A 56,100-nucleotide genomic window follows, 5' to 3' on the forward strand; every position below is an offset into this window, starting at 1 on the left:
TTCTGACCGCGGCCCGCTAACATCACTCGCGTCGGGTCGAGAAGGCGGAGCCTTCTGACCGCGGCCGATCAGGAATGACTCTTCGCCACGATGGCCTTCATGGTCTCGGCCTTGGACGGCAGGTCGGCGACCAGGCGGGCGGCCAATTCGCGGGCGCCGACGGGATAGGCGTCGCCGCCGTCGGCGATCTCCTTGGCCATGTCGGCGGCCTTGCACAGGGCGACCTCGAGGGCCTCGACCTGTTCGAGCGCCAGGGCGCGGGCTTCGGCCTGCAGGCGCTTGACCCGTTCGGCGGTGGTTTCGGGCGCGCGCATCAGGTCATAGACCTCGGCTTCCGGCGAGGAGACCACGCGCAGGGCGGCGCGGGCGTCGGATTCATTGCTGGACTTGGTCATCGGCGTCTCTCCTTAACGCACCATGCCGCATTTTCGCCGCAAGGTCGCATCCCATTTTGCGGCCAAGCTCGACGGCGCGCCGCCATGTTGCCCGTAAGCCTCATGAACCGGGCCTCATGAATCGGGGATGAAGGGCGGCGCGGCCCAGCGCGCGCGACGCCGCTCCGCGATGGCCCACAGATGGTCGATGCGGCTGGCCAGCTCGCGCCGCAGCCGCCGTTCCTCGGCCGGATGCAGGGGGCGGTCGTCGTCATCGGGGACAGGCGGGGACGCAGCGGCGCGCGGCGGTCGCGGACGGGTCATGGGGTCCTCTTTCTCCCTCCCCTTCATGGGGAGGGTGGTCGCGCAGCGACCGGGTGGGGAGGGCAGGGGCTGGGCGCGGCGTGTGGCTTGCGGCGTCGCCCCCACCCGGCTTCGGCTGGGCCTCAGCCGCCCTCCCCATGAAGGGGAGGGAGATTGGGCGCACGGGTTTGGCCGCCGCGCCTTTCGGCGGGCGGTTGGAGGGCTGGGCGGAGCGCCGGGTCGACGCCCGGAGTGTGATGTGTATTACCGTTTCGACGCCGACAGACGCTCCGCGCGGACGGGCTTCCACGAGCTCGGGGCGGGCGCCGGTCTTATCGGCTACCCCCGGCGCCCGCGGCGGGCGGGGGCCTGCTTGCGACAGGCCTCCCGGAACGGTCCGCGTAACCCCCGCGACCCTGGCCGAAGCCTCTCTGACGGACGGGTCGAACGCCCCGTCACCAGGCTCCGTCGGCTTCTTGTCTAGAGGCGGCCTACCGAGGTCGTCTTGAGCGACCTAACGCCCTTCGGGCTGCTTGAGGTCGTTTGTGGCGACCTTCGCCCGTCGAGCTCGGCAAGCCGGGCGTCGGCGCCGGCGTTCGCCCGCATCGCCGCCCTTCGCATCCTGGACCGCCCGGCGCGCTCCGCCCGACGCGCCGCTGGGCTCCCGCCCTCGACCGGCCGCCGCGACGGACGCCGCGCGGTCCGACAAGAACCCCGCTCCATCCGCTCCCGCCGCCCGCAAGGTCGCAGGCCTCGCGAGCCCTCCATGCAACGGAACGAGGGCAGGGTGGCATGGCGGGGAGGTAGGGCGGGCTGAAAGGGGATGGCGGAGGGCGGAAGGCGGGAAATCGTGGGGATTGGGGCGGGGAGGTTTGCGTGAGTTGGGCATCTTCGCTGGACATGTGGCTTGCACACGATAGCTTGAGGGGGGTCTCGAGGCTTGGGGGTGAGCTTTGGCTTTTATTGCGCCAATATACTCTAGGGGGCAGGTTGATCGTGCAGGCGAAGCTCTCCGTAATGGGACAAAAGAGCTTGAACCCCATTTAATTGTAGGAAATTGGCGGGCATCCCATCTTTATATTATCAACACATTTCAAGCGAACTTAAGAAATCGGCGAAAAATGTTCGATGGTGATGTTGTTATTGCTCAACGTTTAAAGCGAACTCCAACAATTTTAGATAAGCTCCAAAGAGAGCCGGCTATGTCTCTGTCGCGGATGCATGATATTGCTGGCTGCCGCCTAATTTTCGATAATATAGAATCTTTGAGGCGCTTTCGGCTAGGTGTTCATTCTTCAAAGGCCAAGCATGTTAATATAAGTGCAGATGATAGATATGATTATATTTCTAGCCCTAAGCCTTCAGGGTATAGAGGGGTTCATGATGTTTACAAATATGAAGCATACTCTAGTGCGGGTAAAAAGTGGAACAATTTAAGAATTGAGCTTCAATATCGAACTCGTGTGCAACATGCATGGGCCACTGCGGTCGAGATCGTTGATATGGTCAATGCTAAGCGTTTGAAATTTGGCCAAGCAGAAGATGGTTTGACTAGACAATTTCTTTTGGCGAGTGAAATCTTGTCCAGATATCACGAAGGTGTTCCTGGATATTGCGCATCAGATAGTATGAATCAAGTCATGGAAGAGTTTTGGAAAATCGAATCTGAAACCCATGCTGTTGCAAGGCTGAGAGGTCTAACAGGAAGTAATTTTAGAGATTTTGCGAGAGATGCGAAACTTTTTGTTCTCGTAAATTTCTTTGATGCTGACAATGGCCTGCCATTTGAAGCTTATGGTTTTGCTGATAATAGAAGTGCTGTTGAAACGTATCAAAATCTTGAGTCTAAATACCTTGGGGTGGCGGATATTGTTCTTGTTGGCGCTAGTGAACAAGATGCAGTTCGATTAGCCTATACGAACTATTTATCCGATGCGTCCACTTTTCTTGCGCTGCTCGATCAGGCGACGACCTGACATACAGTATCAAATAATGAGGGGGTGCGTGGTGGCTTCCCCTACCGCCCCTTCCTGAAGGCCTCGGCCTTCTCGGCCGCCGCCTCCTTGCGCCAGCGCTTCGGGGCTGACCTGTCGACCTCCTCGCCCGCGCCGGTCAGGGCTTCGTTGGCGAATTCGAGGTCGAGGAGCTTCATCTTCTTGATCTCGTCGCGCAGGCGGGCGGCTTCCTCGAACTCGAGGTTGGCGGCGGCGTCGCGCATGCGGCCTTCGAGATCCTTGAGGGCGGCCTGGAAGTTGGAGCCGACGAAGGGCTTGGCCTCCTCGGCGACGCCGGGGCGGGTCAGGCGGTCCAGGTCGCGGGACTCATAGGGGCTCTCGAGGATCTCCTTGATGTCGCGCTTGACCGTCTCGGGCGTGATGCCGTGTTCGAGGTTGTAGGCCTGCTGCTTCTCGCGGCGGCGGTCGGTCTCGGCGATGGCGCGCTCCATCGAGCCGGTCATGCGGTCGGCGTAGAGGATGACGCGGCCGTCGACGTTGCGCGCCGCGCGGCCGATGGTCTGGATCAGGGAGGTCTCCGAGCGCAGGAAGCCCTCCTTGTCCGCGTCGAGGATGGCGACCAGGCCGCACTCGGGGATGTCCAGGCCCTCACGCAGCAGGTTGATGCCGATCAGGCAGTCGAACGAGCCCAGGCGCAGGTCGCGCAGGATCTCGATCCGCTCCAGGGTGTCGACGTCGGAGTGCATGTAGCGGACGCGCACCCCCTGTTCGTGCATGTATTCGGTCAGGTCCTCGGCCATCTTCTTGGTCAGGGTGGTGACCAGTGAGCGGTAGCCGGCGCGGCTGGTCGCCTTCACCTCGTCGATGACGTCGTCGACCTGGTTGCGGGTGGCGCCGGAGACGGGGCGGATCTCGACCGGGGGGTCGATCAGGCCGGTGGGGCGGATGACCTGTTCGGTGAAGACGCCGCCAGTCTTGTCCAACTCCCAGGCGCCGGGGGTGGCCGAGACGAAGACGGTCTGGGGCCGCATGGCGTCCCATTCCTCGAACTTCAGCGGGCGGTTGTCGATGGCGGAGGGGAGGCGGAAGCCGTACTCGGCCAGGGTCGACTTGCGGCGGTAGTCGCCGCGGAACATGGCGCCGATCTGGCCGACGGTGACGTGGCTCTCGTCCACGAACAGCAGGGCGTTGTCGGGGATGTATTCGAAGAAGGTGGGCGGCGGCTCGCCCGGCGCGCGGCCGGTCAGCCAACGGCTGTAGTTCTCGATGCCGGCGCAGGAGCCGGTGGCCTCCATCATCTCCAGATCGAAGCGGGTGCGCTGCTCCAGCCGCTGGGCCTCCAGCAGCTTGCCGTTCTCGACCATCCAGTCGAGCGTCTCCTTCAGCTCGGCCTTGATGCCGTTGACGGCCTGGTTGAGCGTCGGGCGCGGGGTGACGTAGTGGCTGGCGGCGTAGACGGTGACCTCGTCCAGCGCATTGGTCTTCTTGCCGGTCAGGGGATCGAACTCGTCGATGGCCTCGATCTCGTCGCCGAACAGGCTGATGCGCCAGGCGCGGTCCTCGAGGTGGACGGGGAAGATCTCCAGCGTGTCGCCGCGCTTGCGGAACATGCCGCGCTCGAAGTGGACGTCGTTGCGCTTGTACTGCAGGGCGATCAGGTCGGCGCGCAGCTTGGCCTCGTCGATCTGATCGCCGACCTTCAGGTTGAAGGTCATGGCGGTGTAGGTCTCGACCGAGCCGATGCCGTAGATGCAGCTGACCGAGGCGACCACGATGACGTCGTCCCGCTCGAGGATCGCGCGGGTGGCGGCGTGGCGCATCCGGTCGATCTGCTCGTTAATCGAGCTGTCTTTCTCGATGTAGGTGTCGGTGCGCGGGACGTAGGCCTCGGGCTGGTAGTAGTCGTAGTAGCTGACGAAATACTCGACCGCGTTGTCGGGGAAGAAGGCCTTGAACTCGGAATAGAGCTGGGCCGCCAGCGTCTTGTTGTGGGCCAGGATCAGGGCCGGGCGCTGGGTCTGTTCGATCACCTTGGCCATGGTGAAGGTCTTGCCCGAGCCGGTCACGCCCAGCAGCACCTGCTCGCGATCGCCCTCGTCGGCCTGGGCCACAAGCTCGGCGATGGCCGAGGGCTGGTCCCCGGCGGGCTGGTATTTCGTCTCCAGCCGGAAGGGAATGCGCTTCTTGTTGGTCGGCCGGTCGGGGCGGTGGGGGACCCAGTCGGCGGGGGCGGCGGGCGCCTCCTCGGGCGTCAGGCGCGGTCCGTTCACGGGCGCGAAGGCGGGCGCACGACCGTGGTCGAAGGCGACGGGCGCCTCGCTGAGACCGGGATTGGGCGTGTGGACGGGCTTGGTCGGTTTCGCAGGAGAACGGGCCATGAACATCAAGGTAATGCGCGCGTTCCCAAGACGCTAGTGCAGGAAGCGCCCCCGCGTAGCCTTCCCGCTACCACAGGTTGAACGACGAGCTGACGTGTTTCGGCTCAATCGTCGCCATAAATGAGGCAAATCCGACATGTTGAGAACATAATTGGGCAAAATGTGGTTGAAAAGGGCGGAATATAGGTCCGAACCCGGCGTTTGCGCGTCAAAAATGCCTCACAATTTCCCCTAACAATGATTTTTTGAAAGAAATTGGTTGATGGTATGACGGGTCGGCCATAGCCATTGATGCAGCCAAGAAACGTAAAGACGAACATTGGTTTTCAACGTCGTTCGTGGAACGATGTGATGTTCAGTAACAATTAACAGGTACACAGAGGCATATGAGCACTCGTAAAGACTACCTGCTGGGCACGACGATGGCGGCTGGCGCTGCTGCTCTGTCGATGGCCATGCTTATTCCGGGGACGGCGTTTGCTCAAAGCGCCTCGAATACTGACCAGGAAGCGACCCAGGTCGACGAGATCGTGGTCGTCGGTTCGCGCATTCGTCGCGACAACTTCAACGCCCCGTCGCCGACTCAGGTCGTGACGCGCGAAGAAGCGACCCTGCAAGGCTTCGCCTCGACCACGGAAGCGCTGCAGAGCACGGCCATCACCGGCGGCACCTCGCAGATCAATAACTCCTACGGCGGCTACGTCACCAACGGCGGCCCCGGCGCGAACACCATCGGCCTGCGCGGCATGGGCCCGAGCCGCACCCTGGTGCTGCTGAACGGCCGTCGCGTCTCGCCCGCCGGTTCGCGCGGCTCGGTCGGCTCGGCCGACCTGAACGTGCTGCCGACCTCGATGATCGAGCGCGTCGAAGTCCTGCGCGACGGCGCTTCGTCGGTGTACGGCTCGGATGCCGTGGCCGGGGTGGTTAACATCCAGACCCGCAAGAACTTCGAAGGCCTGGTCTTCGAAGCCCAGCGCAACGAGCCTCTGGAAGCCAACGGCAACGGCGGTTCGACCCGCCTGTCGCTGACGGCCGGCGCCCGTGGCGACCGCTGGCGCGCCGCCGGCTCGATCGAGCGCTATGAGCGCGACGAGCTGACCCTGCGCGACCGTGAGTTCACGCGTTGCCAGACCGACGGCTTCCGCTTCGACAACGACTACATCGATCCGCTGACCGGCAAGTCGAAGTGCTACCCGCTGACCACGACCGGCTCGAACGGCGTGACCATCAACACCATCGGCACCAATATGCTGACGGGCGTCGGTGCGGCCGGCTCGGTGGGCGACACCTTCAACCGCTGGCGTCCGAACTCGGGCGTGACCTCGGGCCTGGTCGGCTTCGAGGGCGTCGGCGGCGGCGCCAACGACCTGAACGTCCGCGACACCTTCGAAGACCGCATGCTGAACGAGTCGCTGATCTCGCCGGTTGAGATCACCACCATCTATGGTGAAGGCGGCTATCAGCTGAACGCGCTGGGCAACGCCGAAGTTTACGGCGAATTCCTGTATAACAAGCGCGAGTCCTCGCAGACCGGCTACCGCCAGCTGTCGCTGGATTACGCCAAGGGTTCGCCGCTGATCCCGACCAGCCTGTCGGCCAGCACCGCCTTCGGCGACCAGGGCCTGAACAAGGGCCAGGACGTCGGCGTGCGCGCCTTCATCGGCTTCGGCAACGACCACTCGCGCCAGGAGCAGTCCTTCAACCGCTACGTCGGCGGCATCAAGGGCGACTTCTTCCTGACCGACTGGCGCTATGACCTGTCAGCCAGCTATTCGCGCTCGCGTTCGGAGTACACCAGCGAACAGTTCCTGACGGATCGCCTGATTGAATCCCTCGATGTCGTCTCGAACGGCGCCGGCGGTTTCCAGTGTCGCGAACTGGCCTCGAACCCGGGCTGCGTCGCCGCTCCGGCCCTGACCACCCAAACCATCGGCGGCGTGCTGCCGAAGGACTGGGTCGACTATGTGTTCCGTCCGGTGACGGGCGTGACCGTCTTTGAAGAAAAGATCGTCAGCCTCGGCATCGACGGCCCGCTGTTCAGCCTGCCGGCCGGCCAGGTCATGGGCTTCTTCGGCGCCGAATGGCGTGAATCCGAGATCGATGACACGCCGGGTCTCGATTCCCAGACGGGCAACACCTACAACTTCTCGACCTCCGCGATCACGCGCGGCACCGACTCGGTGTGGGAAGTCTTCGGTGAAGTCGAAGTTCCGCTGCTGCGCGATGCGCCGTTCGCCAAGGAACTGACGCTGAACGGGTCGTTCCGTTACACGGACTACGATTCCTACGGCGACGACACGACCTACAAGATCGGCTTGGTCTACCAGCCCATCGACGGCGTGACCTTCCGCGGCACCTACGGCACCTCCTACCGCGCCCCGGCGCTGTTCGAACAGTTCGTCGGCGCCACGACCGGCTACCAGTCGAACACGCTCGATCGCTGCAACAACTACGGCGCGCCGAACGTCAACCCGAACCGCGTCGCCAACTGCACGCGTGAAGGTCTGCCGACCGACTGGCAATCGACCACCAGCGTTGAAGTCATCACCGCTGGCGGCGCGGACGCTGGCCTGGCGGCCGAAACTTCGACCAACATGACGATCGGCGTGGTTCTGCAACCGCGCCTGCCGGAAGGTTGGGGCGATCTGGCTTTCGCCGTCGACTACTATGAGATCGAGGTGGAGAACGGCGTTTCGCGGACGGGCGCTAGCCAGATCCTGACCCGCTGCTATGACTCGAACCCCGGCGATTTCGCCGCGGACAACGGTTTCTGCCGTCTGGTCGAGCGTGATCCCGCCAATGGCCAGCTGACGGTCCACGACAGCTACGTCAACCTGGCGACGGACAATGTGAAGGGCCTGGACTACACCCTGCGTTACCGCAAGGACGTCGGCCCCGGCACGGCGCTGTTCAACCTGGGCGTCACCCAGTACACGGAAATCTCGAACAAGCTGTTCGAAGAAGATCCGCTGGAAGACTACCTGGGCATGATCGACAATCCGGAGTTCACCGGCACCGCCGATCTGTCCTATGCGTGGGACAAGTGGCGCGTGCGCTACGGCGTCGAGTGGGTCAAGGGCATGGAATCCTACACCTACTACGAGGAAGATCCGGCCACGAGCATCTACGATCTGGAAGTCGGCGACTACTGGCAACACAACGCCTCGGTGCAGTACACGGCTGACGGCTGGACCGTCACGGCCGGCGTCCGCAACCTGCTGAACGAAGATCCGCCCACGATCTCGGCCGGCGTGAACAACCGGGTCGGCAACGCTCCGCTGTACTCGGGTTACGACTACCTGGGCCGGACGGCCTTCGTGAACCTCACGAAGTCCTTCTAAGGTCTGACCTGATTTCAGGTTGATGAGAGGGCGGCGGGCTTCGGTCCGCCGCCCTTTCTGCGTCCGAACCGACGCTTTCCGGCTTGTGCGGCGTCGGGCGCGTCGCCAAGGTCCCCGCCATGAGTATGCTTCGCGACGTCTTCATCACCGGGACCGGCGCCGTCCTGCCCGGCGAGCGGATCGGCAACGATCGGATGGAGGACTTCATCGGCCGCATCGGCGGCAAGGCGTCGGCCGTTGGGCGCCGCGCCCTGCGCTGGAACGGGATCGAGGGGCGGCATTACGCCCTGGATGTTGACGGCGAGCCGCTGCATTCCAACGCCTCCATGTGCGCGGACGCCGTGCGGACGGCGCTGGATGGGGCGGGTCTAAGCCTCGGAGATTTGCAGCATCTGGGCGCGGCGGCGACGCAGGGCGACTATCTGGTGCCCGGCCACGCCAGCGCGGTTCAGGCCGAATTGGGCGCGGGGCCGCTGGAGGCCTTCAGCTATCAGTCCGTCTGCGCCAGCGCCCTGATGGCGGCCAAGGGGGCGTGGCTGAGCGTGCGGGCGGGGGAGGCGGATGTGGCCGCCGCCTGTGCAGGGGAGTTTTCATCCCGCTGGTTCCGGCCCGCCTTCTATGAGGGCACGGCGCTGGTGGATGAGAAGGGCCGGGCGCGGATCGAGGCGGACTTCCTGCGCTTCACCCTGTCGGACGGGGCGGGCGCCGTGGTGATGGAGCCGAGGCCGAAACCCGAGGGGCTGAGCCTGAAGGTCGAGTGGATCGACATGACCTCGCTGGCCGGGCGTTTCGATCCCTGCATGTGGGCCGGATCAACGCCGCAGGCGCGCGCCGACATGACCAGCGCCTGGAGCCACGCCGGACCGTCGGCGGCCCATGCGGCGGGGGCGGTGGCCCTGTTGCAGGACTTCGAGCTGCTGAAGATCGTCATCCGCGCCTGGATCGGCGTCTGGCTGGAGAAGGTGGACGCCGGGCGCATCGTCCCCGATGAGGTCGACCATCTGCTGTGTCACTACTCGGCGCGGTCGCTGCGTCAGGAGATCGTCGGCCTGCTGGAAAGCACCGCCGCGATGATCCCCGAGGAGAAGTGGTTCACGACGTTGGCCGACAGCGGCAATGTCGGCTCGGCCTCGATCTGGGTCATGCTGGACGCCTTCCTGAAGTCGGGACGCGGAAAGCGCGGAGACAAGGTGCTGTGCATCGTACCCGAGAGCGGGCGGGCGATGATCGGCTTCATGATGCTGGAGATTGTGTGATGGCGGAACAACTGGCCGAGGCGGCGGTGGCCGATTGCCTGCGGAAGCTGGCGGTGGTCTTCGCCGATTTCGAGCAGCGTCTGGAGGCGACGCCGCTGATCCGCAAGCTGACGCGGGGGCGGTTCGAGGCCGCCGACTACCACGCCTTCCTGATCAACCTGCGCCAGCAGGTGAAGGACGGGGCGCTGTGGATGAGCCGGGCGGCGTCGAACATCGGCGAGGATCATCTGGAGTTGCGCTCGACCCTGATGCGCCATGCGGTGACGGAGCATCGCGATTTCCGCCTGCTGGAGGCCGACTTCACAGCCTCGGGCGGGGCGCTGGAGGATATTCAGTCGGCGCCGAAGAATGTGGGGTCCGAGGCCCTGTCGGCCTGGATGTTCCATGAGGCGTCGAAGCCCGATCCCTTCGGCCTGCTGGGCGCCATGTTCATCATCGAGGGGCTGGGCTCGATCAAGGCGCGGCCGTGGGGCCTGAAGGTGCAGGAGCGGCTGGCCCTGCCCGACGAGGCGGTGCGCTTCCTGCTGTACCACGGCGACAACGACGCCGAGCACATGAAGGAGTTCGAGGAGATGCTGGGCATGGTGCTGCCCGATCCCTTCATCGCCGAACGCATCGTCACGACCGCCAAAGTCACGGCCCGCCTCTACGCCCTGCAGATCGAGGAGATCGCGGCGTGAGGTACTACAAGCCGGGGGAGGATCCGTTCGACCCCGCGAGGTTCGATCCCAAGGATCCCGATCCGTGGATGGCGCTGTATCTGGACCACAGCCTGCCGATCGACGACGGGGCCAAGCGCGACCTGCTGCTGGGGGCGCGGTCGCGGTCGCGGCGCTGGCTGTTTCCGATGGCGCGGCCGCTGGTGTTCCTGTTCTTCTGTCTGGTGAAGGTGCTGCGGGTCATTTCGCCGAAATACCCGAACCTGAACGGCCTGCTGCACAAGACCATCCACTGGGGTCTACGGACCTTTGTGACGCCCGAGGGCAATCGGGTGATCCTGCGCCACTTCCACGTCGGGTCCGAGCTGACCGCCTTCGTGCGCGAGAACGCGGGGGTGGGCGACAAGGTGACGAAATGGCCGCTGACGCCGACGCGGCTGAAGGACATCGAGCCGGATCTGTTCCTTCAGCACGACCTGAACATCTTCAACTTCGTCATCGAGATGAACGCCGCCTTGCGCGCCGAGGGGCGGGAATTGATGCCGCCAGAGCGCATCGACTTCTCCATGATCTCGGACGAATTCCCGCCGTTCGAGGCGTTTCCGCGCAAGTGGCACAACTTCGTCGACGTGCAGACGGCGGTGGAGTTCTACACGCCGATCTACGCCCTGATGCTGCCGCGCGACGACTTCGTGCGGGCGTCCAGTTCGCTGCAGCTGGACGAGGTGATGGCCATCTACATCGCCCGCATTCTGGGCACGAGCTACCACATGGCCTTCGTCAAGAACGGCCATCCGCTGGTGGCGCTGTCGACGCTGCAGGCGGGCTATCGGCTGATGATGCACGGGCTGGATTCAGAGGCCATGCACGGCTGGCTGCGGGTGATGAAGGCGCGCCAGGCGGCGGGCCTGCCGCTGGACCCGGCCAACTCGGGCGCGCCGAAGTAGGACGCTGCGGTCCGAAACCGTCACCCTCGGGCTTGTCCCGAGGGCCCAGCGTTCCCCTTGGCTGGGCGCGGGATGTTGGAGGCGCAGGTATGAAAACGACGCGCCCTTCAGCTTGCAGCCGCCATAGGCCCTCGGGACAAGCCCGAGGGTGACGGGGGAAGAGGGTTGATTTCCGCTGGCGCGCGGCGCGGCGGCTGCTAGCGTGGCCGGTATGAAATCGGCGCGCTCCTTTCTGACCTCTCTCAGCACCCTGGTGCTGCTGTCGCTTGTGCTGGGTCTGCTGGCCGGGGCGGCGGCGCAGAAGTGGGGCCTGCCAGGCGGCCATGTCACGGCGGACTTCATTCAGGCGCTGGGCCAGCTGTGGCTGAATGCGCTGAGGATGACGATTATCCCGCTAGTGTTCAGCCTGCTGGTGACGGGCATCGCCTCCATCGCCGATGCGGCGCGGACCGGGCGTCTGGCGCTGAAGGCGGTGGCCTGGTTCGGGGGGCTGATCGTCTTTGCGACCGTCTACGCCGTCGCGGCGGCCTATGGGCTGCACGCCGTCTGGCCGATCGATCCCGAAGGCGCGCGCCTGCTGCTGGCGATCAAGCCGGAGGGCGCCGAGGGTCTGGGCGCGGGCGCGCCGTTCAGCGAGTTCGTCAAGACCATCGCCCCGTCCAACCCGATCCGCGCGGCGGCCGAGGACGCCATCCTGGGCATGGTGGTGTTCGCCGTCTTCTTCGGCTTTGCGGCCTCGGGGCTGCCCGAGCGGCTGCGTGTTCCCCTGATCACCTTCTTCGAGGCGGTGGGCGAGACGATGATCGTCATCGTCCGCTGGGTGCTGAGCGTCGCGCCGCTGGGCGTCTTCGCCCTGTCGGTCGGGGTGGGACTGACGGCGGGGGCCAGCGCGGCGGGGGTGCTGTTGCACTATGTGGCGCTGATCTCGCTCGCCTGCATCGGCATCGGCCTGATCTTCTATCCGCTGGCCGTCATCTTCGGGCGGGTGAGCCTGGGCCGGTTCGCGCGGGCGGCGGCGCCGGCGCAGGTGGTGGCCTTCTCGACCCAGTCGTCGCTGGCCAGCCTGCCGGTCATGGTCGAGCGGGCGGTCGACGAACTGGGCGTCAGGCGGGCGACGGCGGGCCTGGTCCTGCCGCTGGCGGTGGCGGTGTTCCGCATCACCAGCCCGGTCGCCAATCTGGGGGTGGCCATCTACTGCGCCCATCTGTTCGGACTGGAGCCCTCGGCGGGCCAACTGTTCGCCGCCATGCTGACGGCGGTGCTGATCTCGATCGGCACGGTGGGGTTGCCGGGGCAGGCCAGCTTCTTCGCCTCCATCGCCCCGATCTGCATCGCCATGGGCGTGCCGCTGGAGCTGCTGCCGCTGCTGCTGGCGGTCGAGGTCGTGCCCGACATCTTCCGCACCCTGGGCAACGTCACCGCCGATCTGGCCGTGGTGCGCATCGTCGAGGGCGCAGAGGCGACGGACAACCGCCTCCCTTAGTCCTCCATCGCTTCGAACATGGCCTCGGCCTCGTCGAAGTCGTCGTAGTCGAGCCGCTCGGGCGGGCGCAGGATGACGAAGCGGCTGAGGACGGGCGCGTCCGGCTCGGAGCGACGATCCCATTGCCAGAAGCTGCGGTCGATCCGGCTTTGCAGCAGGGTCCAGTCGCCGTCGTCGACCGGCGGGCGTGGCGTGTGGAAGGTCATGCGCATCAGCTCCCCTGCTGGCGGAAGCAGGAAAGCCTGCGCAGGCGCGGGTTGTCAAAGCCGGTGCGTTGTTCCTTCTCCCCTTGTGGGAGAAGGTGGACGGCGAAGCCGGACGGATGAGGGGTCTGTTTGACGTTTGACGAGAGGCCGAGGCTGAGGTCTCGCAACCCCTCATCCGACCTCACTCCGTTCGGCCACCTTCTCCCGCAAGGGGAGAAGGGATGTCAGTCGCCCCTCGTCCCCGAGGTGTGGGCCGGGCCGCGGAAGACGGCGTTGAGGAACAGCGGCTTCAGCCCTTCCAGGAAGGCGCGCATGGTCACGTCCTGGGTGAAGGCGACGACCTGGCCGCGGCCGACCTCGGAGGCCATGGCGACCGGCTTGTAGGCCAGCTGGCGGCGGTTCTCGGCCCACAGCTGGCCGGACGCCAGCACCTGGTCCGGCCCGGCCAGGCGCACGACGTTGGTTCCCTGGTCGCGGGCCAGCGGCGCATAGATGTCCGAGCCGCGCACCATGACGCTGAGGGTCGGGGCGACGCCTGCGCCCAGCCAGTGTTCGTTGTCGACCACGGCGCTGGCGAGGACGCCGGCGACCGGATCGGGGGCGCCGCCGTGATGGCCGGTCAGGGCCAGGTATTCGGCGTCGGTGGCGATCTCGCTGCCGCCGTCCTTCTTGTCCTTGTCGCCGTCGCCGGAGACGGCGCTCTCGCGGCGGCTCTCCAGCAGCTTGGAATCGGGATCGGTCAGCAGAAGGCTGGCCGAGCCGACGCCGATCAGGACGCCGCCCGCCTGAACCCAGGCGCGCAGGTTGGCGACGCCGCTCTCGCCCAGGATCTGCTCATAGTTTCCGCCCGACGGCAGGATCAGCACCTGGTAGCGGGACAGGTCGGCGTTCGCCAGGCGGCGGGTGCGAACGGCCGTGACCGGCCAGCCGTATTCGCGCTCCAGCACATGGCGGATGGAGCCGGCGGATTCCGGCTCGGTCGGATCGTCCCAGGCCATGGCGACGCGCGGCGCGGCGATGATCGTCGCCTTGTTCGAACCGATGCTGGGGCCGCTGGAGACCCAGGAGGTAGCGAGCGGCGTCACCTGGGCGCCGCTGCCGGCGGCCAGACGGCGGATGTGTTCGTCCAGGTCGTCGGGCGAACCGGCGCGCGTCACGATGAAGGTTCCGCCCGGATAGGCGCGGCCGTCCAGGGTGAAGGGCTCCTCGACCGAGCGGACCGGCAGCTTGTCGGTCAGGGCGGCGGTCAGGAAGCGCATCCCGGCCGTGCCCGGATGGATGGCGTAGCCGTAGGCCGCGTCGCCGGAGGCCACGGCGGCGGGGCGGATCAGTTCGGGGCCGACGGCGGCCGTCTGGACCGAGGGGGCGCCGGTGCAGCGCTGGCTCGGCACGTTGAACAGAAGCGGCAGGGACCAGCCGGTCAGGTCGTAGATCTCATCGCCCAGGCCGCGCGCGCGGCGGGCTTCCTGCTCGGCCAGGAATTTGGGGTCCAGCGGCACGTCCTTGGCCAGCAGGGTCTCGGCCATGCGGCGCTGGGGCTGGGCCAGGTTCACGATGTAATCGCCCGCCTGATAGGTCTGGCCGCAGGCGGAGAAGGATGCGGCGGCGCGCCCGACCTCCAGCCCCGAACGCACCAGCAGGCCCGCCAGCTTGTCGGCGGCGGCCGGGTCGGCGGCGGCGGAGCGCGACAGGACATAGGCGCCGCGACCGCCCGAAATCCCGTCGCGGTGGAAGGCGTAGAAGTCGCTGAGCAGCTTCTCGCGGTCGCGGGCGGCGGTCTCGATGGTCGACAGGGTGGCGGTCAGGTGGCCCTTGACCGTGTCGGCGTAGGTCAGCATCTCGCCCGACGACCGGCGCGCCAGCAGCCCGCGCGACGAGCCCTGCTCATAGGTCATGGAGACGGCGCCGAAATAGGCCGGCCAGCCGTCGCCATAGCCGGGATAGAAGGCGTCGAAGGTCTCGCGCGTGAAATAGTCCAGCCCCGCCTGGTCGAAGCGTCCGGCGGTGTTGCGGCCGAACCGCTCGCGCGCGTCCAGGATCGGCGGATAGATCCAGGGGTTCAGCGGCTGGGCCTCGGGCGGGAAGAAGAAGCTGGAGTCGGTGCCCATCTCGTGGGAATCGACCACCACCTGCGGACGCCATTCGCGGATCAGGGCCGAGTGGCCCTGCGTTTCCGGCTGGGACTGGATGAACCAGTCGCGGTTCAGGTCGAACAGATTGTGGTTGTAGCGGCCGGACGGCCACGGCTCGGCCCGCTCGGCCGACAGGGGATCGCCGTTGGGCTGGGCGCCGAGGCCCGCCTCGAAGCTGTTGATGAAGCGCTCGCGCCCGTCGGGGTTCTGGGTCGGGACGAAGACGACCACGACGTTCTCCAGCCAGCCCTGCGCCTCGGCGTCGAGGCCGTCGGTCAGGCGGCGCGCGGCGATCAGGGCGGCGTCGGCGGGGCTGATCTCATTGCCGTGGACGGAATAGGCCATCCAGACGATGGCGGGGGTGTCGTTGATCAGGGCGCGAGCCTGCTCGGGGCTGGTCCTGCGCGGGTCGGCCAGGGCGTTGGTCGCGGCCTTGATCGCGTCCAGACGGGCGATGTTGCGCGGCGAGCCGACGGCGGCCCAGAACAGGGGGCGGCCTTCCCACGACTGGGCGTAGTCGCCCATGACCATGCGGTCGGGATTGGCGGTCCGCAGCGCCTCGAAATAGCGGCGCACGTCGGCCGAGCGGGTGATGCGCTCGCCGCTGTCGTGGCCGACGACGGCCTGAAGCTCGGGCGGGTTCTGCTGAGCCAGGGCGGGCGCGGCGCCCAGGGCCAGGCTGAGCGCCAGCAAGGAACAGGCGGCGCGGCGACGAGACGACATAAGAAAACTCCCCCTACAGATCGATGACCTTAACCGTGGAGCCGAGGCGAAGGAAGCGGCGCTGCGCCGTCATTTCTTCCGCTTTGCGCGCTGTATTTCGACAGGGATTAGGCGGTTCGCCGTTCGGGATAGCGAAGGTCGTTGACAGCCTCATACAGTATGTCGCATACACTGTGTGTCACACACTATGTGGCGGCAGGTGAGGCGGCGCCGTGGATCGGGAACTGTTCGAGACGATGCGGCTGGAGCTGCGGCGCGGGACGCTGGTCCTGGCGGTGCTCGCCTGCCTGCGGACCGAACGCTACGGCTACACCTTGCGTCAGGCGCTGGCGGCGGACGGGCTGGAGATGGAGGAATCCACCCTCTACCCCTTGCTGCGGCGGCTGGAGGGCCAGGGGCTGCTGACCAGCGAATGGCGCGAGGAGGAGAAGCGAAAGAAACGCTTCTACGTCCTGTCGCCCGGGGGCGAGGCCATGCTGGCCGCCCTGACCGAGGAATGGCGCGGCATCAACGCCTCGCTGGAACGATTGCTTTGAAGGGACGGGAGAGGGCGCGATGGACATCATCGAACGCTATCTGGAGGCCGTGGCGGCGCAGCTGCCGACCGAGGACCGCGAGGACATCGTCGCCGAGCTGCGCGACCTGATCCTGAGCCGCGTCGAGGCGCGCGAGGAGGAGCTGGGCCGGGCGCTGAGCGACGAGGAGAAAGAGGCGATCCTGCACGAGATCGGCCATCCGCTGATCGTCGCCGCCCGCTATCGCAAGGGGCCGGACAGCCTGATCGGGCCGGAGCTGTTCCCCTATTGGCTGTTCGGGGCCAAGGCCGGGCTGATCGTCATTGCGGCGGTGCAGGCGCTGGGGCTGCTGATCAGCGTGCTGGGCGCGCCGGCCGATTTCGGGCGGGCGATCAGCCAGGCCTTCCACGGCTTCTTCTCCGGAGGGCTGACCCTGCTTGGGGCGCTGACCCTGGCCGGGGCGATCATGGAGCATTACGACATCAAGCCGAAGTGGCTGACCAAATGGCGGGTGCGCGACCTGTCGGCCTTCGGCCTGGCCGATCCGGCGAAGTGGGGCGCGTCCCTGGCCGGAACCGAGAAGGCCAAGTCCGAGTGGTTGCCGAAGGGCGCGCGCGTCTGGGGCGTGACCGCGAACGACAAGCCGGGGCTGGAGGCGCTGGCCTCCCTGATTGTCGGGGGCGTCTTCGTGATGTGGTGGATCGGCGTGATCCGCTTTCCGGGCCTGGGCGAGTTCTCCTTGAGAAGCGGCGCGGTGGGGATCGAGGCGGCGCCGGTGTGGGCGGCCCTCTACGGCCCCATCCTGGCCCTGGCAGTCGGCGGCATGTCGGTGGACGCGGTCAGCCTGATCCGAGGACGCGAGGGGCGGTTGACCTGGCTGCTGAAGATCCCGCTGGCGGGCGCGGCGCTCTGGGTGCTGTGGCGGCTGTTTGATGCGGGCTGGTGGCTCACCCTGACCCAGGGCGCGGCGAGCGCTCGCGTCGAGGGCGGGACGACGAACATCAGCCTGGACGCCCTGCGCGCGGTGAACGATGCGGGCCGCGATCTGGATGGGACGGCCCTGACCCTGGGTACGGTGCTGACCTGGGTGTTCGCGGTGATGGCGATCAGCTTCGTCGTCAATATCGCGACCTATGTCTGGCGGCTCGCGACGACGCGCGAGGGGTAATCCGCCAGGCTGCGGCGCCGTCATGTCCGAAAACCGCGAGACAGGGCGGCGCGGCGGGCGCATGTTGCGGGCATGGAAAAAGCCCGCGACATGCTGGATCAGGAGGCCTGCTATCGGGCCGTCCTGACGCGCGACCCGCGCTTCGACGGGCGCTTCTTCACCTGTGTGAAGTCTACCGGGATCTATTGTCGCCCGGTCTGCCCGGCGCGGACGCCCAAGCGCGAGAACATGACCTTCGTCATCAGCGCGGCGGCGGCCGAGGAGGCGGGCTTTCGGGCCTGCCTGCGCTGTCGACCCGAGACGGCGCCCGACATGGGCGCGTGGCGCGGCACCTCCAACACCGTCAGCCGGGCGCTGAACCTGATCGAGGCGGGGGCGCTCGATGAGGGCGACGTCGACGCCCTGGCCGCGCGGCTGGGGGTGGGCGAGCGGCACCTGCGCCGCCTGTTCCGCCAGCACCTGGGCGCAGCCCCGGTCAGCGTGGCCCAGACGCGCCGCGTCCTTCTGGCCAAGGCCCTGATCCACCAGACCGACCTGCCGATGGCCGAGGTGGCCATGGCCTCAGGATTCGGCAGCGTGCGCCGCTTCAATGAGACGTTTCAGGCCCTTTATGGACGGCCGCCGTCGGCGCTGCGGTCGCGGGCCGAGCGGCCGTGGGACGGCAAATCGAATGAAGGGGTGCGGCTGAACCTGCCCTATCGCCCGCCCTATGAGGTCGAGGCCATGCTGGCCGCCCTGAAGGCGGGCGGAGAGACGGTTGAAAGAGGCGTCTGGCGCCGCGTCCTGACCCCGGCGACGGACGGGACGACCGGCGAGGTTTCGGCCCGGTTCGAGGCGGGCCACCGGCTGGCGGTGACGGCGGCGCTGGACGATCTGAAGGCCTTGCCGGGCGTGCTGGCGCGAGTGCGGCGGCTGTTCGACCTGTCGGCCGATCCCGAGGCGATCCGGCGCGATCTGGCGGCTGACCCTGTGCTGGCGCCGCTGGTCGAGGCGCGGTCGGGGCTGCGCCTGCCGGGCGTCTGGAGCGATGAGGCGGCCGACATGGCCAGCGACCGGCTGGAAGACGAGCGGCTGGCGGGGCGGGCCGAGCGGTGGCGGCCCTGGCGGGCCTATGGCGTGCTGCACCTGCGCGAGGCGGGGATCGACGGCATGACGATCATGGAGAACGACGATGAAAAAGACGCAGCCTGAAGCCTTCACCCTGGACCGCATCGCCACGCCGGTGGGCGAGGTGCTGCTGGTCACCGATGCGGACGGCGCCGTGCGCGCCTTCGACTTCGCCGACTATGAGGCCCGGATGATGAAGCTGCTGGCCCGTCACTACGGCGAGGCGCGGCTGACGCCGGGGCGGGCGCCGGAGGCGGTGCGGAACGCCGTGGCCGCCTATTTCGACGGCGATCTGACGGCGCTGGACGGGCTCGCGGTGAAGACCGGCGGCACGGACTTCCAGCGCGCGGTCTGGGCGGCGCTGCGGACTATTCCGGCGGGGCGGACCTGGAGCTACGGCCAACTGGCCCAGGCCATCGGCAAGCCCGCCGCCGTGCGGGCCGTGGGGCTGGCCAACGGCGCCAATCCGATCGGCGTCATCGTGCCCTGCCACCGGGTCGTCGGGGCCAATGGAACCCTGACCGGCTATGCGGGCGGGCTGGAGCGCAAGCGCTGGCTGCTGGCGCACGAAGCGTCGCAGGACAGCCCCGATGATGGAACGGGACAGGGGGCGTTTGCGCTGGACTGACAGCGCCCTCCCTTTCGGCGCTCATTTCTGGAGTCTGATGATGAACCTGCCCAACGGGGCCCTGGTCGCCGTCGCCGACGGCGAGAAGCTGAGCCTGTTCCGCAACACCGGCCACAACCTCGACATCCAGCTCAAGCCGATGGCGACGCCCGAGATCCCCGAACGCCTGTCCGGCGCGCCGGGCCGCCGCTCCAGCGACGCCAACCCCGACAACGACACCCAGGCCGAGGACGGCTTCGCCATGGGCGTGGCCGAGGCGCTGAACCACATGGCCCTGACCAACAAGATCGAGGCTCTGGCCGTCGTCGCCGCGCCCAAGACCCTGGGCCAGCTGCGCAAGCATTGGCACAAGACGCTGGAGGAGCGTCTGGTCGGCGAGATTCCCAAGGCCCTGGCCGGCCGGCCGGCCGAAGAGATCGCCGAGGCGATCAGCCGGGCGTAGCCGTTCAGGCCGCCCCGTCCAGAAACAGGCGGCAGGCCGGGTTGTCGGTCTCGTCGGCGTAGGGGTAACCCAGTTCGTCCAGCGCCTTCGTCAGGGCCGCCGCCTGGTCCGGCGGGACGCTGACCCCCGCCAGCACCCGGCCCGCGTCGTCGCCGTGGTTGCGGTAGTGGAACAGGGTCAGGGCCCAGGCGGGCTGCAGGCTGTTGAGAAAGCGCAGGAAGGCGCCCGGCCGCTCGGGGAATTCGAAGCGCAGCAGCCGCTCGTGCGGCAGGCCGATGGTGCGCCCGCCGACCATGTGGCGCACGTGCAGCTTGGCGGTCTCGTTGTCGCTCATGTCGACGACGGAATAGCCGCCGGCGGTCAGGTGTCTGAGCAGGCTTTCGCGCTCGGCGGCGCCGTCGCGCAGGGCCACGCCGACGAAGATCTGGGCCGTGCCGTCGCCGGACCAGCGGTAGTTGAATTCCGTGATCGAACGGCCGTCCAGGCTCTGCAGGAAGCGGTGGTAGTCCTCGCGCCGGTCGGGCATGGAGACGGCGAACAGGGCCTCGGCGCCCTCGCCGATCTCGGCCCGCTCGGCGACGTGGCGCAGGCGGTCGAAATTGACGTTGGCGCCCGAGTTGATCGCCACCAGCGTCCCCGATCCGGGGTTGCGCGCGGCCCAGGCCTTGAGCCCGGCCAGGGCGACGGCGCCCGACGGCTCGGCCACGGCGCGCACGTCGTCGAAGATGTCCTTCACGGCGGCGCAGATGGCGTCGGTGTCGACCAGCACGATCTCGTCCAGCAGATCGCGGCACAGGCGGAAGGTCTCGTCGCCTGCGCGGCGCACGGCCACCCCGTCGGCGAACAGGCCGACCTGATCCAGATCGACGACGCGCCCGGCCTCGATGGCGCTCTTCATCGTCGGCGCCTCGGCCGGCTCGACGCCGATGAGGCGCGTTTCGGGCCGCAGGAAGCGGACGATGGCCGCCACCCCCGCCGCCAGCCCCCCGCCGCCGATGGGGATGAAGACCGCGTCGATCGGATCGGGGTGCTGGCGCAGGATCTCCAGCCCGACCGTGCCCTGGCCGGCGATGACGTCGGGGTCGTCGAAGGGGTGGACGAAGGCGGCGCCGGTCTGCGTCTCAAGCGCGCGGGCGTGGGCGTAGGCGTCGTCGAAGCTTTCGCCGTGCAGCACCACCTGGCCGCCCAGACCCTGAACCGCCGCCACCTTGATGCCGGGCGTGGTGGTCGGCATGACGATGGTCGCCGCCGCGCCGCGCCTGGCCGCCGCCAGCGCCACCCCCTGCGCGTGATTGCCCGCCGAGGCGCAGATGACCCCGCGCGCCAGTTCGGCCTGACTGAGCGCCGCGATCCGGTTGTAGGCGCCGCGGATCTTGAACGAGAAGACCGGCTGCAGATCCTCGCGCTTCAGCAGGGCCGGGCGGGCGATGCGGGCCGACAGCCGCTTCAGCGGATCGAGCGGAGTCTCCTCGGCCACGTCATAGACGCGGGCGGTCAGGATGCGGCGGACGGTGTCTTGCACGATGATCTCGGTCAGGCGACGCAGGGGAGGATGAAGCGTGTCCCGGTCTAGGCGATGCTGCGGCGCATGAGAATGAAAATTGCGCGCCTGTCCTTCTCCCCTTGCGGGAGAAGGTGGCGACCGAAGGTCGTCGGATGAGGGGTGTCGCAACCTTGAGCACTGGGCTTTAGCTTAATGGAAGGCGCAAAGAGACCCCTCATCCGTCTCGCTGCGCGAGCCGCCTTCTCCCGCAAGGGGAGAAGGATGCGCGTCGTTGATTTCCCTTGCGCCGGGTGCGGAAGAGCCTACATTGTTTCTGCTTATGCTAAGTTTGAGCATAAGTCGGGGCCGCGCAGACGGCCGATAGGGAGTAGGGACGATGGCGGACGGCGCTTTCGGTCTGTCGAAGGAACTGGCGGAAGAAACCGCCCCGGTGTGGGAGAAGGTCAAGGACCACGTCACCCCGCTGGAATGGCCCGAACAGGCCCGGCTGATCAGCGAGATCAACCGGCTGAAACGCGAGCGCGATGCGGTCATCCTAGCCCACAACTACATGACGCCCGAGATCTTTCACGGCGTGGGCGACTATGTCGGCGACAGCCTGGGGCTGGCCAAGGAGGCCGCCAAGTCCAAGGCCAGGGTGATCGTTCAGGCGGGCGTTCACTTCATGGCCGAGACGTCCAAGATCCTGTCGCCGGACAAGACGGTGCTGATCCCCGACCTGCGCGCGGGATGCTCGCTGGCGTCCTCGATCACGGGGGCGGACGTGCGGCTGATCAAGGAGCGGCATCCGGGCCTGCCGGTCGTCACCTATGTGAACACCACGGCCGATGTGAAGGCCGAGACGGACATCTGCTGCACCAGCGCCAACGCCGTTCAGGTCGTCGAATGGGCGGCGAAGGAATGGGGCGTCGACAAGGTCATCCTGATCCCCGACGAATATCTGGCGCGCAATGTGGCGGCCCAGACGACGGTGGGCGTCATCGCCTGGGCGGGACACTGCGAGGTGCACAAGCGCTTCACCACGCAGGACATCGCCGACATGCGCGACGCCTGGCCGGACGCCGAGGTGCTGGCCCACCCCGAATGCCCCGAAGAGATCCTGCGCGCGGCCGACTTCGCCGGTTCGACGGCCGCCATGACCGAATATGTCGAGCAGCGCCGGCCCAAGCGGGTGGTGCTGATCACCGAATGCTCGATGGCCTCCAACATCAAGGGGGACGTGCCCGAGGTGGAGTTCGTCGGCCCGTGCAACCTGTGCCCGCACATGAAGCGCATCACGCTGGAGAACATCCGCGACTGCCTGCTGCACATGCAGTTCGAGGTGACGGTGCCGGAAGAGATGCTGGAGAAGGCGGCTCTGGCGGTGCAGCGGATGATCGACCTGCCGCCGCCGTCGAAGCCGGCGCGCTATGACCTGGTCAAGGCGCGGCATCATGTCGATGTGGAGCTGATCTGACGGCCCTGCGGCGACGCGGCCCGTTGCGGGACCGTCGCCGCGCGCCCAGTTCGAATCCATGAGCGACACAGACAACACCCTTCCCCCCGGCGGCCGCAGGCCCGGACCCTGGGACCCGCGTCCGGAAGAGGCGGCGCCTGCGCCCGCGCGCGAGACGCCGCGCTACAGCGCGCGCCATGAAACGCCGCAGGAGGACAAGGGCCAGCACCCGGTCTGGGCGGTGGTCTCGACCCTGCTGATGGCGGGTTTCCTGTGGTTCCTGACCGGTAGCTGGGTCGTGGCGGGGGCGGTGCTGTTCGGCCTGTTCGTGCATGAGTACGGCCATGTGCTGGCGATGAACCGGGTCGGCATGGGCCCGGCGCGCATCTACATCATCCCCTTCCTGGGCGGGCTGGCGAAGGGCCAGCGCGAGCCGAAGAGCGAGTGGCACGGGGTGCTGGTGTCGCTGGCGGGGCCGGCGTTCGGCCTGCTGGCCATGATCCCCTTCGTGGCCGTGGGCCTGGCGCTGAAGGCGCCGGAGTGGCTGATGGGCGCCTTCTTCATCGCCATGATCAATCTGCTGAACCTGCTGCCTGCGCCGCCGCTGGACGGCTCCAAGGCGCTGGGGCCGGTGCTGACGCGGGTGCATCCGCGGCTGGAGCAGGTCGCCCTGCTGGTCGTCGGCGGTCTGGCCGTGTGGTGGGGACTGTCGACGGGGCGGCTGATCCTCGCCGTCTTTCTGGGCCTGGCGGTGTTCGGCCATCTGAAGCGCGGCGTCTGGCGCGCGGCCTGGGGACGGTTGAGCTGGCCCGAGGCGGGGCGCAGCCTGGCGCTCTACCTGCTGACGGCCGTGGTCTGCGCGGCGGCGGCGATCGCCGCCCTGCTGCCGCTGACGGGCGGAGCGGTCGAGCCGGCGTTCGAGATGGGGCTGCGGTTCTTTGGCGTGGGGGCCCGTTAGGGCGATGGCGCGCATCCGACATGACGGGCCTCTGATCATCGGCGGCGGGCTGGCGGGCCTGTCGGCGGCGCTGGAGGCGGCCGAGGCGCTGGGGTCGGACGGCAAGGTGCTGGTGGTCACGCCCGAGCCCTTGCTGAACGCCTGCTCTTCGGCGTGGGCGCAGGGCGGGATGGCGGCGGCCCTGTCACCGCAGGACAGCGCGGCCCTGCACGCCAAGGATACCGAAGGCGCGGGCGCCGGTCTGGTCGAGGCCGAGGCGGCGCGCGCCCTGACGACGCGGGGGCGTGAGACGGTCGAGTGGCTGGCCGGGCTGGGCGCGCCCTTCGACCGCGATAACGACGGCGGCTTTTCCGTCAGTCTGGAGGCGGCGCACAGCCTGCCGCGCGTGGCGCGGGTGGGCGGCGACGGCGCGGGCCGGGCCATATTGTCGGCCGTGGTCGCCGCCGCGCGGGCCACGAAGGCCATTGAGATCTGGGAAGACGGCCGGCTGCGCGGCCTGATCCGCGACGTGGACGGTCGGGTGCGCGGCGCGGTGATCGAACGCCGAGGCGGCCGCTTGGACGAAGTGTTCGCCCCCGCCGTGGTGCTGGCCACCGGGGGGATCGGCGGCCTGTTCGAGGCGACGACCAATCCATCGGCCCTGCGCGGCGAGGGGCTGGCGCTGGCCTGGCAGGCCGGGGCCGTGGTGCTGGACCCCGAGTTCGTGCAGTTCCACCCGACGGCCATCGACGTGGGGCTGGACCCGGCGCCGCTGGCGACCGAGGCCCTGCGCGGCGAGGGGGCGCGGCTGGTCGATGGCGGCGGCGCCTTCCTACTGGGCGACCATCCCGACGCCGATCTGGCGCCGAGGGACATCGTGGCGCGCGCGGTGCACGCGGCGCGTATCGAGGGGCGCGGCGCCTTTCTCGATGCGACGAAGGCGGTGGGCGAGGCCTTTCCGCATGAGTTTCCGGCGGTCTTCGCCGCCTGCATGAGGGCGGGGCTGGACCCGCGCGTCAGCCCGATTCCGGTGGCGGCGGCGGCCCACTATCACATGGGCGGGATTGTCGCCGACGACGAGGGGCGCACGACCGTCCCCGGCCTGTTTGCGATCGGCGAGTGTGCGGCGACGGGGGTGCATGGGGCCAACCGGCTGGCGTCCAACTCCCTGCTGGAGGCGGGCGCCTTCGGGCGACGCGCGGGTCGGGCGGCGGCGGGCGAGGTCCAGCCCGAGCGGCGGCCGCTGGCGGCGGTGCAGGCGATGACGGATCTGCCGCCCGAGGCGCTGGCGACCTTGCGCGCGGCCATGACGCGCCATGCGGGCGTGGTGCGGGACGAGGCGGGGCTGACGGCGCTGCTGGCCCTGATCGACGACCTGGCGAAGGCGCATCCGACGGCGGCGTGCCTGACGGCGGCGCGGCTGGTCGCCGAAGGGGCGCTGAACCGGCGCGAGAGCCGGGGCGGCCACTATCGCCGCGACTTCCCCGACAGCCTGCCGAGGGCCGAGCACACGCGGATGCGCGCAGCGCCGACGTCGACGCGCGACGAAGAGGCCGAGGCGGCGACGCTCGCCGCCCTGGCGGCCGTGATCTGAATGACGAAGGATTCTCTCGTGACCCGAACCCTGCCGGACCTGCTGATCGAGCCCGTGGTGCGCATGGCGCTGGCCGAGGATCTGGGGCGGACGGGCGATGTGACGGCGCAGGCCTGCATCCCCGAGGACGCCCGCTTCAGCGCCGTCTTCTGCGCGCGTCAGGCCGGGGTGATGGCGGGCGGGCCGGTGGTGCGGATCGCCGTCCACGCGCTGGACCCGCTGGCGACGGTGACGGTGAAGGTCGCCGACGGTGAGGCGTTCGAGGCCGGAGCCGTGCTGATCGCGGTCGAGGCCAACGCCTGCGCCCTGTTGGCGGCCGAGCGGACGGCGCTGAACCTGCTGGGCCGGATGTGCGGGATCGCGACCCTGACGCGGACCTATGTGCAGGCGGTCGCTGGGACGCACGCGCGCATCGCCGACACCCGCAAGACCACGCCGGGGCTACGGGCGCTGGAGAAGCACGCGGTCGCCTGCGGCGGCGGGCTGAACCATCGCTTCGGGCTGGATGACGCCATCCTGATCAAGGACAACCACGTCGCCGTCTGCGGCGGGGCAGGCGAGGCGGTGCGCCGGGCCAAGGCCTTCGCCCCCCACCTGATGAAGGTCGAGGTCGAAGTCGACGGCCTGGATCAGCTGGACGAGGTGCTGCCCGAGCGGCCGGACGTCGTCATGCTGGACAACTTTAGCCTGGAAGACATGGCCGAGGCGGTGCGGCGGGTGCGGGACAGCGCCTTCGGATCGGTGGTGCTGGAGGCGTCGGGCGGGGTGAACCTGACCACGGTCGCAGGCATCGCCGCGACGGGCGTGGACGTCATCTCCGTGGGCGCCCTGACCCACTCGGTCATGCAACTGGACATCGGCCTGGACGCCGGCTGAGCGGACGCGGACCGGGGTTTTTCGGGGAACGGGCCCGGCGGGGGGCCGTTTTCAGAAGGCGGGAGGGCGCGACCTCGAAGGAGAGACGCCATGACCAGGGCCCCACAGCCGCCCAGGGAGCAACGCAGCTTCGCCGATCGCGGCGCCCAGCTGATGGATGAGGCGGTCGCCGTGGATCGGCGCGACTGGGCGGACGGCGTGCAGTCCGGCCAGCCGGGCGATGCGGACGTCAACCTGAGCCAGCAGGGGCGTTACGGCAATCTGCAGCAGAATCTGACGACCCACCGCAAGACGCATCCCTAGACCGGGATCGATCAGGCTTCGGCGTTGATCGTGACGGTCGCGACGGCGGGCTTGGGCGAGGCCGGGGGCGTCGCTACCGGGGCGGGCGCAGCGGCGGCGCGCGGCGCGGCGGCCGGACGCTCTTCCGTCTTGCCCGACGCCAGGGCTTCGCGCGCCAGGACGGCGGTGTAGGCCACGGCGCCCGAGGCGTTGCGGGCGGCCTCGACCGGATCGAGGCTGGCCTGGACCAGACGCGGGGCGTTCTCGGCCGGACCCGACGGGCGCGGGTTGTAGGCGAAGGCCTGGCTGGCGCCCGAGCGGCCGCCGAAGCGGTAGAACAGGTGATCGCCGACCTGGTTCACCCGCACCAGATTGTTGCGCCATGACGGCGAAACGGCGGTGGTGTGGAAGTGGGTGGCGTTGCCGACGGCGGCGAACACCTGGCCGGACAGGGCCTTGGCCGCCACGTCGCGGGCGCGGTTCCAGGCGGCGCGGTTGACAGCGCCGCGCATGGCGCCGTTGCAGGTGAAGCTGAACTGGCAGCCCGAACCGCGGTTGGCGCCCTGATAGACGACGCTGCAGACGGTCTTGGGGAAGGCGGGGTGACGGGCGCGGTTCAGCACCACCTGGGCCACGGCCTTCATGCCGTCGCGGCCTTCGCCGCGGGCTTCATAATAGACGGCCTGGGTCAGGCAATCGAGGTCGCGCGACTGGTCCAGGGCGCCGTCGAGGCGGAAGGGACGAGCGGCGGAGACCCTGGTCGCGCCGGGGCCTTGCAGGCTGGCGCGGCGCAGGCCGTCCTGGCCCTGAAGCTGCTCCAGGCGGGCGGTCAGCAGTTCGGCCTGGCGGTCGCGCTGGGCCGAGCCGGCGACGGAATAGGGGTCATGGCGATGGGCGATGGTCAGGGCGCTGGCGTCCAGGCCGCCGGCCGCTTCGGCCAGGGCTTCCTGGGTGTAGCCGCCGGCGCCGGCGCCCTGCAGGCGCTCGGCCTGGGCGCGCACGGTCGAGGCCTGGGCGGCCAGGCCGCCCAGATAGGCCCCTCCGACAGCGAGGCCGACGACGCCGCCGAACGCCGCCGCTGCCGTCGTGGGGCGCAGGCGGAATGAGCGGGCGGCGTGCATCAGCGCACGCGTCTGCGAGGAGAGAGACAAAGGCGTAGTCCTGTACAACAGGGCGAGGATGCCGCCCCCGTAGATCCCGAACCCCGGCGACAAGGACGCGTCGCGCTTAAGCGGGTCGGGCGAACGCCGACTGAACGCCGACCCTCGAAGGCGGGCCTTTATCCATCCGATCGTGGCCTCAATGTGACTGATTCGCTAGAATTGTAATTTCTTCAGCATAAGAAAAACGCCTATCAGTCATTATTCCGCGTCGTTTTAATCGTGACGAAATTGCGCCTTAGACATTCTTGCGAAGACTGTATTTGTATGTTGATCGAAGATTGAGCATGGAGCGGTCGGGGGATGAATAAGCTATTGGCCGGGGGTCGACATCTTGATTGTCAGAGTCACGCCATAGATGGGAACCTGAGGTCGATTCTCGCGTTCCAAGCTGAGCTATTTCAAGGAGTTGCCCCATGACCCGCACCGCTTCCCGCCTGGCCGTACTGGCGCTGGCCGGCGCCGGAGCCCTGGCCCTGTCGGCCTGCGGCCACAGCATTGAACAGAAGGCGGCCACCGGCGCCGTCGCCGGGGCCGTGGTGGCCGGTCCGGTCGGGGCGGCCGTCGGGGGCGCCGCAGGCGCGGCCGTCGGCCACGCCCAAAAGCCTCACTGATTCCAGCCGCACTGAAGGTTGACGCGGCCGCCTCGCGCGGCTGCATTGTGCGTCCGGGCGGCCTCTCCGCCCCCTAAATCCAATGAAATTGGGCCGTGGAGCTTGATTTCGGCGCGAAATTCGGCTTTGGCCTCCCGCCGGGCCGAGCGCGTCGAGATGCGCCTCCCGGCCCGATCCAAGGCCGTCGCCTCGGCGATCGGCCCCTTTCGCCGTCTCCATTCCCTATCAAGGACACCCGCCTCTCAGCATGCGCGACCTCAAGAACACCGGCTTCAACGACCGCCTGTCCGCCCAGAAAGACGCCAAACAAGCCCTCCTGGCCCGGTTCAAGCCGAAGCCGACGGTTCAGGATCCCGAGTTCGAGAAACTGGCCGAAAAGCGCGCCGCCGAGAAGGAGGCCGTCCGCCAGCAGCACGAACTGGCCAAGGCCGAAGTGCGCCGCGAGAAGGCCGAGAAGGAAGCCGCCCGCCTGGCCGCCGAAATGGCCGCCCAGGAAGAGGTGGACGCCGCCAAGCGCGCCGCCCGCAAGGAGCGCAAGCAACTGACCAAGGAAGAGCAGAAGGCCGCGCGCGACGCCCGCTACGCCGCCCGCAAGGCGCGCCAGCGCTAAGCCGGCGCGATGACGCCCCTTCCCGGCCGGGGAGGGGCAACGCTCATGCGGCTTCGACGTTACAGGGGCGAAGATTCCTGCGGCGGGTCGCCGCCGACCCCTTGGAACGCGGGCCGGACGACCTAACTGCAAGGCTGATCTTCACACCGCACTGCAAACGGGAGCCGTCATGAACGCCATCGACACCGGTCTTAAGCCCAAGGAGCGCGCCGACGTCGCGCGCGAACTGTCCAAGGCCCTGGCCGACAGCTACGCCCTCTATCTGAAGACGCACGGCTACCACTGGAACGTGCGCGGGCCGGAGTTCTTCAGCCTGCACAACCTGCTGGAAGAGCAGTATCGCGAGATCTGGGCCGCCCTGGACGAAATCGCCGAGCGCATCCGCGCCCTGGGCGAACTGGCGCCGCAGAGCGCCTCGGCCTTCGCCAACCTGACCTCGATCAAGGACGGCGATCCCGAGAAGGATTCCTCCGAGATGCTCAAGGAGCTGATCAAGGACCACGGCGTGGTCATCGCCACCGCCCGCGCGGCCCTGGACGCCGCCGACGAGGTCGGGGACGAGGCGTCGGTCGACCTGATGACCGTGCGTCTGGCGGCGCACGAAAAGGCCGCCTGGATGCTGCGTTCCAGCCTGGGCGAGCGTTAAGCGGGAAGAGGACCGCCGTTTCGCCTCACGGAACGGTAATCTTCGCGTCTGAAAAGCGCCGGATTGGGCGGTCATGCAGATCGTCGATTTCCGGCGCCGTCAGGCGTCGCTATACGGACGTCGCATGAACCTCGGCCGCCTCACGCCGCTGAAGACGACCGGACGCCGGGCAGTGGCAGCGGCGCCTGCCGCCATGGCCGTGACCCTGGCGGCGATGGGCGTGGCCATGTCGGCCAGTTCGACCCCGCGCCCCGACATCGACCGCACCGCCGAAGCAGTGGCCCGCGCCACCGGCGGCGACCTGGGCCCGAACGGTCTGGCGGCGGTGACGGCGCGGATGGATGCGGGGCAGCTCGCCGTCGCACGGCGGCATGATCCGGCCCTGGGCCTGCCCGAACTGTATGGGCTGACCCCCGGCTGGGAGAGCCTGACCCTGGGCGGCAAGCCCAGCCTGGATCAGGGCGTGGCGGGCGTTGCGGCGCAACAGTTGAACGCCGCCATGCCCAACGCCTTCGGCGCGCTTCAGCCCGCACGGCCCTTCGTCTTCCGTCCGGCGGACGAGGCGTCGCGTCGACGCGCCCTGCGCTGCCTGACCCAGGCCGTCTATTACGAGGCGGCGCTGGAGCCGACCGAGGGGCAGGAGGGCGTGGCCCAGGTCGTGCTGAACCGGGTGCGCGATCCCAACTATCCCTCCAGCGTCTGCGGTGTCGTCTATCAGGGCGCAGAGCGGACCACGGGCTGTCAGTTCAGCTTCACCTGCGACGGCTCCCTGGCGCGCGGGCCGGTGCGCTGGGCCTGGGATCGGGCCGAGCGGGTCGCGGCGCGCGCCCTGAACGGCCATGTGTCCGAGCGCGTGGGCACGGCCACCCACTACCACGCCGACTACGTCCACCCCTGGTGGTCGCCGACCCTGGCCAAGATCACCCAGGTCGGGGCGCACATCTTCTATCGCTGGAAGGGCGCGGCCGGAGAGACGGCGGCCTTCGTCAACGCATACGCGGGCCGCGAGCCGTCGATCGACGAGGCCCGCTTCGCCCAGTCTCGCGTCCTGCTGGCCACGGCCGCCGACAGCGTGGAAGAGGCGCTGGACGGGGCCAGGTCGGGCGAACTGCGCACGGTCGAGATCGACGGCCAGACCCGCGTCGTCGGCATCGCCAGCCTGGGCGGTCGCCGCCAGGCCGGCAAGGAGGAGATCGCCGCCATCAACGAGCGCCTCAAGGCCTTCGAGGCCGGCGCCGTCCCCAGCGTGACCGTGACCGCCCCGCCGCCCGCCGGCGTCACGCCCATGGCCGTCGAAGAGGTCGGCAAGCCGCAGGGGTGAGGGTGCGGGCGATCGCCCTATTCAGCCCGCTTCCGGCCATACTATCGTCGCTTCGAGCTTCACCATATGTGGGGAGCCCGCGCTGGAGGGCGTGCGGGGCTGTTGTTCGGAAGGGGAAGCCATGGCGTTGCGTATCGGGGGCGGGCGGCTCGGCCTGGCCATGGGGCTGGTCCTGTTTTCGGCGGAGGCCGCCCTGGCGCAGGCGCGACTGGACGCTGCCCCGGCCGCGACAGTCTTCGGCCAGGCCCAGGCCTTGTGCGACGCGGACGGCGGTCGGGCATGGGGCGTGTCGCTGTGCGGGCCGATTCTGATCGCCGATCCGGCGACGCGCGACTTCATCGCCAATGCGGACGGCGTCGATGCGCCCCTGGAGCGGGAAGGCGCGCTCTTCACAGGGCGACTGCCGGACGCCGTGCCCATCGCCAATACGGCGGTGCGCTGGAACGGTCGGGTCTGGACCATGCTGATGGCGCCGCTGCCGGAGGATGAGACGGCGCGGTCCATCCTGCTGATGCACGAGGCCTGGCATCGCATCCAGGACCAGATCGGTCTGAAGGCGATCCACGCGGACCAGCCTCAACTGGAGACCGAGGCGGGTCGGCTGTCCCTGCGTCTGGAGTTGCGGGCCCTGTCGGCGGCGCTCGCGGCGGTCGAGCCGGCGGAGCGCCGTCGGGCGGTCGAGGACGCGCTGGCCTTTCGGGCCTGGCGACATGCCCGGTTCCCGGAGGCGCAGGCCGCCGAGGACGCCATGGAGCGGAACGAGGGCGTCGCCGAATACACCGGCCGCCTGTTGTCGCGCGATGATCAGATGACATCCCGCCTCGCCGCCCACCTGGCGAGGGGCGACAGGGTGCGCGCGTACGCTCGATCCTTCGCCTATTACACCGGCCCCGCCTATGGCGTCCTTCTGGATGAGGCTGCGCCGGGCTGGAAGACGGACTGGGATCGCCGCGAGGGACTGGGGCGGATGCTGGGGCGCGCGCTGGAGCTGCAGGTCGCCGCCGATGACGAGGCCTTCGCGGAACGGGGAGCGCGATACGAGGCGGCGCAGATCGAGGCCGAGGAATCGGCAAGGGCGCGCGAACAGGCGGCGCGCGTCACCGCCCTGAGGGCCGGACTGGTGGACGGCCCCGTCCTGGTCGCGCCCGTATCCGGCGCCAGCTTCAGCTTTGATCCCAATCAGGTGACCCCTCTGCCGCCGGAAGGATCGGTCTATGGTGTCATTCGCGCCGCGACGGACTGGGGCGTGCTGGAGGTCGAGAAGGGCGGCGCCCTTCTGTCGAGCGATTGGTCGCGCCTGTCCGTGGCCCTTGCCGAAGCGAGCGCCACGCAGGACGGCATGACGGGGGACGGCTGGACCCTGACGCTGAAGCCGGAGTGGATGGCGACGCCGGGACCGCGCGAGGGAGATTGGACGATCAGGCGGCGGCCTTGATCGCGCACTGCCGCCCTTCGAGGGGGGAAGGATCAGCCGCCGGGGCGGCCGAGGTTCACCAGGCGCCGATCTTCTCGGCTTCCTTGTGGCTGATGGGGTGTTGGGCGGCCTTGTGGTCTTCCTCGGCCAGGAAGCGGGCGGCTTCCAGGGCGGCCATGCAGCCCATGCCCGCCGCGGTCACGGCCTGACGATAGACGTCGTCGGTGACGTCGCCGGCGGCCCAGACGCCCTCGATGGCGGTCGCCGCCGTGCCCGGCCGGACCCGCAGATAGCCGCCGGAGTTGGTCTCCAGCTGGCCCTTGAACAGTTCGGACGAGGGGGCGTGGCCGATGGCGATGAAGACGCCGTCGGCGGGGATTTCGCTGATCTCGCCGGTCTTGACGTTCTTCAGGCGCACGCCGGTGACGTTGCGGGCCACGCCGTCGACCACGCCGACCACTTCTTCGACGGCCACGTCCCAGACGACCTTGATCTTGGGATGGGCGAACAGGCGGTCCTGCAGGATCTTCTCGGCGCGGAACTCGTCGCGGCGGTGAACGACGGTGACGGTCTCGGCGAAGTTGGTCAGGAACAGGGCCTCTTCGACGGCGGTGTTGCCGCCGCCGACGACCACCACTTGCTTGCCGCGATAGAAGAAGCCGTCGCAGGTGGCGCAGGCCGAGACGCCGAAGCCCTGATATTCGGACTCGGAGTCCAGCCCCAGCCATTTGGCCTGGGCGCCGGTGGAGATGATGACGGTTTCGGCCAGGATTTCAGAGCCCGAGTCCAGCGTCAGGCGGAAGGGGCGCTGGGACAGGTCGGCCTTGACCACGATGTCGTGGATGACCTCGGTCCCGACATGCTCGGCCTGGGCCTGCATCTGCTGCATCAGCCAGGGGCCCTGAATGGTCTCGGCGAAGCCGGGATAGTTCTCGACATCCGTGGTGATGGTCAGCTGGCCGCCGGGCTGAAGCCCGGCGATGATCACCGGGTTCAGCGAGGCGCGGGCGGCGTAGATGGCGGCGGTCCAGCCGGCGGGGCCGGAACCGATGATGGCGACACGGACGGTACGAGCTTGGGTCATGGCGCCTATTTAGGCGCTGATTCCCTCAAGCGCGATGCCGATGCGACATTCACAGGCCGGATTCAGGCGTGAGCCGGCTGTTTGGCGTCGGCGGCGCGGGCTGCCCTCAGCTGCTCCAGGGTGTCCGCGACGTCGGACAGGAAGACCTGACGACGCTCCGCCGCCTCGGCGGGGTCCGCGCCATGACGCATCACGCGGCCGTTGAACAGGGCGGCCTCTTCGCGGATGCGGGCGACCAGGGCGGTCAGATGGCCCTTGCCCTTGCGCTGGTCCATGACCTGGGCGTGATTGTCGGCGTCGCGAACACGCCGGGCCAGGGCTTCATCGACATCCTGTCCCATCTCGGCGCGGCCAGCCATCTGGCTGAAGTCATGGGCGTAGAGGCGGATGAAATTTTCCACGATCAATTAGAACGTCCTTTCCGTGACTGAGCTTCGGCCAAGGCGCAGCCGACCGCCGACGTTTCCGCCGTCGGTTCATGGGCCGGGTTTTGCCTTGATCCCGACATATGGGGACGGCGAGGGCCTTTCGCCAGCTTGGCCACTGGGAGGGGCCGCTGGGGAGCGGCCTGGGGCCTCAGCGCTTCGGCATGGCCGCCAGCACGGCGCGGGCGGCGCGCTCGGTTTCGTTCAGCGGTTCATAGGCCCAGGGCGTCAGCGTCCCGTCGAAGGGGCGGGCGGCGCCGCGGGCCTGAAGATCGGCGTGCAGGCGGGCGAACTTGCCCGGCGCCTTCCTGGCGATCATGGGCAGGATATGGACGGGCTTGCCGGTCGAGGCGGCCTCGGCGGCCATGTTGGCGCTGTCCTCGGTGACGAGGATGTGGTCGGCGCCGTCCAGCATGGCGAACAGGGGGTTGTCGCCCGTACCGTCCCAGATCCAGCCGGGCAGGGCCGACAGGCGTTCGGTCATCGCCGCCTTGGCCGCCTGCGGCGTGCGCCGCGAATAGGTCAGCAGCAGGGCGCCGTTCGCGGCGGTCACGGCCTCGGCGATGCGCTGGGCCAGGTCGGCGGCGTGGGCGGGCGGTAGGTCGAAGGCGGCGGACGCTCCGCCCACCATCACCGCCACGCGCGGATGAGGCAGGGGGGCGATGCGCGCGGCGAAGGCGGGCGCCGCCTCGGCCAGCCTTTCGCGCGTGATGCGGTGCGGGCTGCCGGTGATCGACAGGACGTTGGGGCCGCTGAGGGCGTCATGGGCGGGGGCGACGATCAGGTCGTAGCGGTCGTTGCGCCAGCGCGGGTCCTGGGTCTGGACGACGAAGGTCCTGCCGCCGCTCCAGTCGCGCACGCGCGCCGACAGGGGCAGGCTGGCGCGGCCCGTGGCGATCCACAGGTCAGGCCATTCGGCGACGCCGCGCGGATCGAACGCCCCCGGCGCCAGCATGGCGGGGGTCTTCAGGCCCGAGGGCCAGCGGTCGAAGGCGGGGCGCCAGCGGACGGTCTGGACCGTGATCTCGGCCGGGGTCAGGCGGGCGACGGCCTCGGCCAGGCCCAGGGCCTGGTTCTGGATGCCGGTGCGGCCGTCGGACACGACCCAGATGGAAAGAGGGCGCGCGGCCATGCCGCGCGCCCTGCCTTCAGCCTCGATGTCGGCGGAGGTTACTTCCACTCGACCTTGAGGATCTCATAGGCCTTCACGCCGCCGGGCGTGTTGACCTCGACCACGTCGCCGACCTCCTTGGAGATCAGGGCGCGGGCGATCGGCGAGGCGATGGAGATCTTGCCCAGCTTCACGTCGGCCTCGTGTTCGCCGACGATCTGATAGACGCCTTCCTCCTCGGTGTCCTCGTCCACGAAGGTGACGGTGGCGCCGAACTTGACTTGGTCGCCGGACAGTTTGGAGACGTCGATCACCTGGGCGCGGGACAGCTTGTCCTCGATCTCGGCGATCGAGCCTTCGATCCAGCCCTGGCGCTCCTTGGCGGCGTGATATTCGGCGTTTTCAGACAGATCGCCATGCTCGCGGGCTTCCGCGATGGCGGCGATCACGCTGGGTCGTTCCACCGACTTCAATTGCTTGAGTTGATCGTCGAGGGCGCGATACCCCTCGGCCGTCATCGGCACTTTTTCCATTGTGTCGTGAGTTTCTTGCTACGCCCGAAGACAGGTGAGAGACGTTCCGGTACCGCTGCGGCCACGGGGGCGTTGCGTGACCGGCCCAAGAAGGTAGGGCGCCCGACGCCCAAACTCAAGATGGCCGACCGGCGCCATTCGGCGTGGCGGAAGCGCGCAGCCCCGATTCAGCCCCTGTTCACGGCCTTGTGGTCGGAGCGGGCGGGACGGAGGGCCGGCGATCCCGGCTGAAGGCGCGCCGCAGCGCCGTCCAGGCGATGAACCCCAGGGCCGCCACGGCCAGGAGCATGAAGACGCCGGACACGACCGCGACGCCCGCGGCGATGAAGGCGATGACGAGACAGACGGCCGCGAACAGGGCCGCGATGACCTGGAGAACAGACAGACGCATGAAAGTGTTAACGCCGCCGGGCAGGCCGGGTTTCCTCGGTCGGCTTCCGGACCTCAGCGCCGCCGCCCGCTCCAGCGACGGCGCCGGTGAGGCGGCCGGGACGTCGTGCGGGCGCCGCGCGGGACGTCATGGACCGGGGCGCGGCGGTTCTTCCACAACCGCCAGGCCAGGGTCGCCAGGGCGATCTTGCCGGCATGGCGCGCGGCCAGGCTGCGGCCCCGACGCGAAAGCAGCAGGCCGCCCAGCAGGGCGGAAAGGCGAGGCAGAGGCATGGACGGCGTCTCCTACGGATGCGGAACCTGCGGGAGCAACGGCCGGGACGCCGCCGGGTTCAGCGCCCCGGCCTCGCCTTATCGTCTCATTCCGCGCGTTTGGGCATCAGGGCCTCGGCGGCCAGGACCGAGCCTTCCACGCCCAGGGTGACGGCGGGCTCGGGCGTGATGCGGAACAGGCCCGAGTGGTGGCCGGGGGCGTCGTCCACCTGATCGGGCGGCGTGCCGCCGACGCGGAAATAGACGCCCTTCACGCCCAGCTCGGGGGTGACGAACTCGGCGAAGTCCTCGGCCCCCATGCCGGTGCGCGGATTGTCGATCAGCACCCCTTCGCCCAGGGCGGCGGTCAGGGCCTCGCGGACGCGCGCGGCGGTCTCGGCGTCGTTGATGGTGGGCGGGGTGTTCTCCAGCGGCGAGCGCACGACGGTCGGCAGCTTATCCTCGGGCACGCCCAGGGCGCGGGCGGTGTTGGCCGAGATGCGGTCGATGCCGTCCAGCAGCTTGGCGCGGACCTCGGGGCTGTCGGCGCGGACGGTCAACTGCATGTCCACCCGGTCGGAGATGATGTTGTGCTTGATGCCGCCCTTGATGGCGCCGACCGTGACCACGGCGCCCTCCAGCGGGCTGGTCTCGCGGCTGCGCAGGGACTGCAGGCCCACCACGATGTGCGAGGCGACCAGGATGGGATCGACCCCCAGGTGCGGCGAGGCGCCGTGGGTGGCGACGCCGTGCACGGCGATGTCCACGCTGTCCGAGCTGGATGAGGTGATGCCCAGCGGTACGCCGATCCGTCCCGTCGGGGTGTCGGCCGAGACGTGAAAGGCCAGGGCGTAGTCCGGCTTGGGGAAGCGGGAGTAAAGGCCGTCCTGCACCATGGCGCGGGCGCCGAAAATGCGCTCCTCGGCCGGTTGGGCGACCAGGACCAGGGTGCCCGACCAGTTGGCCTTGCGCGCCTGCATCTGACGCGCCGTGCCGACCAGGGCGGTGATGTGCACGTCGTGGCCGCAGGCGTGCATGACGGGCTTTTCGACGCCGTCGGTGTCGACCTGGCGGGCGGTGGAGGCGTTGGCCAGGCCCGAGGTCTCCTCGACCGGCAGGCCGTCCATGTCGGCGCGGATCATGACCGTGGGCCCGGCGCCGTTGCGCAGGACGGCGACCACGCCGGTTCCGCCGACGCCGGTGGTGACGTCATAGCCCAGGGCGCGCAGCTCCTGCGCCATGCGCGCCGAGGTCTCGACTTCGAGGCCCGACAGTTCCGGGTTGCGGTGGAAGTGGTCGAACAGGGCGCCGAGGTTGGCGTCGTAATCAGCCTTGACCGCCGCCTTCAGCCCCGCGTCCTGGGCGATGGCGGGCGCGGCTCCGGCCGCCAGCACGGCGGCCAGGATGGCGGTGAGCGTGGTCTTCTTCATGATGTGTCCCCTCCGGTGTCGGGAGCGACCTTAGCCGCTGGAGGGGAGGGGGCAACCGGGGAAGGGCATTGATTTATCCGCCGTCATCCTCGGGCTTGACCCGAGGATCCAGCGTTGGGGCGCGCCCTTCCTTGCCGGCGTAGTGCAGACGGACGGCTGGATTCTCGGGTCAAGCCCGAGGATGACGGCGACTATATAGGGATGACGGCGACTATAGGGTGATGGCGGCGCCTAGGCGGGCACGAAAAAGCCCCCCGCCGATCGCTCGGCGGGGGCTTTCTGGTTCAGGTCGGGGCCTGATCTCAGTTGTAGGACTGGATCGGGCGGACATCCATCTCGCCGTGGCGGACGGCGGCGATGCCTTGCGCGGCGGCCAGGGAGCCGGACGCCGTGGTGTAGTAGGGGATCTTCATCATCAGCGCCGTGCGGCGGATCGAGAAGCTGTCGGCCAGGGCCTGCTTGCCGTCCGTGGTGTTGAAGACCAGCTGGACCTCGCCGTTCTTCATGGCGTCGACGATGTTCGGACGGCCTTCCAGCACCTTCTTGACCAGACCGACGTCCAGGCCCTGTTCCGTCAGGTAGCTATGGGTGCCGCCGGTGGCGATGACCGAGAAGCCCTGCGCCAGCAGGGTCTTCACCGCCTCGACGATGAAGGGCTTGTCGGCGTCGCGCACCGAGACGAAGGCCGTGCCCTCGGTCGGCAGGATGGTGCCGCCGCCGGTCTGGGACTTGGCGAAGGCGCGGGCGAAGGCGGGGGCCAGATCGGCCTCGCCCTCACGCTTCCAGTCCAGACCCATGACCTCGCCGGTCGAACGCATTTCCGGGCCCAGGATGGTGTCGACCCCGGCGAAGCGGGCGAAGGGGAAGACGGCTTCCTTGACCGCGATGTGGTCCAGATCCTTGTCGACCAGACCGAAGGACGACAGCGGCACCCCGGCCATGACCTTGGCGGCGATGGCGGCGACCGGCTGGCCGATGGTCTTGGCGACGAAGGGCGCCGTGCGGCTGGCGCGCGGGTTCACTTCGAGGACGAAGATGCGCGGGTTCTCACTGTGGGGCTCTTCGATGGCGAACTGCACGTTCATCAGGCCGCGCACCTTCAGGGCCTTGGCCATGGCGGTGGTCTGGCGCTTCAGCTCGGCCACCGTTTCCGGGCGCAGGGAGAAGGGCGGCATGGAGCAGGCGCTGTCGCCCGAGTGGACGCCGGCTTCCTCGATATGCTCCAGCACGCCGGCGACGAAGACGGTTTCGTCGTCGCAGAGCGCATCCACGTCCACCTCGGTGGCGCGGTTCAGATAGTGGTCGATCAGCACGGGGTCGTCGCCCGAGACGCGCATGGCCTCGCCGACGTAGCGGTCCAGACCCTCGCGGTCGTGGACGATCATCATGCCGCGGCCGCCCAGCACATAGGACGGGCGCAGGACGACCGGATAGCCGACCTCCTCGGCCTTGACGGCGGCTTCCTCGGCCGAGCGGGCCAGGGCGTTGGGCGGCTGTTGCAGGCCGATGGCTTGAAGCATCTGCTGGAAGCGTTCGCGGTCCTCGGCCAGGTCGATGCTGTCGACGCTGGTGCCCAGGATCGGCACGCCGTCTTCCTGAAGCGCATGGGCCAGCTTCAGCGGGGTCTGGCCGCCGAACTGGACGACGACGCCCAGCAGCTCGCCCTTGGAGCGTTCGACGTCGATCAGCTCCAGCACGTCTTCGGCCGTCAGCGGCTCGAAATACAGGCGGTCGGAGGTGTCGTAGTCGGTCGAGACGGTCTCGGGGTTACAGTTGACCATGATGCTCTCGACGCCGATGTCGTCGAAGGCGAAGGCCGCGTGGCAGCAGCAGTAGTCGAACTCAATGCCCTGGCCGATGCGGTTCGGACCGCCGCCGAGGATGACGGCCTTCTTGCGATCCGACACCTCGGCCTCGCAGGCCGGAACCTGACCCAGGGCGCCCGTCTCATAGGTCGAATACATATAGGCGGTGGCGGATGCGAACTCGGCGGCGCAGGTGTCGATGCGCTTGAACACCGGGCGCACGTCCAGGGCGCGGCGGGCCTTACGGACCTCGCCCTCGGTCCTGCCGGTCAGGGCGCCCAGACGGGCGTCGGAGAAGCCCTTGGCCTTCAGCTTGCGGAAGTCGGTGGCGTCCGTGGGCAGGCCCTGAACGCGGACGTGGCCTTCGGTGCGGATCAGGTCGGCGATCTGGCGCAGGAACCACGGTTCATAGGCGCAGGCGGCCTGAACCTCTTCCACGGTCAGGCCGTGGCGGAAGGCCTGGGCGATGACGCGGATGCGGTCCGGCGTCGGCAGGCCCAGCGCGCGGATGACGGCGGCCTTGATCGCGGCGTCGTCCTCGGCGCCGGCCACGCCGTCGATCTCGATGTCGTCAAAGCCGTTCAGGCCCGTTTCCAGACCGCGCAGGGCCTTCTGCATCGATTCCTGGAAGGTGCGGCCGATGGCCATGACCTCGCCGACCGACTTCATCGCCGTGGTCAGCGACGGCTCGGAGCCCGGATATTTCTCGAAGGCGAAGCGCGGGATCTTGGTGACGACATAGTCGATGGCCGGCTCGAAGCTGGCCGGCGTGACCATGGTGATGTCGTTCTTCAGTTCGTCCAGCGTGTAGCCGACGGCCAGTTTGGCGGCGATCTTGGCGATCGGGAAGCCGGTGGCCTTGGACGCCAGCGCCGAGGAGCGCGACACGCGCGGGTTCATCTCGATGACGACCAGACGGCCGTCCTTGGGGTTGACCGCGAACTGGACGTTCGAGCCGCCCGTCTCGACCCCGATCTCGCGCAGCACGGCGATCGAGGCCGCGCGCATCATCTGATATTCCTTGTCCGTCAGCGTCATGGCCGGGGCGACGGTGATGCTGTCGCCGGTGTGGACGCCCATCGGGTCGATGTTCTCGATCGAGCAGATGATGATGCAGTTGTCCGCATGATCGCGGACGACCTCCATCTCATATTCCTTCCAGCCCAGCACCGACTCTTCGATCAGCACTTCGGTGGTCGGCGACAGGTCCAGGCCGCGCTCCACGATCTCGTGGAATTCCTCGACGTTGTAGGCGATGCCGCCGCCGGTGCCGGCGAGCGTGAACGACGGGCGGATGATGGCGGGCAGGCCGACGAAGGCCAGGGCCTCATCGGCTTCCTCGATATGGTGGATGGCGCGCGAGCGGGGCGATTCCAGGCCCAGCTTGTCCATCGCGTCGCGGAACTTCTGACGGTCCTCGGCCTTGTCGATGACCTCGGCCTTGGCGCCGATCATCTCGACGCCGTGACGAGCTAGGGCGCCCGAGGCGTTCAATGCGAGGGCGGTGTTCAGGGCCGTCTGGCCGCCCATGGTGGGCAGCAGGGCGTCCGGCTTCTCCTTGGCGATGATCTTCTCGACCATCTCGGGCGTGATCGGCTCGATATAGGTGGCGTCGGCCACCTCCGGGTCGGTCATGATGGTGGCGGGGTTCGAGTTGACCAGGATGACCCGGTAGCCCTCGGCCTTCAGCGCCTTGCAGGCCTGAACGCCCGAATAGTCGAACTCGCACGCCTGGCCGATGACGATCGGACCGGCGCCGATGATCAGGATGGACTTGATGTCTGTGCGCTTGGGCATCGGCGTCTACTCAGTTCGTCACGACCGCGCACTCCCAGCCGTCGTAGTCGAGCTGGAAGGCCGCGGCCCAGGTTTGCATCATGGCCGACACAGGCGAAAACGACGCCTCGTCGACCGGCATGGTGGTCTCCAGGACGGTCATGTCGCCCTGGCCCCGCGTCAGGAAGCCCGCACGGCGGGCCACCTCGCACAGGTCGCCGTGCGCCTCTTCCTCGCCGTAGAAGTAGAACAGCGTATGGCGCGGGGTGATACCGCTGTCGCCTTGCTCTGCGAGCGCGGCGCGCACCATGGCGTCCTTTTCTTCATGACTGGTCAGGGCGGCGGTCTCCACGCGCGCAGACGGACGGGCGCGAGCGCGCTCGCGGCCGATCCGTTTGGGTTGTCGGTTAAGCGGCCCGTTTAGAGAGGGAGGGGCCGGGGGGCAAGGGCCAGAATGGGGCGGACGCGATTTCTTGGGGGCGGGGTCTTATGCGTCCCGGTTCTCGTCGATCGCAGCGATCCAGTCAGGCAGTTCTGCGATGCGGCTGAGGCTGACGTAGCGGGGGTTGCCCTCCGGCGCGTCGGCCAGTTCGTGGGCCCAGGTGATGTGGTAGGGGATGTGCGCCGCCCAGGCGCCGGCCTCGATGGCGGGCAGGACGTCGGACTTCATGGAATTGCCGGCCATCACCGCCTCGGCCGCGCCTGAGCCGTGGCGGGCGAAGACGCGGTCATAGGTCGAGCGGTCCTTCTCCGACACGATCTCGACGGCGGCGAACAGTTCGCCCAGGCCCGAGGCCGCCAGCTTGCGCTCCTGGTCCATCAGGTCGCCCTTGGTGACGAGCACGAGGCGGTAGTTCTCGGCCAGTTCGGCCAGGGTCTCGTCGACGCCGGGCAGGGTCTCGACCGGGTGGACCAGCATCTCGCGGCCGGCGGCCAGAATTTCGCGCACGATGTGGGGCGGGGCCGAGCCGTCGCACAGCTCCATCGCCGTCTCCAGCATCGACAGGGTGAAGCCCTTCACGCCGTAGCCGTAGAGCCGCAGGTTGCGGCGCTCGACCTGGGCCAGTCGGTCCATCATCACCGGCTCTTCGGCGTGGTCGGCCAGCAGTTCGGCGAACCGCTTCTGGCTCAGGCGGAAGATGGTCTCATTGTGCCAGAGGGTGTCGTCGGCATCGAGGCCGACCGTGGTGACGGGCATGGGGGGAGGCTCCAGAACTTCTGGCCGGGGCATTAGCATGGTTCCTATCCCCGCTCATCCCGGCGGACGCCGGGATCCAGTAAGAGCCTCTTCCGTGGCGGCCGAGTGAAAGCAGGATGACGCCCCCAGGGTGCGCCTGAGGCCAAAGGACTGGATCCCGGCGTCCGCCGGGATGAGCGGGGGGAAGGTGGCGGCGTGGGAAGAATCTTCATGGCGACGGCTGCGACATTTCGGTCTATGCGGCGGGCATGAGCCAAGTCGACATTCTGCCTGAACCCTCGCACCGCATCGGCTGGGGCCTGGCCGCCCTGGTGGTGGCGGGGAACATGATCGGATCGGGCGTCTACCTGTTGCCGGCTACCCTGGCGCCGACCGGCAGCAGCAGCGTCATCGGCTGGATCGTCTGCGGGGTCGGGGCGGTGACGCTGGCGCTGGTGTTCGGAGGGTTGGGGCGGATGCAGCCGGAGGCCGACGGCCTGTCGGACTTCGCCCGGCGCGGTCTGGGGCGGTTTCTGGGTTATCAGACGGGGCTGGCCTATTGGGCGGCCTGCCTGACAGGCAACGTCGCCGTGGCGGTGGCGGGGACCGGCTATCTGGCCTTCTTCTTTCCGGCGCTGAAGGAGCCGATGTGGGGGGCGCTCAGCAATCTGGCGCTGATCTGGCTGACGACGGCGGCCTATGCGGCGGGGTCGAAGACGGCGGCGCGGTTCGGGGCGATCACCCTGGTGCTGGGGCTGATCCCGATCGGTCTGGCCATCATCGCCGGCGTCATCGCCTTCAGCGGCGAGACCTTCGTCGCCTCGTGGAGCCCGGCGGGCGAGCCGCTGATGAAGACGGTTCCGGCGTCGCTGGCCGTCATCTTCTGGGCCTTCCTGGGGGTTGAGAGCGCGGCGGCCCTGTCCAGTCAGGTGAAGAACCCGGCGACCGACGTGGGCCGCGCCTCGCTGGGCGGGGTTCTGCTGGCCTTCGTCGTCTATGTGGCGGCCAGCGTGGCGGTGTTCGGCGTCATTCCGGCCGACGTCCTGGCCCATTCGACCAGTCCCTACGCCGATCTGGTGGCGCGGGTGATGGGGGCCTCGGTGGCCGGTCTGGTGGCGGCCTGCGCCGTCATCAAGGCGACCGGCACCATCGCGGGCTGGACCATGATGGGCGGCGAGACGGCGCGCGCCTCGGCCGAGGCCGGGTGGCTGCCGCGCTGGTTCGGCGGAGCGCAGAAGGGCAAGACGCCCCTGTCCAACCCCCTGATCAACGGCGTCATCATGAGCGCCATGGTGATCGCCAGCGCCCAGCCGACCCTGGGCCAGCAGTTCGGCGTGCTGATCGGCGTGACCTCGGTGTTGACCCTGTGCCTGTACGCCCTGTGCTCGGTGACGCTGTGGAAGCTGACGACCAGGCCGGGCTGGCGCCTGCTGGCCGTCGGCGGGGCGGTGTTCTCGGCCTTTGCGGTCGCGGCGGCGGCGGGCGGCTACATCTGGCCCAGCGTCGGCTTCTTCGCCGTGACCAGCCTGGCCTGGCTGTGGGTTCGCAAGCGACAGGGACGCGCGCAGGGGGCATAGTCGAAGGCCTGTGTTGACACGCCCCCTTCATCTCTTTAGCGACGCCGCCGTTTGTCCGCCCGTATTCACTGCTAGGAGCCCTGCGCCATGACGACTCACATCCTGTCCGGCGCCACCGGCGTCCTCGTGCTCGCAGATGGAACGGTCCTGTCGGGGATCGGCGTCGGGGCGACCGGCTCGGCCGTCGGCGAGGTGGTCTTCAACACCGCCATGACTGGCTATCAGGAAATCCTGACCGACCCTTCGTACATGAGCCAGATCCTGGCCTTCACCTTCCCGCACATCGGCAACGTCGGCGTGAACCTGGAAGACGTCGAACAGATCGGCGAGGCGCCGGAGCGCGCGGCGCGCGGCGTCATCCTGCGCGACGTGCCGACCGATCCGGCCAACTGGCGCGCCACGGGCGGGCTGGACGCATGGATGAAGTCGCGCGGCGTCATCGGCCTGGCGGGCGTCGACACCCGCGCCCTGACCCAGCTGATCCGCGAAAAGGGCGCCCCGCACGCCGTCATCGCCCATGATCCCGAAGGCAAGTTCGACCTGGAGGCCCTGACGGCGCAGGCGCGCGACTGGAAGGGGCTGGTCGGTCTGGATCTGGCCAAGGACGCTTCGACCACCCAGGCCTTCGAATGGACCGAGGGCGCCTGGGAATGGCCGACGGGCTACGCCCAGCCCGAGGCCGGCGACAAGTCGGTGGTGGTCGTCGACTACGGCGTGAAGCGCAACATCCTGCGCGCCCTGGCCTCGACCGGGGTGAAGATCACCGTGGTCCCCGCCTCGACCACGGCGGAAGAGATTTTGGCCCGCAATCCCGACGGCGTGGTTCTGTCGAACGGTCCGGGCGATCCGGCCGCGACCGGCGAATACGCCGTGCCCGAGATCAGGAAGCTGCTGGACAGCGGCAAGCCGCTGATGGGCATCTGCCTGGGCCACCAGATGCTGGCCATCGCCCTGGGCGCCAAGACGCTGAAGATGGAGCAGGGCCACCACGGCGCCAACCATCCGGTCAAGGACCTGACCACGGGCAAGGTCGAGATCGTGTCGATGAACCACGAGTTCTCGGTCGACGGCGCCAGCCTGCCCGAGGCGGTGGTTGAAACGCATGTGTCGCTTTTCGATGGTACGAATTGCGGCATTGCGCTGAAGGACCGTCCGGTGTTCAGCGTACAGCATCACCCGGAGGCCTCGTCGGGCCCGACCGACAGCCTCTATCTGTTCAAGCGTTTCGTGGATTCCATGAGGGCGTAAATGGCTTCACCGGCGGCGAAGTCGGCCTACCTGGGCTGGGTCGCCGCCGCGATCGCGGGCGAGAGGGGGGCCTCTCCGACCTTTGCGGCAGGCGAGCATGATCTGATCCTGGGCTACGCCACCGGCTATGAAGCCGCCGATGTGGCGGTCTTCGTGCGCTCCCTGCGCGCCGTCTACGCCGGGCCCGTCGTGCTGGTGACGGATCAGGAGCCGGAATTGCTGGCCTTCCTGGCGGCGCATGGGGTGGAGTCGGCGCCGCCGCGGTCTCTGTGCAACGGGGTCTGGCGGCCGCATCCGGTGATGCAGCGGTTCGCCGCCTTCGACGCCCTGATGAGCGAGCGGCCCTGGGCGCGCAGCGTCCTGCTGACGGATGTACGCGACGTGGTCTTCCAGGCGCCGCCGTTCGACCCGCCGCCTCAGAAGCCCGAGTTCTTCGTCGAGTATGACGGCGGGCTGAAGGGCCACGCCTTCAACATGAAGTATCTGCGCGGCGTCGGCGGCGAGGACGTGGCGCGCGCCCTGGCGGACAAGCCGTGCGTCTGCGTCGGCACCGTCATGGGGCCGCGCGCGTGCATGATCCGCTTCTGCCGCACCTTGCTGATGCTGGCGGCCATTCCACGCTCAGAGATCGGAGGGGCCTTCGGGGCGGACCAGGCGGCCTGCAACATCGCCCTGCATCTGGGCCTGGTCGAGGGCGAGGCGGCGGCCAACTACGGCCGGATCGCCACCGTCGGTCTGACGTCGGGCGAGGCCCTGTCGTTGGCGGACGGGCGGATCGTGAACCCGGACGGCGGGATCAGTCCGATCGTGCACCAGTACGACCGCCACCCGGCCCTGATGGCCGCCATGCACGAACGCTGGGGCCAGGGGTTCGAGGCGCGCGAACGACGGCGAGGCAAGAGCCTGTCCGAGCGCGGGCGCAAGCTGAAGGAATCCCTGGCGCGGCGCCTGCCCGAATTGCGCTGAGCCTTCGCTGCGCTGAACTCCTCAGGGCAGGGGCGCGGCCTGGGCGCGACGGAGTTGGGCCGCCTTGCCGACGGCGACGGCGGCCGCGTGCAGCCAGTAGTCGGCGTCTTCGCGGCGGTTCTCCTGACGCCGCCGCCAGCCGCGTCGCCGCCTCAGAGCGGCGTTGGCCAGCAGGCGGGCGTGAAGCGCGCGCGGCTTGAGCAGGGGGACAGCAGGAGAGCCGGGGACGGCGACGGCGTCGGGGCCTTGGGGCTCCACCGCCGGGCGGGCGATGGCGATGAACATGAGAAAACCCATCTGCGGACGGCGTCGGTCACGGTCTGCGGCGGCGCTGTCGGGAACGGCCTCTGTTTCTCAGAGACGCGAGAAGAATCCACAGGCGCTGTGGACAGTTCCGTTGTTATACGAAAAATATTGTTCGTAATCAGATGGTTGTGGCCGCAATGCGGTCAATATGGTTAATGAATTCCTAATCGACCGGCGGGGCGATGACCACCGTGGGCGGCGTCTGCGCTCCGTGTCGGCGGCGGCTCTGGCGCGGCTCGGACGGATCGACGCGCCGCTCGAAGGCGCGGCCGGCCAGGGCTTCGGCCTCGCCGGTCTGGAAGAGGGCGGTCATATGGGCCTGGGTGAAGTCCAGGGTGTTGGCCTCGGCGTGGTCGGGGATGGCGGCGACCGAAAGCGTCAGATCATAGCGCCGGGCGAACTGGGTGATGGCGGTCAGGTCCGAGCGTTGCAGGGCCTTCATCATGGTGTCGAAGCTGCGGGCGGCGATGCTGATGGCCGAGATGCGCGAGACCTCGAAGCGCGGGTCCCACTTGCCGTTGACCACGATCCAGATGCGGGCGTCGCCCAGGGGGCGGGCGTTCGGGGCCTCCAGCAGCAGGGCCTGGGGCACGACCAGGAAGCTGGACACCGTGCCGCCGTCGACATGCAGTTCCTGGATGCGGCGGCCCTCGTATTCGACGTCCAGAAGGACGGGCGGGAAGGCGCCGGGGATGCTGGCCGAGGCGATCAGCACATTGACGAACAGCAGGCGCGAGGCCGCGTCGTCGCGCTGGGCGATGGCGCCCATGTCCCAGACGACCTGGGTCTGGGTGTCCAGACTGGTGGTCGAGACGTAGAGGCGGCGGCCCTTGCGGTGCTCCTCGGCGATGGCCGCCAGCAGCTCGGGCGAGATGTTGTTCAGCACCAGATTGGTCAGGGGCTCGGGCTTGAACACGCCCGGCAGCGTCAGGGCCAGCAGGCCGCGCGACTTCAGCAGGTCGTCGGTCTGGCCGCTGGTGTAGGCATGCTCCAGCGCCGGGTCGAACCGCGGGCCGGCGAAGACGAAGGGGGCGATCAGGGCGCCGGTGGAGACGCCGGTCACCACCTCGAACTGGGGCCGGTCGCCGGCCTGGCTCCAGCCGACCATGACGCCCGCGCCATAGGCGCCGTTGGCCCCGCCGCCGGACAGGGCCAGGATGTCGAACGTGCCGTCCGCCGCAGCGTTCTGGGCGTTGACCGTCTCGCGCACGAAGCGGTCGCGGGCCTCGGGGGTCAGGAAGTCATAACGCCAGGGCGGGCTGGCGGCCGCCAGGTCGGCGGCGTCGAAGACGGGGCGCGGAATCGTCTGGCAGGCGCCGAGCGCCAGCAGGGTGGCGGGCAGCAGCATCAGGACGAGAAGACGAAGGCGGCGCATGGTCGCTGGGCTCCGGCGAGGCTGAGGGTGTTAAAGCCCACTCGGGCGACGGAAGGAAGTCGGCGTTGTCCCCGGACTTATCCCCAGCGGCGTATTTGGACGGGCGCCGTCCCGGCCGGGGGAGGGCCGGGGCTGGCTTTCGCCCGCCATCGGACGGCATAGGTCAGGCGTGCGATTTGACGAACGGTTCATCGAGGAGCTGAAGGCCCGCCTTCGGCCGTCCGACATCATCGGGCGGACGGTGAAGCTCAAGCGTCAGGGCCGCGAGTTCGTCGGCCTGAGCCCCTTCTCGAAGGAGAAGTCGCCCAGCTTCTTCGTCAACGACGACAAGGGCTTCTTTCACGACTTCAGCTCGGGCAAGCACGGCGACGTCATCACCTTCCTGCAGGAGACGGAGCGGCTCAGCTTCGTCGAGGCGGTCAGCCGCCTGGCCGGCGAGGCGGGGATGCAGCTTCCCGCCGAGGACCCCCAGGCCGCCGAACGCGAGCAGAAGCGTCAGGGGCTGGCCGACTGGATGGACCTGGCCCAGAAGTGGTTCGCCGCCAATCTGCGCCGCAATGTCGGCAAGGCGGCGCGCGACTATCTGGAGAAGCGCGGCCTGCCGGAGGACCAGTGGGAGCGCTTCGGCCTCGGCTATGCGCCCAACGACCGCGAGGGGCTGAAGCAGGCGCTGGTCCAGCGCGGGGCGCGGCCGGGCGATCTGGTCGAGGCCGGGCTGCTGATCGCGCCCGAGAGCGGGGGACAGCCCTACGACCGCTTCCGCGACCGGCTGATGTTCCCGATCCTGGACGCGCGCGGGCGCATCGTCAGTTTCGGCGGGCGGGCGATGAACCCGGACGACCGGGCCAAGTATCTGAACGGGCCGGAGACCTCGCTGTTTCACAAGGGGGCGACCCTCTACGGCCTGCCCGAGGCGCGCCGCATCCTGGGGGCCGAGAGCCGGGGCGAGCAGGGAATCATCGTCGTCGAAGGCTATATGGACGTCATCGCCTGCCACCGGGCGGGGCTGCCTGCGGTCGCGCCGATGGGCACGGCCCTGACCGAGGAGCAGATGGCGGTGCTGTGGCGCGTCTCGGCCGAGCCTGTGCTGAGCTTCGACGGGGACGCGGCGGGCCTGCGCGCCGCCTATCGTTCGATCGAGCGGGCGCTGCCGCTGCTGAAGCCGGGCAAGTCGTTCCGCTTCGCCCTGCTGGAGGGGGGGCAGGACCCCGACGACATCCTGCGGGACAAGGGGGCGCCCGCCCTGCGTCAGGTCATGGCGGCGACGCGGCCCTTCGCCGAGGTGCTGTTCCGCCGCGAAGTCGAGGCCGAGCCGCTGGACACGCCCGAGCGCAAGGCGGGGCTGAAGGGGCGGCTGCGCCAGGCGGCCAATGCGGTCCAGGACAAGGATTTGGCCGAACAGTACCGCCGCGACCTGTTCGATCGGTTCGACGCCCTGTTCCCGCGCCAGCCGCAGAGGCCGCAACAGCCGGGCGGTCGGCCGGGGCCGGGCGGGCGCTGGCGCGGGCCGCCGCCGCTGCAGGGACAGACGGTCGAGGGCGCCCAGGCCATGCAGGCCCTGTTCCGATCGGTCGAGCCGATCGCCGCCGCCCTGGCGCACGGGGCGCTGGACGACCCGGAGCGGCTGGACGACCACATGGAGGCGGTGGCGCGCTACGGTTTCGGCGATCCGGCCCTGGACGGGTTGGCGCAGGAGATGGTGCGGCTGCGTTTCTCGGGCCGAACCCTTGACTCCGCCGCCCTGCGCCGCCATCTGGCCCAATCGGGTCATGACGCCATGTTGCGCGAGGTCGAGAAGGCGGCGGCGAAGTCCGGCGCGCCATTCCTGGCTACAGACAAGCCCCTCGGCGAGGCGAGGACCCGGTGGTCGCAGGCGTTCGACGCTCTGACCCGCGCAGCGGCGTTGGACGAGGCGCTCGCGTCGGCGAAGTCGGAGGCCCACAAGGCTTTCGATAACTCGGCTTTCGCTCTGGTGAAGGCCGAGCGCGATGCTTTGCGGCGGGCCATCAAGACCGGAACGATTTGGGAAGACTCGACTTCTTCGTAACCAACGAAGTCGTCGGGCGTTGTATTTTCGCCGCAGGGGCCTGATCACCCCCCGCCGGCCGTGGAGACAGACTGAATGAGCGCGCAGACCGAGACGCAGGACGCCGAAACCAACACCGACGGGCCCCTGCTCGATCTCACCGACGCCGGGGTGAAGAAATTCATCCGCCAGGCGAAGACGCGCGGCTATGTGACGATGGAGGAGCTGAACAAGGTCCTGCCGTCCGAGGAAGTCACGCCCGACCAGATCGAAGACATCCTGGCCATGCTGTCGGAGATGGGCGTCAACGTCGTCGAAGCCGAAGAGGACGCCGCCGAGGCGACCGGCACCGACGTGGCCGCCGCCGCCGAGACCTCGGTCGCCGAGACTCCCGCCAAGTCCGCCTATGACCGCACCGACGACCCCGTGCGGATGTATCTGCGCGAAATGGGCACGGTCGAGCTGCTGAGCCGCGAGGGCGAGATCGCCATCGCCAAGCGCATCGAGGCCGGCCGCGACGCCATGATCTCGGGCCTGTGCGAAAGCGCCCTGACGTTCGAGGCCATCATGGTGTGGCGCGACGAACTGGCCAACAACCGCATCCTGCTGCGCGAAGTGATCGATCTGGACGCCACCTACGGCATCCTGAACCCCTCGTCCCTGCCGCATAACCAGCCCGCCCCGGCCCAGCCGACCGGCGAGCCGGACGGCGACGGCGAGGAGGACGACGACGAGGACTTCGACGACGGCGGCGCCATGTCGATCTCGGCGCTGGAAGCCGAGCTGCGCGACGGCGTCATGGAGGTGCTGGACGCGATCGCCTCGGACTTCGGCGAGTTCCGCAAGCTGCAGGACAAGCTGGTCGAGGCGCGCCTGAAGGGCGAGGTCCTGACCGCCAAGGACCAGAAGACCTATGAGACCCTGTCGACGGCGATCTCGGACCGCCTGAAGACGATGAAGCTGAACAACGCCCGGATCGAGGCGCTGGTCGACCAGTTGTACGCCATCAACAAGCGTCTGATCGGTCAGGAAGGCCGGCTGCTGCGCCTGGCCGACGGCTACGGCATCTCGCGGCCCGAGTTCCTCAAGGCCTATTTCGGCTCGGAGATGGACCCGACCTGGGCCGAACGCGTCAAGGAGATGGGCGTCCGCTGGACCAAGTTCAGCGAGAACGAGGCGACCCAGATCGCCGACATCCGCGCCCACATCGCCGCCGTCGCCACCGAGGCGGGGGTGCCGATCGACGACTATCGCCGCATCGTCCAGATGGTGCAGAAGGGCGAGCGCGAGGCCCGTCAGGCCAAGAAGGAGATGGTCGAGGCCAACCTGCGCCTGGTCATCTCCATCGCCAAGAAATACACCAACCGCGGCCTGCAGTTCCTGGACCTGATCCAGGAGGGCAACATCGGCCTGATGAAGGCGGTCGACAAGTTCGAGTACCGTCGCGGCTACAAGTTCTCGACCTACGCCACCTGGTGGATCCGTCAGGCGATCACCCGCTCGATCGCCGACCAGGCGCGCACCATCCGCATTCCGGTGCACATGATCGAGACGATCAACAAGATCGTCCGCACCCAGCGCCAGATGCTTCACGAGATCGGCCGCGAGGCGACCCCGGAAGAGCTGGCCGAACGCCTGGCCATGCCGCTGGAGAAGGTCCGCAAGGTGCTGAAGATCGCCAAGGAGCCGATCAGCCTGGAGACCCCCATCGGCGACGAGGAAGACAGCCACCTGGGCGACTTCATTGAAGACAAGAACGCCGTCCTGCCGATCGACGCCGCCATCCAGAGCAATCTTCGTGAAACAACGACGCGAGTGCTCGCGTCGTTGACCCCGCGCGAGGAGCGCGTGCTGCGGATGCGTTTCGGCATCGGCATGAACACCGACCACACCCTGGAAGAGGTCGGCCAGCAGTTCTCGGTCACGCGCGAACGCATCCGTCAGATCGAGGCCAAGGCCCTGCGCAAGCTGAAGCATCCGTCGCGGTCGCGGAAGCTGCGGAGCTTCCTGGACAGCTGATCGATCTGATCGTCCGAAGATTTGCGCCGGCGAGGTTTCGATCTCGCCGGCGTTTTTCGTTCTGGGGCGCTGCGTCTGGGGCGCTGCGACGGGACTTCAGGGGATGATCAGCGAGGCGTCCGTCTTCACACGGTCCAGGGCGATCAGGGAGCGGAAGCGGTTGATGCTGTCGTTCTCTTCGAACAGCCGCTTCGTCAGCGCCTCATAGGCCGCCATGTCGGTGGTGACGACGATCAGGATGAAGCTGGTGCCGCCGGTGACATAGTAGCACTGCTGCACCTCGGGTTCGGCCAGGAAGCGGGCCTTGGCGTTCTGGACCGTCTCGGCCCGCTCGTTCTGCAGATAGACTTCGACGATGGAGGTGATGGTCAGGGGGATCGACTTCGGGTCCACCAGGGCGACGTTGCGGCGGATGACGCCGCTGGCCTCCATGGCCGCGATCCGTCGTTGAACGGCGGCGGCGGACAGATTGACGGCTTCGGCGATGGCGCGTTGCGGCGTCCGCGCGTCGCGCTGGACGATGCGCAGGATCGCGCGATCAAAGCTGTCCAGCGAGCGTTGTGGAGAAGCGGGTCGTGCGGCCATCAGCGGTCTTTTTTGCGCGAGTTTTTGTTGCGTTTGGGCCTGTGATCGAGAGGAAACGCCCCGTCCGCCCCTTGGTATAGCTCGCCGCCAAGCCAAGCGGGAACTGGAAATGACGGCGCAAATCATCGGGCGGGGTCAAAACAACCGGACGGCGCTCGGCGTCGCCTGCGGCATCGGCGCGGGCGCGCTGTGGGGGCTGGTCTTCCTGGCGCCCGAGTTGGCGCGGGACTTCAATCCCCTGCAACTGACGGTGGGACGCTACCTCGCCTATGGCCTGATCGCCTGGGCGTTGCTGGCGCCGCGGTGGAAGGCGGTGACGGCGCGGATCGGACGGCGCGACTGGCTGAACCTGTTCTGGCTCGCCCTTACCGGCAACACCCTCTACTACATCCTGCTGTCAGGCGCCGTGCAGACGGGCGGCATCGCCATGACCTCCCTGGTCATCGGCTTCCTGCCGGTGGCGGTGACCATCATCGGCAGCCGCGACCACGGCGCGGCGCCGCTGAAGCAACTGCATCTGCCCTTGCTGCTCTGCATCGCCGGGGCGGTCTGCATCGGCTGGCAGGCCCTGGCGGCGCCGGCCGAGACCTCGCCCATGACGCGATTTATCGGCTTCGCCTGCGCGGTCGGCGCTCTGGCCTCATGGACCTTCTTCGCGGTTCAGAACGCGCGGCGACTTCGCCAACTGGAGGCGGTGTCCGCCCACGACTGGAATCTGCTGACCGGCGTCGTCACCGGGGCGCAAAGCCTGTTGCTTCTGCCGGTCGCCCTGTTGACCGCTTCGGGCGCGCAGCATGAAGCGGCGGACTGGATGAGGCTGGCGGGGGTCTCGGTCGGCGTGGCCGTGCTGGCCTCGATCGTCGGCAACAACCTGTGGAACCGGATGAGCCGGCTGCTGCCGCTGACCCTGGTCGGCCAGATGATCCTGTTCGAGACCCTGTTCGCCCTGATCTACGGCTTCGGCTGGGAGCGGCGCCTGCCGACGGCGATGGAGGCGCTGGCCTTCGTTCTGGTGGCGCTCAGCGTCGCTGCCTGCCTGCGCGCCCACAAGGCGAAACCGGGCGTCGCGCATGGCGGCGCATAGGCGCAGACGCCGGGGCCGGTGCGCGACCGACCCCGGCGGTTTGTCAGCTGCGCTCGTCGAAGATGGTCTCGAAGCCGCCCCACATCATGCGCTTGCCGTCGAAGGGCATGTCCATGTTCGCCATGGCGGGGTCGTCCTGCATCTTGGCCCAGGCGTCGTCGGCGGTCTTCTTGTCGGGCCAGATCAGCCAGGAGAAGACGACGACCTCGCCGTCCTCCAGCTTCACCGCCATGGGGAAGCTGGTGACCTTGCCGTCGGGCACGTCGACGCCCCAGGTCTCGACATGGGCCAGGGCGCCGTAGCCCTTGAACAGCGGCCAGGCGACGCGGGCGGACTCGACGTAGCGGTCCTTGTTCTCGGCCTTTACGGGGGTCAGGAAGCCTGTGACGTAGCTCATCGTGGTTCTCCTTTGATGGACCCCTTTCGCTCGCCGCGGGGCGGCTCGCTGTTTGAGGGGCAGGGGCGGATGGTCGGGGCGGGCGGGGTCGGCGTCTTGCTCGAAAGCGACAGATCGGACGGCTTAGCCTTGAGGCTTACCCGATCCTGTCAGCAGCGGCCTCGATGGCGGCGATGTCGATCTTGTGCATCGTCATCATGGCCTCGAAGGCGGCCTTGGCGCGGGCGGGGTTGGGATCGTCGTAGAAGGCCATCAGGCGGCGCGGGGTGATCTGCCAGTTCACGCCCCAGCGGTCCTTGCACCAGCCGCAGGCGCTTTCGGCCCCGCCGGCGCCGACGATGGCGTCCCACAGACGGTCGGTCTCGGCCTGGTCGTCGGTCATGATCATGAACGACACGGCCTCGGTCTGGGGGAAGATCGGGCCGCCGTTCAGCCCGACGTAGCGCTGTCCGGCGAGGGTGAACTCAACCACCAGTTCGGACCCGGCCGGGCTGGACGGATTGTCGGCGGGGCTGGCGACGACGCGGTCGATGCGGCTGTCGGGCAGGCCGAGCGAGACGTAGAACTCGGCCGCCTTCTTCGCCTGGCCGAGGTCGTACCAGATACAGGGAATGATCTTGTCGCTCATGACGCGCTCTCCTGCGGGGTGAGGTTCTCGGCGACCTGGGCCAGCTGGTCGGCGGCGGCGCCCCAGCCGAGCTCGAAGCCCATGTCGCGGTGGGCCAGCATGGTCTTCTCGTCCCAGTGGCGGGCGCGGGCGGTGTAGCGAGTGCCGTCGCCCTCGGGCTCGAAGGTGTCTATGCGGACGAAGTTCATGTCGCCCGCCTGCGGGACCCAGCCCTCGACGAGGGCGCTGGTGGTGACCAGGCGGCGCTCCGGATTCACCTCCAGCACCGCGCCGCGATACTCATGCCGCTCGCCCTCGGGCGACTGCATGACTATGTCGGCGCGGCCGCCGGGGCGCAGGTCGTAGTCGACCGAGACCGTCGTCCACGGCCGGGGGGTGAACCATTCGGTCCCGTGTCGGGTCCAGGCTCGCCACACCGTCTCGGGCGGGGCCTTGATGAAGCGGCTGACGCTGAGTTCGTAGAGGTCGCTCATGACTCAGCCCCCGCCGACCTGGGAGGCGAAGGCTTCCGGCCCCTGGGCGGCGGCTTCCGGGTCCATCCACATGATCTCCCAGATGTGGCCGTCGGGGTCGGCGTAGCTGCGGCCGTACATGAAGCCGTAGTCCTGTTTGGCGCTGGGGTCGGCCTGGCCGCCGCCCTTGGCCGCGCGATCGACGACGGCGTCGACGCCTTCCTTGCTGTCCTCCGACACGCAGATCAGCACCTGGGCCGTCTTGTGGGCGTCGGGGATGGCGCGGTCGGTGAAGGTGGCCCACTTCTCATGCGTCAGCAGCATGGCGTGGATGGTGTCGGAAAAGACCATGCAGGCCGCCGTCTCGTCCGAGAACATCGGGTTCTTCTTCGCCCCCACCGCCTCATAGAAGGCGACGGAGCGCGCCAGGTCGGCGACCGGCAGGTTGATGAAGATCAGCTTGGGCATCGGCGGTGGTCCTCCCTTGCGCGGCCCTCCCTCCCTGGACGGCCTGCTCTATGATGTTGGTCGTTCTGCGCCTTGATGTTATGTTAGTCAACCATGAAGTTAGAAAAAGTAACCACTAAGTCCGAATCCCGATCCCGGCGCTATCACGACGCCTGCGGCGCGGCGCACGGGCTGGACCTGGTGGGCGAGCGTTGGGCCTTGCTGGTCATCAGAGAACTCATGATGGGGCCGCGCCGTTTCAGCGACCTGCGAAAAGACCTGTGCGGCCTGTCGGCCAATGTGCTGACTCAACGCCTGGAGGGGCTGGAGGCTTCGGGCGTCGTCCGCCGCCGCAAGCTGCCGCCGCCCGCCTCGGTCCAGGTCTATGAACTGACCGACTGGGGCTATGAGATCGAGCCGGTGTTCATGGTGCTGGGCCGCTGGGCCGCGCGCTCGCCCCAGCACGACCCGACGCTGCCGATCAGCGCCGTCTCCATCATGCTGTCGTTCAAGACCATGTTCGATCCCGCGCGAACCGGGGGCGTCGCCATGCGGCTGGGCTTCGCCGTGGGCGAGGACCGGATGGTCGTCAGCGTGGCCGACGGCGTCATCGACGCCGTGCGCGGCGAGATCGAGGCCTGCGACGTCGTGGTGCGCGCCCCGGCCCAGGCGGTCGCGGCCGCCGTTTACGGCAAGGTCCCGCTGGAAGCGCTGGAAGCGCTGGAAGGCGAGGGGGCCATGACGATCGAGGGCGATCGGGCGGTGTTCGAGCGGTTCGTCGACTTCTTCCACCTGCCGGAGAAGGCGGGCTGATCGTTTCTTCACCCCCTCATCCCTGCGGAGGCGGGGGCCAGCACGCACTGAACGGCGGTCGATTTGTGCGATTCGGCCCCACCGCGGCCCTTATTCGTGTATAGGGAGCGCCTTCCCCGACGCCCGGCAGGCTGCGACGCCTCGCCGGGCGCGGCCGTTTAACGGTCGCCTCATCTGAATTTCC

52 protein-coding genes are annotated in these 56,100 nt (G+C 68.4%); 28 read left to right on the forward strand and 24 right to left on the reverse strand.

The window, feature by feature from the left end:
- Positions 1-68: 68 nt before the first annotated feature.
- On the reverse strand, positions 69-395 hold the full coding sequence (locus tag ACWGL1_RS11270; protein WP_291779225.1) for a hypothetical protein: 327 nt from the start codon (positions 393-395) through the stop codon (positions 69-71).
- A 114-nt stretch (positions 396-509) separates the two neighbouring features.
- Entirely contained in the window at positions 510-698 is a 189-nt protein-coding gene (locus ACWGL1_RS11275; RefSeq protein ID WP_312218601.1) for a hypothetical protein, read from the reverse strand.
- Between the two features lie 932 nt (positions 699-1,630).
- Between ACWGL1_RS11275 and ACWGL1_RS11280 the strand changes: the two genes are divergently transcribed.
- Complete coding sequence (locus ACWGL1_RS11280; protein WP_452112046.1) at positions 1,631-2,653, forward strand: RelA/SpoT domain-containing protein; 1,023 nt, start codon at positions 1,631-1,633, stop codon at positions 2,651-2,653.
- Between the two features lie 41 nt (positions 2,654-2,694).
- Here the strand turns inward: ACWGL1_RS11280 and uvrB are convergent, their stop codons facing one another.
- Entirely contained in the window at positions 2,695-5,016 is a 2,322-nt protein-coding gene (uvrB, locus tag ACWGL1_RS11285; protein ID WP_452112047.1) for an excinuclease ABC subunit UvrB, read from the reverse strand.
- Between the two features lie 380 nt (positions 5,017-5,396).
- Here uvrB and ACWGL1_RS11290 point away from each other — a divergent pair, with 380 nt between their 5' ends.
- The 5 genes from ACWGL1_RS11290 (at position 5,397) to ACWGL1_RS11310 (ending at position 12,696) form a co-directional block, all read left to right on the forward strand.
- On the forward strand, positions 5,397-8,351 hold the full coding sequence (locus ACWGL1_RS11290) for a TonB-dependent receptor plug domain-containing protein (RefSeq protein ID WP_291779237.1): 2,955 nt from the start codon (positions 5,397-5,399) through the stop codon (positions 8,349-8,351).
- A gap of 119 nt (positions 8,352-8,470) precedes the next feature.
- Positions 8,471-9,607: a beta-ketoacyl-ACP synthase III gene (locus tag ACWGL1_RS11295; protein ID WP_452112048.1), complete on the forward strand. Its 1,137-nt coding sequence runs from the start codon at positions 8,471-8,473 to the stop codon at positions 9,605-9,607.
- Entirely contained in the window at positions 9,607-10,287 is a 681-nt protein-coding gene (locus tag ACWGL1_RS11300) for an iron-containing redox enzyme family protein (RefSeq protein WP_452112049.1), read from the forward strand. The genes ACWGL1_RS11295 and ACWGL1_RS11300 overlap by 1 nt, the downstream gene beginning before the upstream one ends.
- Positions 10,284-11,213, forward strand: coding sequence for a DUF6999 family protein (locus ACWGL1_RS11305; RefSeq protein WP_338577943.1), 930 nt, complete (start codon positions 10,284-10,286; stop codon positions 11,211-11,213). The genes ACWGL1_RS11300 and ACWGL1_RS11305 overlap by 4 nt, the downstream gene beginning before the upstream one ends.
- Positions 11,214-11,424: 211 nt before the next feature.
- Positions 11,425-12,696 (forward strand): dicarboxylate/amino acid:cation symporter, encoded by a 1,272-nt coding sequence (locus tag ACWGL1_RS11310; RefSeq protein ID WP_452112145.1) that lies wholly within the window; start codon positions 11,425-11,427, stop codon positions 12,694-12,696.
- Here ACWGL1_RS11310 and ACWGL1_RS11315 read toward each other — a convergent pair.
- Positions 12,693-12,908: a hypothetical protein gene (locus ACWGL1_RS11315; RefSeq protein ID WP_452112050.1), complete on the reverse strand. Its 216-nt coding sequence runs from the start codon at positions 12,906-12,908 to the stop codon at positions 12,693-12,695. The two genes, ACWGL1_RS11310 and ACWGL1_RS11315, sit on opposite strands and share 4 nt — an antisense overlap.
- A 218-nt stretch (positions 12,909-13,126) precedes the next feature.
- Positions 13,127-15,757, reverse strand: a complete 2,631-nt coding sequence (locus tag ACWGL1_RS11320; protein ID WP_452112051.1) for a M14 family metallopeptidase — start codon at positions 15,755-15,757, stop codon at positions 13,127-13,129.
- A 212-nt stretch (positions 15,758-15,969) separates the two neighbouring features.
- On the opposite strand from ACWGL1_RS11320, the gene ACWGL1_RS11325 reads away from it, so the two are divergent.
- The 5 genes from ACWGL1_RS11325 (at position 15,970) to ACWGL1_RS11345 (ending at position 19,617) form a co-directional block, all read left to right on the forward strand.
- Positions 15,970-16,293, forward strand: a complete 324-nt coding sequence (locus ACWGL1_RS11325) for a PadR family transcriptional regulator (protein ID WP_312218909.1) — start codon at positions 15,970-15,972, stop codon at positions 16,291-16,293.
- Positions 16,294-16,312: 19 nt separating this feature from the next.
- Positions 16,313-17,440 carry a hypothetical protein gene (locus tag ACWGL1_RS11330; protein ID WP_452112052.1) on the forward strand — a complete coding sequence of 376 codons (1,128 nt, stop codon included), beginning with the start codon at positions 16,313-16,315 and terminating at the stop codon, positions 17,438-17,440.
- A 72-nt stretch (positions 17,441-17,512) separates the two neighbouring features.
- Positions 17,513-18,631: a bifunctional transcriptional activator/DNA repair enzyme AdaA gene (locus ACWGL1_RS11335; RefSeq protein ID WP_452112053.1), complete on the forward strand. Its 1,119-nt coding sequence runs from the start codon at positions 17,513-17,515 to the stop codon at positions 18,629-18,631.
- Positions 18,612-19,175, forward strand: a complete 564-nt coding sequence (locus ACWGL1_RS11340) for a methylated-DNA--[protein]-cysteine S-methyltransferase (protein WP_452112054.1) — start codon at positions 18,612-18,614, stop codon at positions 19,173-19,175. Before ACWGL1_RS11335 ends, ACWGL1_RS11340 begins: the two co-directional genes overlap by 20 nt.
- 37 nt (positions 19,176-19,212) lie before the next feature.
- Complete coding sequence (locus tag ACWGL1_RS11345; protein ID WP_338577950.1) at positions 19,213-19,617, forward strand: host attachment family protein; 405 nt, start codon at positions 19,213-19,215, stop codon at positions 19,615-19,617.
- Between the two features lie 4 nt (positions 19,618-19,621).
- Here ACWGL1_RS11345 and ilvA read toward each other — a convergent pair whose 3' ends face one another.
- Positions 19,622-21,139: a threonine ammonia-lyase, biosynthetic gene (gene ilvA, locus ACWGL1_RS11350; RefSeq protein ID WP_452112055.1), complete on the reverse strand. Its 1,518-nt coding sequence runs from the start codon at positions 21,137-21,139 to the stop codon at positions 19,622-19,624.
- 358 nt (positions 21,140-21,497) lie between these two features.
- Between ilvA and nadA the strand changes: the two genes are divergently transcribed.
- The 5 genes from nadA (at position 21,498) to ACWGL1_RS11375 (ending at position 26,266) form a co-directional block, all read left to right on the forward strand.
- On the forward strand, positions 21,498-22,577 hold the full coding sequence (gene nadA / locus ACWGL1_RS11355; protein WP_452112056.1) for a quinolinate synthase NadA: 1,080 nt from the start codon (positions 21,498-21,500) through the stop codon (positions 22,575-22,577).
- A gap of 58 nt (positions 22,578-22,635) precedes the next feature.
- Positions 22,636-23,514, forward strand: coding sequence for a metalloprotease (locus tag ACWGL1_RS11360; RefSeq protein WP_452112057.1), 879 nt, complete (start codon positions 22,636-22,638; stop codon positions 23,512-23,514).
- 4 nt (positions 23,515-23,518) lie between these two features.
- Positions 23,519-25,087: an L-aspartate oxidase gene (locus ACWGL1_RS11365; protein ID WP_452112058.1), complete on the forward strand. Its 1,569-nt coding sequence runs from the start codon at positions 23,519-23,521 to the stop codon at positions 25,085-25,087.
- A complete protein-coding gene (nadC, locus tag ACWGL1_RS11370) occupies positions 25,088-25,963 on the forward strand; it encodes a carboxylating nicotinate-nucleotide diphosphorylase (RefSeq protein ID WP_452112059.1) in 876 nt (291 codons plus the stop codon).
- A gap of 90 nt (positions 25,964-26,053) precedes the next feature.
- Positions 26,054-26,266: a hypothetical protein gene (locus tag ACWGL1_RS11375; RefSeq protein WP_452112060.1), complete on the forward strand. Its 213-nt coding sequence runs from the start codon at positions 26,054-26,056 to the stop codon at positions 26,264-26,266.
- Between the two features lie 11 nt (positions 26,267-26,277).
- On the opposite strand, the gene ACWGL1_RS11380 is transcribed toward ACWGL1_RS11375, so the two are convergent.
- On the reverse strand, positions 26,278-27,396 hold the full coding sequence (locus tag ACWGL1_RS11380; RefSeq protein ID WP_346484884.1) for a cell wall hydrolase: 1,119 nt from the start codon (positions 27,394-27,396) through the stop codon (positions 26,278-26,280).
- Between the two features lie 425 nt (positions 27,397-27,821).
- On the opposite strand from ACWGL1_RS11380, the gene ACWGL1_RS11385 reads away from it, so the two are divergent.
- The 5 genes from ACWGL1_RS11385 to ACWGL1_RS11405 all read left to right on the forward strand — a co-directional run bounded on the left by ACWGL1_RS11385 (position 27,822) and on the right by ACWGL1_RS11405 (position 32,031).
- A complete protein-coding gene (locus tag ACWGL1_RS11385) occupies positions 27,822-28,019 on the forward strand; it encodes a hypothetical protein (RefSeq protein WP_338577956.1) in 198 nt (65 codons plus the stop codon).
- 247 nt (positions 28,020-28,266) lie between these two features.
- Positions 28,267-28,629, forward strand: a complete 363-nt coding sequence (locus ACWGL1_RS11390; RefSeq protein ID WP_291779298.1) for a DUF6481 family protein — start codon at positions 28,267-28,269, stop codon at positions 28,627-28,629.
- Positions 28,630-28,798: 169 nt separating this feature from the next.
- On the forward strand, positions 28,799-29,275 hold the full coding sequence (locus tag ACWGL1_RS11395) for a Dps family protein (RefSeq protein ID WP_291779301.1): 477 nt from the start codon (positions 28,799-28,801) through the stop codon (positions 29,273-29,275).
- A 73-nt stretch (positions 29,276-29,348) separates the two neighbouring features.
- Positions 29,349-30,596 carry a cell wall hydrolase gene (locus ACWGL1_RS11400; RefSeq protein WP_338577958.1) on the forward strand — a complete coding sequence of 416 codons (1,248 nt, stop codon included), beginning with the start codon at positions 29,349-29,351 and terminating at the stop codon, positions 30,594-30,596.
- A 121-nt stretch (positions 30,597-30,717) separates the two neighbouring features.
- A complete protein-coding gene (locus tag ACWGL1_RS11405) occupies positions 30,718-32,031 on the forward strand; it encodes a hypothetical protein (protein WP_338577959.1) in 1,314 nt (437 codons plus the stop codon).
- A gap of 55 nt (positions 32,032-32,086) precedes the next feature.
- Here ACWGL1_RS11405 and trxB read toward each other — a convergent pair whose 3' ends face one another.
- The 10 genes from trxB to ACWGL1_RS11455 form a co-directional block, all read right to left on the reverse strand.
- Positions 32,087-33,094 (reverse strand): thioredoxin-disulfide reductase, encoded by a 1,008-nt coding sequence (gene trxB / locus ACWGL1_RS11410; RefSeq protein WP_291779307.1) that lies wholly within the window; start codon positions 33,092-33,094, stop codon positions 32,087-32,089.
- A gap of 62 nt (positions 33,095-33,156) precedes the next feature.
- Positions 33,157-33,501, reverse strand: a complete 345-nt coding sequence (locus tag ACWGL1_RS11415; RefSeq protein ID WP_291779309.1) for a hypothetical protein — start codon at positions 33,499-33,501, stop codon at positions 33,157-33,159.
- A 169-nt stretch (positions 33,502-33,670) separates the two neighbouring features.
- Complete coding sequence (locus ACWGL1_RS11420) at positions 33,671-34,651, reverse strand: mitochondrial fission ELM1 family protein (protein WP_452112061.1); 981 nt, start codon at positions 34,649-34,651, stop codon at positions 33,671-33,673.
- Positions 34,652-34,689: 38 nt separating this feature from the next.
- On the reverse strand, positions 34,690-35,163 hold the full coding sequence (gene greA, locus ACWGL1_RS11425; protein WP_003170051.1) for a transcription elongation factor GreA: 474 nt from the start codon (positions 35,161-35,163) through the stop codon (positions 34,690-34,692).
- A gap of 178 nt (positions 35,164-35,341) precedes the next feature.
- Complete coding sequence (locus tag ACWGL1_RS11430) at positions 35,342-35,554, reverse strand: hypothetical protein (protein ID WP_291779317.1); 213 nt, start codon at positions 35,552-35,554, stop codon at positions 35,342-35,344.
- 53 nt (positions 35,555-35,607) lie between these two features.
- Positions 35,608-35,826 carry a cysteine protease gene (locus tag ACWGL1_RS11435; protein ID WP_452112062.1) on the reverse strand — a complete coding sequence of 73 codons (219 nt, stop codon included), beginning with the start codon at positions 35,824-35,826 and terminating at the stop codon, positions 35,608-35,610.
- A gap of 86 nt (positions 35,827-35,912) precedes the next feature.
- The gene (locus ACWGL1_RS11440) at positions 35,913-37,235 is read right to left on the reverse strand and encodes an amidohydrolase (RefSeq protein WP_291779323.1); all 1,323 of its coding nucleotides are present in this window, start codon (positions 37,233-37,235) and stop codon (positions 35,913-35,915) included.
- A gap of 302 nt (positions 37,236-37,537) precedes the next feature.
- Positions 37,538-40,837, reverse strand: a complete 3,300-nt coding sequence (carB, locus tag ACWGL1_RS11445; protein WP_452112063.1) for a carbamoyl-phosphate synthase large subunit — start codon at positions 40,835-40,837, stop codon at positions 37,538-37,540.
- Positions 40,838-40,847: 10 nt separating this feature from the next.
- Positions 40,848-41,168 carry a ribonuclease E inhibitor RraB gene (locus ACWGL1_RS11450; RefSeq protein ID WP_003166071.1) on the reverse strand — a complete coding sequence of 107 codons (321 nt, stop codon included), beginning with the start codon at positions 41,166-41,168 and terminating at the stop codon, positions 40,848-40,850.
- Between the two features lie 135 nt (positions 41,169-41,303).
- On the reverse strand, positions 41,304-42,014 hold the full coding sequence (locus ACWGL1_RS11455) for an HAD family hydrolase (protein WP_346484873.1): 711 nt from the start codon (positions 42,012-42,014) through the stop codon (positions 41,304-41,306).
- 248 nt (positions 42,015-42,262) lie between these two features.
- Between ACWGL1_RS11455 and ACWGL1_RS11460 the strand changes: the two genes are divergently transcribed.
- The 3 genes from ACWGL1_RS11460 (at position 42,263) to ACWGL1_RS11470 (ending at position 45,784) form a co-directional block, all read left to right on the forward strand.
- Positions 42,263-43,570, forward strand: coding sequence for an amino acid permease (locus ACWGL1_RS11460; protein ID WP_452112064.1), 1,308 nt, complete (start codon positions 42,263-42,265; stop codon positions 43,568-43,570).
- A gap of 87 nt (positions 43,571-43,657) precedes the next feature.
- Positions 43,658-44,818: a glutamine-hydrolyzing carbamoyl-phosphate synthase small subunit gene (gene carA, locus ACWGL1_RS11465; protein ID WP_452112065.1), complete on the forward strand. Its 1,161-nt coding sequence runs from the start codon at positions 43,658-43,660 to the stop codon at positions 44,816-44,818.
- Positions 44,819-45,784, forward strand: a complete 966-nt coding sequence (locus ACWGL1_RS11470; RefSeq protein ID WP_452112066.1) for a hypothetical protein — start codon at positions 44,819-44,821, stop codon at positions 45,782-45,784.
- A gap of 21 nt (positions 45,785-45,805) precedes the next feature.
- On the opposite strand, the gene ACWGL1_RS11475 is transcribed toward ACWGL1_RS11470, so the two are convergent.
- Both ACWGL1_RS11475 and ACWGL1_RS11480 read right to left on the reverse strand, forming a co-directional pair.
- Positions 45,806-46,069 carry a hypothetical protein gene (locus ACWGL1_RS11475; protein WP_291779344.1) on the reverse strand — a complete coding sequence of 88 codons (264 nt, stop codon included), beginning with the start codon at positions 46,067-46,069 and terminating at the stop codon, positions 45,806-45,808.
- 184 nt (positions 46,070-46,253) lie between these two features.
- Positions 46,254-47,465, reverse strand: coding sequence for a patatin-like phospholipase family protein (locus tag ACWGL1_RS11480; protein WP_452112067.1), 1,212 nt, complete (start codon positions 47,463-47,465; stop codon positions 46,254-46,256).
- 169 nt (positions 47,466-47,634) lie between these two features.
- On the opposite strand from ACWGL1_RS11480, the gene dnaG reads away from it, so the two are divergent.
- Positions 47,635-49,512, forward strand: a complete 1,878-nt coding sequence (gene dnaG / locus ACWGL1_RS11485) for a DNA primase (RefSeq protein ID WP_452112068.1) — start codon at positions 47,635-47,637, stop codon at positions 49,510-49,512.
- Between the two features lie 75 nt (positions 49,513-49,587).
- On the forward strand, positions 49,588-51,510 hold the full coding sequence (gene rpoD, locus ACWGL1_RS11490) for an RNA polymerase sigma factor RpoD (RefSeq protein WP_338577975.1): 1,923 nt from the start codon (positions 49,588-49,590) through the stop codon (positions 51,508-51,510).
- A gap of 96 nt (positions 51,511-51,606) precedes the next feature.
- Here rpoD and ACWGL1_RS11495 read toward each other — a convergent pair whose 3' ends face one another.
- Entirely contained in the window at positions 51,607-52,095 is a 489-nt protein-coding gene (locus ACWGL1_RS11495) for an Lrp/AsnC family transcriptional regulator (RefSeq protein ID WP_452112069.1), read from the reverse strand.
- A gap of 109 nt (positions 52,096-52,204) precedes the next feature.
- Here ACWGL1_RS11495 and ACWGL1_RS11500 point away from each other — a divergent pair, with 109 nt between their 5' ends.
- Positions 52,205-53,179, forward strand: coding sequence for a DMT family transporter (locus ACWGL1_RS11500; protein ID WP_291779359.1), 975 nt, complete (start codon positions 52,205-52,207; stop codon positions 53,177-53,179).
- A 43-nt stretch (positions 53,180-53,222) separates the two neighbouring features.
- On the opposite strand, the gene ACWGL1_RS11505 is transcribed toward ACWGL1_RS11500, so the two are convergent.
- The 4 genes from ACWGL1_RS11505 to ACWGL1_RS11520 form a co-directional block, all read right to left on the reverse strand.
- Positions 53,223-53,576 carry a DUF1428 domain-containing protein gene (locus tag ACWGL1_RS11505; protein ID WP_291779362.1) on the reverse strand — a complete coding sequence of 118 codons (354 nt, stop codon included), beginning with the start codon at positions 53,574-53,576 and terminating at the stop codon, positions 53,223-53,225.
- A 136-nt stretch (positions 53,577-53,712) separates the two neighbouring features.
- Entirely contained in the window at positions 53,713-54,204 is a 492-nt protein-coding gene (locus tag ACWGL1_RS11510) for a VOC family protein (protein WP_291779364.1), read from the reverse strand.
- Entirely contained in the window at positions 54,201-54,677 is a 477-nt protein-coding gene (locus ACWGL1_RS11515) for an SRPBCC family protein (RefSeq protein ID WP_291779399.1), read from the reverse strand. Before ACWGL1_RS11515 ends, ACWGL1_RS11510 begins: the two co-directional genes overlap by 4 nt.
- Positions 54,678-54,680: 3 nt before the next feature.
- The gene (locus ACWGL1_RS11520) at positions 54,681-55,124 is read right to left on the reverse strand and encodes a VOC family protein (RefSeq protein WP_346484861.1); all 444 of its coding nucleotides are present in this window, start codon (positions 55,122-55,124) and stop codon (positions 54,681-54,683) included.
- Positions 55,125-55,217: 93 nt separating this feature from the next.
- On the opposite strand from ACWGL1_RS11520, the gene ACWGL1_RS11525 reads away from it, so the two are divergent.
- The gene (locus tag ACWGL1_RS11525; protein ID WP_452112070.1) at positions 55,218-55,916 is read left to right on the forward strand and encodes a winged helix-turn-helix transcriptional regulator; all 699 of its coding nucleotides are present in this window, start codon (positions 55,218-55,220) and stop codon (positions 55,914-55,916) included.
- Positions 55,917-56,100 lie beyond the last annotated feature (184 nt).

Source organism: Brevundimonas sp. NPDC055812 (genome assembly GCF_053616535.1).

Excerpts from the sequence above, each read along its gene's own strand:
- ACWGL1_RS11270 (WP_291779225.1), bottom strand. The coding sequence starts at position 395 with ATGACCAAGTCCAGCAATGAATCCGACGCCCGCGCCGCCCTGCGCGTG.
- ACWGL1_RS11275 (WP_312218601.1), bottom strand. The coding sequence starts at position 698 with ATGACCCGTCCGCGACCGCCGCGCGCCGCTGCGTCCCCGCCTGTCCCC.
- uvrB (WP_452112047.1), bottom strand. The coding sequence starts at position 5,016 with ATGTTCATGGCCCGTTCTCCTGCGAAACCGACCAAGCCCGTCCACACG.
- ACWGL1_RS11290 (WP_291779237.1), top strand. The coding sequence starts at position 5,397 with ATGAGCACTCGTAAAGACTACCTGCTGGGCACGACGATGGCGGCTGGC.
- ACWGL1_RS11295 (WP_452112048.1), top strand. The coding sequence starts at position 8,471 with ATGAGTATGCTTCGCGACGTCTTCATCACCGGGACCGGCGCCGTCCTG.
- ACWGL1_RS11300 (WP_452112049.1), top strand. The coding sequence starts at position 9,607 with ATGGCGGAACAACTGGCCGAGGCGGCGGTGGCCGATTGCCTGCGGAAG.
- ACWGL1_RS11310 (WP_452112145.1), top strand. The coding sequence starts at position 11,425 with ATGAAATCGGCGCGCTCCTTTCTGACCTCTCTCAGCACCCTGGTGCTG.
- ACWGL1_RS11315 (WP_452112050.1), bottom strand. The coding sequence starts at position 12,908 with ATGCGCATGACCTTCCACACGCCACGCCCGCCGGTCGACGACGGCGAC.
- ACWGL1_RS11320 (WP_452112051.1), bottom strand. The coding sequence starts at position 15,757 with ATGTCGTCTCGTCGCCGCGCCGCCTGTTCCTTGCTGGCGCTCAGCCTG.
- ACWGL1_RS11330 (WP_452112052.1), top strand. The coding sequence starts at position 16,313 with ATGGACATCATCGAACGCTATCTGGAGGCCGTGGCGGCGCAGCTGCCG.
- ACWGL1_RS11335 (WP_452112053.1), top strand. The coding sequence starts at position 17,513 with ATGGAAAAAGCCCGCGACATGCTGGATCAGGAGGCCTGCTATCGGGCC.
- ACWGL1_RS11340 (WP_452112054.1), top strand. The coding sequence starts at position 18,612 with ATGAAAAAGACGCAGCCTGAAGCCTTCACCCTGGACCGCATCGCCACG.
- ACWGL1_RS11345 (WP_338577950.1), top strand. The coding sequence starts at position 19,213 with ATGATGAACCTGCCCAACGGGGCCCTGGTCGCCGTCGCCGACGGCGAG.
- nadA (WP_452112056.1), top strand. The coding sequence starts at position 21,498 with ATGGCGGACGGCGCTTTCGGTCTGTCGAAGGAACTGGCGGAAGAAACC.
- ACWGL1_RS11360 (WP_452112057.1), top strand. The coding sequence starts at position 22,636 with ATGAGCGACACAGACAACACCCTTCCCCCCGGCGGCCGCAGGCCCGGA.
- ACWGL1_RS11365 (WP_452112058.1), top strand. The coding sequence starts at position 23,519 with ATGGCGCGCATCCGACATGACGGGCCTCTGATCATCGGCGGCGGGCTG.
- nadC (WP_452112059.1), top strand. The coding sequence starts at position 25,088 with ATGACGAAGGATTCTCTCGTGACCCGAACCCTGCCGGACCTGCTGATC.
- ACWGL1_RS11375 (WP_452112060.1), top strand. The coding sequence starts at position 26,054 with ATGACCAGGGCCCCACAGCCGCCCAGGGAGCAACGCAGCTTCGCCGAT.
- ACWGL1_RS11385 (WP_338577956.1), top strand. The coding sequence starts at position 27,822 with ATGACCCGCACCGCTTCCCGCCTGGCCGTACTGGCGCTGGCCGGCGCC.
- ACWGL1_RS11390 (WP_291779298.1), top strand. The coding sequence starts at position 28,267 with ATGCGCGACCTCAAGAACACCGGCTTCAACGACCGCCTGTCCGCCCAG.
- ACWGL1_RS11395 (WP_291779301.1), top strand. The coding sequence starts at position 28,799 with ATGAACGCCATCGACACCGGTCTTAAGCCCAAGGAGCGCGCCGACGTC.
- ACWGL1_RS11400 (WP_338577958.1), top strand. The coding sequence starts at position 29,349 with ATGCAGATCGTCGATTTCCGGCGCCGTCAGGCGTCGCTATACGGACGT.
- ACWGL1_RS11405 (WP_338577959.1), top strand. The coding sequence starts at position 30,718 with ATGGCGTTGCGTATCGGGGGCGGGCGGCTCGGCCTGGCCATGGGGCTG.
- trxB (WP_291779307.1), bottom strand. The coding sequence starts at position 33,094 with ATGACCCAAGCTCGTACCGTCCGTGTCGCCATCATCGGTTCCGGCCCC.
- ACWGL1_RS11420 (WP_452112061.1), bottom strand. The coding sequence starts at position 34,651 with ATGGCCGCGCGCCCTCTTTCCATCTGGGTCGTGTCCGACGGCCGCACC.
- greA (WP_003170051.1), bottom strand. The coding sequence starts at position 35,163 with ATGGAAAAAGTGCCGATGACGGCCGAGGGGTATCGCGCCCTCGACGAT.
- ACWGL1_RS11430 (WP_291779317.1), bottom strand. The coding sequence starts at position 35,554 with ATGCGTCTGTCTGTTCTCCAGGTCATCGCGGCCCTGTTCGCGGCCGTC.
- ACWGL1_RS11435 (WP_452112062.1), bottom strand. The coding sequence starts at position 35,826 with ATGCCTCTGCCTCGCCTTTCCGCCCTGCTGGGCGGCCTGCTGCTTTCG.
- ACWGL1_RS11440 (WP_291779323.1), bottom strand. The coding sequence starts at position 37,235 with ATGAAGAAGACCACGCTCACCGCCATCCTGGCCGCCGTGCTGGCGGCC.
- carB (WP_452112063.1), bottom strand. The coding sequence starts at position 40,837 with ATGCCCAAGCGCACAGACATCAAGTCCATCCTGATCATCGGCGCCGGT.
- ACWGL1_RS11455 (WP_346484873.1), bottom strand. The coding sequence starts at position 42,014 with ATGCCCGTCACCACGGTCGGCCTCGATGCCGACGACACCCTCTGGCAC.
- ACWGL1_RS11460 (WP_452112064.1), top strand. The coding sequence starts at position 42,263 with ATGAGCCAAGTCGACATTCTGCCTGAACCCTCGCACCGCATCGGCTGG.
- carA (WP_452112065.1), top strand. The coding sequence starts at position 43,658 with ATGACGACTCACATCCTGTCCGGCGCCACCGGCGTCCTCGTGCTCGCA.
- ACWGL1_RS11470 (WP_452112066.1), top strand. The coding sequence starts at position 44,819 with ATGGCTTCACCGGCGGCGAAGTCGGCCTACCTGGGCTGGGTCGCCGCC.
- ACWGL1_RS11475 (WP_291779344.1), bottom strand. The coding sequence starts at position 46,069 with ATGTTCATCGCCATCGCCCGCCCGGCGGTGGAGCCCCAAGGCCCCGAC.
- ACWGL1_RS11480 (WP_452112067.1), bottom strand. The coding sequence starts at position 47,465 with ATGCGCCGCCTTCGTCTTCTCGTCCTGATGCTGCTGCCCGCCACCCTG.
- rpoD (WP_338577975.1), top strand. The coding sequence starts at position 49,588 with ATGAGCGCGCAGACCGAGACGCAGGACGCCGAAACCAACACCGACGGG.
- ACWGL1_RS11495 (WP_452112069.1), bottom strand. The coding sequence starts at position 52,095 with ATGGCCGCACGACCCGCTTCTCCACAACGCTCGCTGGACAGCTTTGAT.
- ACWGL1_RS11500 (WP_291779359.1), top strand. The coding sequence starts at position 52,205 with ATGACGGCGCAAATCATCGGGCGGGGTCAAAACAACCGGACGGCGCTC.
- ACWGL1_RS11505 (WP_291779362.1), bottom strand. The coding sequence starts at position 53,576 with ATGAGCTACGTCACAGGCTTCCTGACCCCCGTAAAGGCCGAGAACAAG.
- ACWGL1_RS11510 (WP_291779364.1), bottom strand. The coding sequence starts at position 54,204 with ATGAGCGACAAGATCATTCCCTGTATCTGGTACGACCTCGGCCAGGCG.
- ACWGL1_RS11515 (WP_291779399.1), bottom strand. The coding sequence starts at position 54,677 with ATGAGCGACCTCTACGAACTCAGCGTCAGCCGCTTCATCAAGGCCCCG.
- ACWGL1_RS11520 (WP_346484861.1), bottom strand. The coding sequence starts at position 55,124 with ATGCCCAAGCTGATCTTCATCAACCTGCCGGTCGCCGACCTGGCGCGC.
- ACWGL1_RS11525 (WP_452112070.1), top strand. The coding sequence starts at position 55,218 with ATGAAGTTAGAAAAAGTAACCACTAAGTCCGAATCCCGATCCCGGCGC.